This window comes from Neobacillus sp. GCM10023253, assembly GCF_042653105.1.
GTDB classification, from domain to species: Bacteria; Bacillota; Bacilli; order Bacillales; family Cytobacillaceae; genus Neobacillus; species Neobacillus citreus.
Map to the genome: position 1 here is coordinate 1 of NZ_JBHSHV010000029.1, position 57,671 is coordinate 57,671.

Consider the following 57,671-nt stretch of genomic DNA (forward strand, 5'->3'; position numbering starts at 1 on the left):
GAACACGGAAGTTAAGCTTCTCAGCGCCGATGGTAGTTGGGACGCAAGTCCCTGTGAGAGTAGGACGCTGCCGGGCAAACAAAAAAAGACAACCTGAAAATGGTTGTCTTTTTTTGTTTGCTATTTAGCTGGATGATGCATGAGAACCGTCCCCACGCATCACCCCAGTATATAAATCAAATACTTCTTCCCAATTCCACTTTTCATAATAACTGCTTGGGACCGTAATGTTTTTAATCCAATGTTTTTCTTTTTTATTAAAGTGGGAAGCAAGTACGTCTGCTTTCTGTCGGTCAGTCCTTATCCAATAAAGCTGCCCCTTTCCAACCATTGGTACAAAATCACCATTATTTTTTTGAGGAAAGGTAATTTGCTTTTGTTTCCCGGTAAGGAGATTCACCTCTAATAACCGAGGAAGAGGCCGTTCATCCAGTCTGCCCTCCTTACTTTCGGCTGATCGGGAAACAACCACTACCGTTTCATTTTTCCAAACTAAATCCCGGTCGGCATACCCCTTGGCCGGCGTTATAAGCTCTTTTTTCAAAGGAGTAGGCCTCACCAGCAACAAATGCTTATTATAAGTCGCTTCCCTTCCGACTCCGCTAATATAAGCTAAATTAGTCCCGGCTGGCGCCCACTGCATCCATTCCACATAATTCAACATCTCATCCACTTTTTTAAAAACCGCCCCGTCAGCAGACAGCAGACAAAGTGTATTCGCATCTGCCGACATGGAAGCAGTCGGAATTAATAAAAAGCTAATCCAGCCCTTATTAGATGACCACTTAAACGAACTTGTGCTGACAAAGTATTCATCCTCCCCAACAGGTATTGTAAACAGGTTCTTTACAATCGGCCTATGCCTGTCCACCTCTAACATAACCATGGATAAAATAATATCAGAATGAAGCTGTTCACTTTTTTTGGCGGAGATCAATAAACCATCCCCGTTAGGAAGCCAAGAAAAGTTCTCCACGCCTTGAGCCAGCATCGAAGCCAGCAAGGATTTAGAAGGTTTAGTATCTACTACATAAAGAGTCTTGTCGACGAGATAAGCAAGTTTATTTTCACGGCCGGACCATTGAAAGTTTTTGTTAACTTTTGAAGCCATCTTAAAATGTTTATTAGTATGAAGATTATAGAGCCATAGCTCGCCATCATAAACGATATTTCCATCCTGTTTAACGGCCTTTAAATAGGCAAGCCATTGTCCGTCATAGGACCACTTTGGGTACCTTACATATTCACCTTCCGTCAACTTCCTTTCTTTAGTGGCGGCTTTTATCCATAAATCATCATGGCGAATAAAAGCTGCTTTTTCCTGATGTGCAGCAAATGTAGCATTTTGAAATATACAAGTAAGCAAAATGGCAAGCAGAACGGTTCTAACCACGAAATCACCCCATCTGACCTGATGCAAAGGGACGGTTCTTGTGTTTCATTTTCACCTTTTTTGATGCACAAGAAGCGTCCCCATGCTTCACCCATGTTTCCCCATGTTTCAATATTTTCCCCTAAAAATAGTAAATCCTGCGATTCTTTGTAAAGAATAAGGATAGGCGGGATGAAGTGATGCACAAGAACCGTCCCCATGCTTCACTGGAGGTGGAATGATGGCATGGTTTGATTGGCTTCATGAGTATAGATTGACGAGTATTTGTTTAGCGGCTGTGATTGCTTGGTTGGGTGTGTTTGTGATTAATCGGGTTATTCATAAGTTTTTTCAGCGGACGCATTTTATTGAGGAGCGGAAAGAGGAGACGATTGCGAGTATGGTCCGCTCCTTTACTAGGTATTTGGCGACGATTGGGGTTATTTTTTACGCGCTCTCTCAATATGTCGATAATTTTGGGAGATTTCTCGCCGGCGCGGGGGTAGTCGGGGTCATTGTTGGTATTGGTGCGCAAAGCCTGATTAGGGACCTTCTCTCGGGCACTTTTTTAATTTATGAAAAACAGCTCCATAAAGGAGATTTTATTACGATCAATAACACTTTCAGTGGAACGGTTGAGGAAATTGGTCTTAGGTTTATTAAAATCCGTGAGTGGAGCGGGAAGCTGTTAACGATCAGCAATGGGGAAATCAAACAAATTCATAATTATAACATTGAACAAATGCGCGTGATTGAAAACGTGGTGATCAGCTATCGGGAGAATCCCGAAGAGGTTTTATCGGTCCTGGAGCTGGCCTGTGAAAAAATAAATGAAGTTAATCAAGACTGTTTAAAGATGGACGGAGAAAATTGTATTGTAGAGCCCTTTAGTGTTTTTGGCATTACAGCGATCAACGCTAACTATCATGGGATTGAGTATACCATCACCGGACTGGTCGATGACGCTTTTTATTGGGAAGCCGGCATTAAGGCGAGAAGGATTATTGCCCAAACACTTTTTGACCACGACATCATGCTTGCGGAGGATACGCTGTTCATTAAACAGGCAGCGAACCGGCTTGCTGGGGAAAAAGCGAACGTCCCTTCTGACTGACCTTGATAGATGAATATGTTAAAGTAGGGGAAGCATGGTTTAGGAGGGCATTCAATGTTGGAGAATAGTTATGTTATGGTTGCAATTATCCTTATCATTAATATTGTATATGTGTCATTTTTTACTATTAGGATGATTCTAACTTTAAAAGGGCAGAGGTATTTGGCCGCGTTCCTTAGCATGATTGAGGTAGTCATTTATGTGATGGGTCTGGGTCTGGTTTTAAACAATTTAAATGAGATTCAGAACCTGATTGCCTATGCAGTCGGTTATGGGATTGGCGTTATAGTCGGTATGAAAATTGAAGAGAAGCTGGCGCTCGGTTATATTACCGTTAATGTCATTACAGCAGAGTATGATAAGAATTTGCCGAAGCTGTTAAGGGAAAATGGCTATGGCGTGACTGACTGGGAGGCGCATGGGCTGGAAGGTAACCGGATGGCACTGCAGATTCTCACGCCAAGAAAATTTGAGTTAAAATTATATGATACGATTAAAAATATTGATCCAAAAGCCTTCATCATTGCCTATGAGCCAAAAACCATTCATGGCGGTTTCTGGGTCAAATCCGTGAAACGAGGTAAATTATTTAAATGAGCAAAAAGAAGATGCAATTTGAGGTACAGGATAATGAGAGTATTGAGGAATGTTTAAATCGGATAAAGGAGCAGGGGTATACGCCTGTTAGCCGAATAGAGAAACCTATTTTTCAAGAGGTCAAGAAAGGCAATGAAACCGTTTACGAGCCAGCCGGAAGAAAAATTATCTTTGAGGCAAGAATTATCGAGTAAAACACGAACATTACAGTAATATTTAAAAATAATGTTCGATTATTGGTTGACAGCCTACTAAAATGCTTGGTAAGATAAGTTTAGAAATTACGAAATTATTCTTACCCTCATATATCAATGGGAATATGGCCCATAAGTCTCTACCCAATAACCGTAAATTATTGGACTATGAGGGAAAGTCAATATGTTCGGCACATAAGGGGCATCCCCCTTAGATTTGTGTTCTTGATTTTCCATGCCCGGACAAATGGCTTTCTCTTTTAGAGATACCATTTGTCCGGGTATTTTATTTTTCTAAAAAAGTTTTATAGGGGGACCAGCGGAATGAAGAACTTGGTCGGCGTAATTATGGGAAGCAAGTCGGACTGGGAAACTATGAAGCATGCATGCGATATTTTGGAAGAGCTTGAAATCCCATATGAAAAGAAAGTCGTTTCTGCACATCGGACACCAGATTTGATGTTTTCATACGCAGAAGATGCCAGACAAAAAGGCTTAAAGGTAATTATCGCTGGAGCAGGCGGGGCAGCGCATTTGCCGGGTATGGTGGCTGCGAAAACAACTCTTCCTGTCATCGGTGTTCCTGTCCAGACGAAGGCTTTAAATGGACTCGACTCTTTGCTGTCGATCGTGCAAATGCCAGGCGGTGTACCGGTTGCGACGGTTGCAATTGGCAAGGCTGGCGCAATGAATGCCGGGCTTTTGGCGGCACAAATTCTCGCTGCCACTGACGTGGAGTTAGCGGGCAGATTGGAAGCAAGGCGGGAAGCGACTAAAAACGCAGTGTTAGAAAGCAGTGATGAACTTGAATAATAAAGTTATATTACCAGGGGCGACAATCGGTATTATTGGCGGCGGCCAGCTTGGCAGAATGATGGCGTTGGCGGCTAAAGCTCAAGGCTTTCGGATTGCCGTTTTAGAGCCGACTGCGGACTCTCCTTGCGGGCAAGTGGCAGATGTGGAAGTCATCGGCGCTTATGATGACCGCGAGGCAATCGGCCGGTTAGCTACGGTAAGTGACGTGATCACGTATGAATTTGAAAATATTGATGCAGATACATTAAGCTGGCTTTGCGAACAAGCCTATGTTCCGCAGGGACCAAAGCTATTGACCATTACCCAGAACCGAATCACAGAGAAGGCGGCGATTCGGAACGCAGGGGCTGAAGTGGCTCCATACGAAGAGATTTATAGTGTGGAAGATTTATATTTAAAAATTGAAGCCGTGGGCTATCCTGCTGTATTAAAAACGGCAAGAGGCGGCTATGACGGAAAAGGCCAGCTGGTCATAAAGGAACATAGTGATTTAGAAAAAGGGGAAGCCCTTATTAATCATGGCGAATGTGTGCTAGAGCAATGGGTCCCATTTGAAAAAGAAATTTCCGTGATTGTGACGCGCAGACTGGATGGGGAAACAGCGATTTTACCAGTAGCGGAGAACATTCACGTAGACAATATATTGCATCAGACGATTGTTCCGGCACGGATTTCGGAGGTAACAAAAGCCCTGGCGATTCAAAAGGCGAAACAGATTGCCGACTACCTCGGATTAGTAGGAACGCTTGCGGTGGAGATGTTTGTGACTGCTGATGGTGAAATTTACATTAACGAATTAGCACCGCGGCCGCACAATTCCGGGCACTACTCCATTGAGGCCTGCGAAACATCGCAATTTGAGCAGCATATCCGCGCTATTTGCAGCTGGCCATTAGGAAGCACTGAGCTATTAAAACCAGTTGTTATGGTCAACCTATTAGGGGAGCATCTTGAAAGCTTATATCAAGAAATTCCGGCCATGAACGATTGGAAGGTTCACTTGTACGGAAAAAAAGAACCAAAGGTGAAGCGAAAAATGGGCCATGTTACTATCTTGCGTGATAATGTAGAAGATGCCCTTGTTGAAATCCAAAAGAGCAGTATTTGGGCGGCTGCCACAGTGAAGATCGGAGGATAAAAGATGATTGATCGTTATACGAGACCAGAAATGGGAGCCATTTGGACGGAGGAGAACCGCTTCAAGGCTTGGCTTGAGGTGGAAATTCTCGCATGTGAAGCGTGGGCCGAGTTAGGCGAGATTCCAAAAGAGGATGTTCAAAAGCTGCGCGAAAATGCTTCCTTTAATATTGACCGGATTAAGGAAATTGAAGAAGAAACAAGACATGATGTTGTTGCCTTTACCCGTGCCGTATCTGAAACACTAGGTGAAGAGCGTAAATGGGTTCATTATGGCTTAACTTCTACGGATGTGGTTGATACAGCCCTTTCCTATGTTTTAAAGCAAGCCAATGCGATTTTATTTAAGGACATCGAAAACTTTATTGAGATTTTGCGAAATAAGGCGATTGAACATAAATATACGGTTATGATGGGCCGGACACACGGCGTACATGCGGAGCCAACAACGTTTGGCTTAAAGCTTGCCCTTTGGTATGAAGAAATGAAGCGGAACCTGGAGCGTTTTAAGCAGGCTTCCCAAGGTGTGGAGTTTGGGAAAATCTCCGGTGCAGTTGGAACGTATGCCAACATCGATCCGTTTGTCGAACAGTACGTTTGTGAAAAATTAGGTATTCAACGGGCGCCGATTTCTACACAGACCTTGCAGCGTGACCGTCATGCCCATTACATGTCGACGCTTGCGTTAATTGCCACTTCGATTGAAAAATTTGCCGTAGAAGTCCGCGGACTGCAAAAAAGTGAAACGCGTGAGGTAGAAGAGTTTTTCGCAAAAGGACAAAAAGGGTCATCGGCGATGCCGCATAAGCGTAACCCGATTGGTTCAGAGAATATGACAGGGATGGCCCGCGTCATTCGCGGCTACATGATGACGGCTTATGAGAATGTTCCACTATGGCATGAGCGCGATATCTCCCATTCTTCCGCTGAGCGGATTATCCTGCCGGATGCCACAATTGCGTTGAATTATATGTTGAACCGTTTTGGAAATATCATTAAGAATTTAACGGTTTATCCGGAAAACATGAAGCGCAATATGGATCGTACGCTTGGCTTGATTTACTCTCAGCGCGTGCTGCTAGCACTGATTGATAAAGGCTTATCCCGCGAAGCGGCTTACGACACTGTCCAGCCAAAGGCAATGGAAGCATGGGAAAAGCAGGTTCCATTCCGCAGCTTAGTCGAAGCGGAAGAAAAAATTACTTCAAAGCTGTCTGCTGAGGAAATTGCCGATTGCTTTGATTACAGCTACCACCTTCAGCATGTGGATACCATTTTTGATCGATTAGGATTAAATGCTTAAGGAAGCAAGATAACACGAAAAAAATTAAACAGGGGCATCACTGACATGGTTATGCCCCTTTACCTATACTGAAGATTCCCAATTTTGAAAAATAAGGAGCGACCCAAGATGAAAGAAATGCTATATGAAGGAAAAGCGAAGCGTATCTATTCAACTGAAGACCCGCAAATTGTTTTAATCGAGTATAAAGACTCTGCCACCGCTTTTAATGGACAAAAGAAGGCTGACATCACCGGTAAAGGCCGTTTGAATAACGAGATTACTAGTTCTCTATTTTTAAAGCTTAAAGAACAAGGAATAGACTCGCATTTCATCAAACGCGTATCCGAAACCGAGCAATTAGTTAAAAAAGTCTCCATTATCCCGCTTGAGGTCGTCGTCCGCAATATAGCTGCAGGATCCTTCTCAAAACGTTTGGGAGTCGAAGAAGGCCGCCCGCTATCAGCGCCAATCGTGGAATTTTATTTAAAAAACGATGACTTGGGTGACCCGCTCGTCACAAAAAGCCACATCCTCGAACTGAAAGCCGCAACAACTGAAGAAATCAGTATTTTACGAGATAAAGCACTGCAAATCAATGAAGTGTTAATAAACTTTTTCGATAATCTTGGCGTTAATCTTATTGACTTTAAGCTTGAATTTGGCAAAGACCAAGATGGACAAATTTTATTAGCCGACGAAATTTCCCCTGACACCTGCCGCCTGTGGGATCAGAAGACAAACGAAAAGCTTGATAAAGACGTATTCCGCCGCGATTTAGGAAGCTTAACCGAAGCCTATGAAACTATTCTTAAAAGACTTGGAGGACATCAGCATGTATAAAGTTAAGGTATTCGTCACATTAAGAGAGAGCGTATTGGACCCGCAGGGAAAGGCGGTTACCCATTCCCTTCACTCTTTAAGTTACCCGGAAGTTGCGGATGTCCGCATCGGCAAATACATGGAATTGACTCTTGAAAAATCAGAACGCGATATCGATGAAGTCATCAACGAAATTTGCAGCAAGCTGCTCGCCAATCCGGTTATCGAAGACTACCGATATGAAGTAGAGGAGTGTGTCGCACAGTGAAATTTGCGGTCATCGTTTTTCCGGGATCCAACTGTGATATCGATATGTACCATGCCGTAAAAGACGAACTCGGTGAGGAAGTCGAATACGTTTGGCATGATACAGACAACTTAGACGAATTTGACGGCATTCTTCTGCCAGGCGGTTTCTCTTATGGGGATTACCTTCGCACGGGTGCGATTGCCCGCTTCAGCAAGGTCATGAAGGAAGTCATCAAGGCGGCCGAGGCTGGAAAGCCGGTAATGGGAGTATGCAATGGTTTTCAAATACTCTTAGAAGCTGGCCTGCTGCCTGGGGCGATGAGACGAAACGAAAGTCTTTCATTTATATGCAAACCAGTCGAATTAAAGGTAGAAAATAACGAATCAATGTTTACAGGTGAATACGCACTAGGGCAAACCATCACCATTCCAGTCGCCCACGGCGAAGGAAATTATTATTGCGACGAAGAAACACTCGAACAATTAAAGGCAAACAACCAAATCGTCTTTACCTATCAGCAAAACCCGAACGGAAGCCTCGCTGATATTGCCGGAATCATCAATGAAAAAGGAAACGTGCTCGGAATGATGCCGCATCCAGAACGTGCTGTTGACAGCTTGCTCGGAAGCGCGGACGGTCTGAAAATGTTCCAATCAATCGTAAAGGCTTGGAGGGAAGCACATGTTGTTAAAGCTTGAACCAAATCCAGAACAGATTAAGCAAGAGAAACTATATCAGCAAATGGGTTTATCCGATGGGGAATTTGCCTTGGTTGAAAATATCTTGGGCCGGACACCGAATTATACCGAAACAGGCCTTTTCTCCGTCATGTGGTCTGAGCACTGCAGCTACAAAACCTCAAAGCCTGTATTGAAAAAGTTCCCAATCAGTGGCCCGAAGGTTCTTCAAGGTCCTGGCGAGGGTGCAGGGATCGTTGATATTGGCGACGGTCAGGCGGTTGTATTTAAAATTGAAAGCCACAACCATCCATCCGCAATTGAACCGTACCAGGGCGCTGCAACCGGAGTCGGCGGGATTATCCGTGATGTATTTTCGATGGGTGCACGCCCAATTGCCCTATTAAACTCGCTTCGTTTTGGCGAGTTGGATTCTTCTTCCAGAGTCAAATACCTTTTTAAAGAAGTCGTTGCCGGGATTGCCGGTTATGGAAACTGTATCGGAATCCCAACTGTTGGCGGCGAGATCCAATTCGAGGATTGCTATGAGGGCAACCCGCTCGTTAACGCAATGTGTGTTGGCCTTATCGACCACAAGGATATTAAAAAAGGCCAAGCGCACGGTGCCGGAAACACCGTTATGTATGTCGGCGCGAAAACCGGCCGTGATGGCATTCACGGGGCAACCTTTGCTTCTGTAGAATTAACCGAAGAGTCCGATAAAGACCGACCAGCAGTTCAAGTCGGTGACCCATTTATGGAAAAACTCCTTCTAGAAGCTTGTCTTGAGTTGATTCATTCCGATGCCCTTGTCGGCATTCAAGATATGGGTGCAGCGGGACTTACAAGCTCCTCTGCTGAAATGGCCAGCAAAGCCGGAATGGGTATCGAAATGAACCTTGACCTTGTTCCGCAGCGGGAAACTGGCATGACTGCCTATGAAATGATGTTGTCAGAATCACAGGAACGCATGCTGGTGGTCGTGAAAAAAGGCCGTGAGCAGGAAATCGTCGAGCTTTTTGAAAAATATGATTTAGAGGCTGTTGCAATTGGAAAGGTAACGGATGACAAGAAACTGCGCTTGATTCATCACGGTGAAGTGGTAGCCGACGTTCCGGTCGATTCCTTAGCGGAGGACGCGCCTGTTTACAACATGCCATCCATGGAGCCTGCATATTTTGCAGAATTCCAGGCGATGGAGAACGAAATTCCACAAGTAGAAAACTTACAAGAAACACTGGTAAAACTATTAAGCCAGCCAACTGTTGCCAGCAAGGAATGGGTTTATCAACAATACGATTATATGGTTCGCACCAATACAGTCATCGCTCCGGGGTCAGACGCTTCCGTAGTAAGAATTCGCGGCACCCGCAAAGCACTGGCAATGACAACTGACTGTAATTCCCGCTTCGTCTATTTAGACCCGGAAACGGGCGGGCAAATTGCTGTGGCGGAAGCAGCAAGAAATATCATTTGTTCTGGCGCGGAACCACTAGCGATTACCGATAACCTTAATTTCGGTAACCCGGAAAAGCCGGAAGTATTTTGGCAGATTGAAAAAGCGGCAGACGGTATCAGTGAAGCCTGCCGGGTATTAGAAACACCAGTTATCGGCGGAAACGTCTCTTTATATAACGAAACAAGCGGTACCGCGATTTATCCGACACCTGTTATTGGGATGGTTGGACTAATCGAAGACCTTGATCATATTACAACTCAGCACTTTAAAAACAGCGGTGACCTGATTTATTTAGTCGGAGAAACTAAGGATGAATTTGGCGGCAGCGAGCTGCAAAAGCTCCTTAACAACGGGCAGGTTTTTGGAAAGGCACCGGAATTAAATATTCAAATCGAAAAAGACAGACAACAGCAAGTTCTTGCAGCGATTCGTGCCGGAGTGGTTCAGTCTGCTCATGACTTGTCAGAAGGCGGCCTTTCCGTTGCTTTAGCAGAATGTCTGTTTGAAAATCCACAGCTTGGGGCGAAAGTGAATGTCGCTGGAAACCTAGTTTCTGCCTTATTCAGTGAAACGCAGTCCCGTTTCCTTTTATCAGTAAAAAAGGAACACCAAGCAGAGTTTGAAAGTTTAGTAGAAGCCGCCTTGATCGGCGAAGTGAATAATTCAGGAACAATGAGTGTGGTATCCGGAGAGCAAACTGTCCTTGAGTCGTCTGTGGAAGAATTAAAAGCTGCCTGGAAGGGGGCAATCCCATGCTTGCTGAAATCAAGGGATTAAACGAGGAGTGCGGAGTCTTTGGTGTCTGGGGCCATAAGGATGCAGCCCAGCTGACTTATTACGCGCTGCATGCCCTGCAGCACCGCGGCCAGGAAGGAACCGGCATTGTCGTTAATGACGGCAATACGCTGAAAGTGGTCAAGGGCGAAGGACTGGTTACAGAAATTTTTACTGCTGATAGAATGGCAGAGTTAACTGGCAACACAGCGATTGGTCATGTCCGCTATGCAACAGCAGGCGGCGGGGGATATGAAAATGTCCAGCCCCTCCTGTTTCATTCGCAGACGGGCAGCCTCGCCCTAGCTCATAACGGCAATCTTGTAAATGCTACTTCTTTAAAACATCAGCTTGAAGCCCAAGGCAGCATTTTTCAAACGAGCTCAGATACTGAGGTGCTTGCCCACTTGATCAGAAGAAGCGGATTCCCGAACATGAACGACAAGGTGAAAAACGCTCTTTCGATGCTAAAAGGAGCCTATGCGTATTTGATTTTGACCGAAACCGAATTAATGGTGGCACTCGATCCGCATGGATTACGGCCGCTTTCACTTGGCTGCCTTGGCGATGCTTATGTGGTCGCTTCGGAAACGTGTGCGTTTGACGTAATTGGCGCCGAATATATTCGCGATGTTGAGCCAGGAGAGCTATTAATCATCAACGAAAATGGAATCAAGTCAGAGATGTTTTCGGTTAGTTCAACAAAAGCGATTTGTACGATGGAATATGTTTATTTTTCAAGACCGGACAGCAACATCCAGGGAATCAATGTGCATACCGCCCGCAAAAATATGGGGAAAAGATTGGCCATGGAGGCGCCAATTGAGGCAGATGTGGTGACAGGAGTTCCAGATTCCAGCATCTCTGCTGCAATTGGCTATGCCGAAGAGTCGGGTATTCCCTATGAGATGGGCTTAATTAAAAATAAATATGTCGGCCGGACTTTTATCCAGCCGTCCCAGTCGCTCCGTGAGCAAGGGGTAAAAATGAAGCTGTCGGCTGTCCGAGGGGTAGTCGAAGGGAAGCGTGTCGTCATGGTCGATGACTCGATTGTCCGCGGAACAACGAGCAGAAGAATTGTTAAAATGCTGAAGGAAGCAGGGGCGACTGAGGTGCATGTTGTCATCAGCTCACCGCCAATCAAAAACCCATGCTACTACGGAATCGATACATCCTCAAAGGAAGAATTAATTGCTTCAGATAAATCGGTTGAGGAGATCAGACAGCTGATTGGAGCAGATTCCTTAACGTTCTTAAGCCTTGAAGGGATGCTTGTCTCCCTTGGTCAGACGGAAGGAACAAACGGATTTTGCCTTGGCTGTTTTACCGGAAATTATCCGACTGAAATCTATCCAGATACACTTCAATACTACTACCAAAAGGGGTGACAGCAGTGGCTAATGCATACAAACAAGCTGGTGTTGATATCGAAGCAGGCTATGAAGCCGTAGCAAGAATGAAAAAGCATGTCCAAAAAACAGCCCGGGCCGGCGTCTTGGGCAGCCTCGGCGGTTTTGGCGGGATGTTTGACTTATCGACCCTAAACTTAAAAGAGCCGGTCTTGGTGTCAGGAACGGACGGGGTAGGAACTAAACTAAAGATTGCTTTTGCGATGGACCGCCACGATACAATCGGCATTGATGCCGTAGCGATGTGCGTCAATGATATTGTCGTCCAAGGTGCAGAGCCATTGTATTTCCTTGATTACATTGCAACGGGCAAAGCGCTCCCCGAAAAGATTGAAGCAATTGTCAAAGGGATTGCCGATGGCTGCGAGCAAGCCGGATGTGCCTTAATTGGCGGAGAGACAGCGGAAATGCCTGGACTCTACCGTGGAAATGAGTATGACCTGGCAGGTTTTACGGTCGGGGCGTGTGAAAAGTCCAACTTGATTACCGGTGAAACGATTAAGGCAGGCGACGTCCTGATTGGTCTTGCGTCAAGCGGTATCCATAGCAATGGCTATTCCTTAGTACGGAAGGTATTTAATGATTGGTCATTAATTGAATTTGTGAATGAACTTGGCTGCACCTTGGGAGAAGAATTGCTGAAACCGACAAAAATCTATGTAAAGCCGATTTTGTCAGCATTGAAAAAATTCAACATTAAAGGCATGGCCCATATCACTGGCGGCGGATTTATCGAGAATATCCCAAGGATGCTAACCAAAGGACTAGGGGCGGAGCTCGATGAGAAAAACTGGAATATTCCATATGTGTTTAAGCTGATCTCCGAGCTTGGACAAATTGACTATAAAGAGATGTATAATATTTTTAATATGGGAATTGGTATGGTAATAGCGGTGAATAAGGAAGATGCTGCTGATGTGCTTGAACACTTTAAACAATGCGGCGAAACCCCTTATGAAATCGGAGTAGTAACTGATAGCGAAGGCATCAAAATTAATGGCAGGGGTGGACGTCGATGAAAAATATCGCAATCTTTGCATCCGGAAGCGGAAGTAATTTTCAAGCGATTGTCGACGCTGTCCAAGCGAAGCAGCTTTCAGCAAACCTCTCCCTGCTTGTTTGCGACCAACCGGGTGCTTATGTGATTGAGCGGGCGCGGGAGGCTGAAATCTCTACATTTGTTTTTAACGCCAAGGACTATCCAAACAAGGAAGCTTATGAAGAAGAAATCGTCATGTTATTGAAAAATAAACAAGTCGATTTGATTGTGCTGGCAGGCTATATGAGGCTGGTTGGCTCTACCTTGTTAAGTGAATATGAAGGACGGATTATCAATATCCATCCTTCATTGCTTCCTGACTTCCCGGGCAAGGATGCGATTGGCCAGGCATTAGCTGCAAACGCCAAATGGAGCGGCGTGACCATTCATTTTGTCGATGAAGGAATGGATACAGGGCCGGTCATTGTCCGGGAACGGGTACGAATTGAGGAAAATGAAACGAGAGAAAGCCTACAGTGGAAGATTCAGGAGATTGAACACAAGCTATACCCATCAATTCTGCAGATGTTATTGACAAAAGGAGATGCATTACAAAATGAAAAAGCGCGCGCTAATTAGTGTATCAGACAAAAACGGGGTAAGCGAATTTGCAAAGGAATTGATCAATCTAGGATTTGAGATTGTTTCGACTGGCGGGACGAAAAAAATGCTGCAGGAACAGGGGCTGCCTGTTCTTAGTGTAACGGACGTTACCGGATTTCCAGAAATTTTGGAAGGCCGTGTCAAAACATTAAATCCATTTATTCACGGCGGCTTGCTAGCGAAACATGGCGAAGCAGACCATCAAAAGCAGCTTGAAGAGCATCACATCGATCCAATTCAGGTTGTGTGTGTCAATCTTTACCCATTCCAGCAGACAATTGAAAAGCCGGATGTGACGGTTGAAGATGCGATTGAGAACATCGATATCGGCGGACCAGCAATGCTTCGCGCTTCTGCAAAAAATCATCAATATGTTACCGTGGTTGTCGACCCTGTTGACTATGAAACCGTACTTGCAGAATTAAAAGCTGACGGGGAAACAACGCTTGAGACAAGACGAAAGCTTGCTGCAAAGGTATTCCGTCATACTGCCGCTTATGATGCGCTAATTGCCGAATACATGACCAATCTTGTCGGGGAAGAGAATCCGGAGAAATTGACGGTTACCTATGAATTGAAGCAATCTTTACGTTACGGAGAAAACCCTCATCAAAAGGCTTCTTTTTACAAAAAGCCGCTTGGTTCCAAATTCTCGATTGCTTATGCCGACCAGCTTCATGGCAAAGAGCTCTCCTATAATAACATCAACGATGCTGATGCAGCGCTACAAATCGTGAAAGAGTTCACGGAACCAGCGGCAGTTGCAGTTAAGCATATGAATCCGTGCGGAGTCGGCACTGGAAAAACTGTATTCGAAGCCTTTGAAAAGGCGTTTGCTGCTGACCCCGTTTCCATTTTTGGCGGAATTATTGCCTTAAACCAGGAAGTGGATGCTGAAACAGCCCGCAAGCTCCATGAAATTTTTCTAGAAATTATTATTGCTCCTTCGTTCTCGAAGGAAGCGATTGAGGTTTTGACATCTAAAAAGAACCTGCGTCTGTTAACCATTCCATTTGAACAGGGACAAAAAGTGGAACGGAAAATGACGACGATTGAAGGCGGACTGCTTGTACAGGATCAGGACCGGTATAGTCTGGAAGATGCGAATATCACAATTCCAACGAAGAGACAGCCGACAGACGCTGAGTGGGAAGCGTTAAAGTTGGGCTGGAAGGTTGTAAAGCATGTGAAATCCAATGCTATTGTCGTTTCTGACAAGGACATGACGCTTGGAATCGGTGCTGGACAGATGAACCGTGTTGGCTCTGCAGAAATTGCCCTTAAGCAGGCAGGTGCAAAGGCTGAAGGTGCGGCGCTAGCTTCCGATGCTTTCTTCCCAATGGACGATACCGTCGAAGCTGCAGCGAAAGCAGGTATTACAGCGATTATTCAGCCGGGCGGCTCCATCCGTGATGCGGATTCAATTAAAAAAGCGGACGAATATGGAATTGCCATGGTGTTTACTGGTGTCAGACATTTTAAACATTAATCGGGGTGAAGAACAGTGAAGATTATGGTAATTGGCCGCGGTGGTAGAGAGCATGCGATTTGCCGGAAAGCGAGCGAAAGCCAGCAGGTGGAGAAAGTGTTTGCTGCCCCTGGCAATGCCGGCATGACAGATGTGGCAGAGCTTGTTGCGATTGAGGAATCCAGCCACGAACAACTGATCCAGTTCGCGAAGGAACAGGGCGTCGCTTTGACGATAATCGGTCCAGAGGTGCCGCTTCTTGAGGGATTGGCCGACAAGTTTTCTGAGGCGGGGCTAAGGGTATTTGGACCCAGTCAGGCGGCTGCTGAAATCGAAGGAAGCAAGTCATTCGCCAAGGAATTAATGGAGAAGTACCAAATTCCAACGGCTGATTATGCTGTCTTTACTTCTTATGACGAGGCCCGTCAGTATGTTGAAGAGAAGGGTGCTCCAATTGTCATAAAGGCGGATGGGCTGGCAGCAGGGAAAGGTGTTACCGTGGCCATGACCATGGAGGAAGCACTGGAAAGCCTCAAAAGCATGTTATTAGATAAACAGTTCGGCGCTGCTTCTGCCCGGGTAGTGGTTGAGGAATTTTTGGACGGAGAAGAATTTTCCTTAATGGCTTTCGTCAATGGCGAGGTAGTGGTTCCGCTTGAAATCGCCCAGGATCATAAACGGGCTTTTGACGGCGATCAAGGACCGAACACCGGCGGGATGGGTGCCTATTCACCGGTGCCGCAAATTGGCGCAGAAATTGTTCAGACAGCCGTTGAAACTATTCTGAAACCAGCGGCCAAAGCCATGGTTCAAGAGGGTAGAAGCTTTTGCGGGATTTTATATGCAGGTCTGATTAAAACGGAGAACGGTCCGAAGGTAATTGAGTTCAATGCCCGTTTTGGCGATCCGGAAACGCAGGTAATTTTACCGCGCTTGAAATCAGACTTAGTTCAAGTGGTGAATGAATTGTTGGATGGCGGCACTCCTGTTCTTGAGTGGGATGAAGAGGCCATGCTGGGAGTGGTGGTCGCTTCCAAAGGATATCCTGGGGAGTACGTAAAAGGTGCTGTACTGGACGGTTTATCAGATTTGGACCCTGAACAGGTTTATGTTTTTCATGCGGGAACCGCTAAAAACGAAACTGGTGAGTTTGTGACCACTGGAGGCCGAGTTCTTTTGGTTGGTGCTAAGGCTGGAAACTTGGCAGAAGCACAGGAAAAAGTTTATGCTGAGCTTGTAAAATTAACGTCCGAAGGTGTTTTTTACCGGAGGGATATCGGTTTTAAGGCTATCGCGCACGTCTTCTAAATTCAAGGGCTGCCGCACCTGCGGACAGCCCTTTTTTAAAACTTTACTAATTTAAACATCAGGTCGGATTATACGGCATGGCATCCCCGGTCAACCCTTCAACCCCATCAGCGGCATCAATGTTTCCATCAACAGATCCGCCGAGTTTCCCTTCATCGACCATGTACTGACACTTCTCAAATAATGCCGTCATCGGACAGTAGCGGACAATTCCCTCCGCTACCTTCATGGCCGCACAAAGAGCGACGAACAAGTAGGAATCTCTCCATGGCTGCTTCACCAATTTAGCAGTACACCAAGAAAGCAAGGTAAGTCCAACGGTAATACGGATTAGGGCGTTTAAAATCCCTATGTTTGGTGTTACTTTCATTTTTGTTCACTCCTTCACAAAAATTTTACAATATTTATCATTTTCTTTACTGCTTTAAATTACAAAATATGATAGTATAATAACTAAGAAATTTGTAAGGGTTTTCTTTATTGTAAAATCAAACAATTTATAAATAGATACGTTTCATTTTAGGGAGGGATTTTGTATGCTGGAACAGCGCTACCGCTGGAAAAACAGACAATTACGCATGCATGTATCCGTTTTGGATGGGACAACAGCCCCCACCATTCTGTTAAAAAACGCCTTATACTTAAATCAGACGTTTAAGAAATGGATGCGTGCCAATATTTGGATATATGAAGATCGGATTGTTTATGTTGGCGAGAACCTGCCTGCCAACACAGAAAACTGTGAAATCATTGATTGTACGGAACAAATCCTTGTTCCTGGTTATATTGAACCGCATGCCCACCCGTTTCAATTATATAATCCCCATACTCTTGCGGCTTATGCATCACAGTTTGGAACGACGACATTAATAAATGACAATATGGCCCTGGCTTTGAATTTGCCAAAAAGGGAAGCGTTTTCATTATTGCGGGATTTCCGCTCGATTCCATCCACGATGTTCTGGTGGTGCCGGTTTGATTCGCAAACAGAAATTTTGTATGAGGAAGAAACTTTTTCACACAGTAATATTAAGTCCTGGCTAGAGCACGACGCGGTCCTTCAGGGCGGGGAGCTGACGGGCTGGCCTAAGCTTTTAAATGGCGATGATATGATGCTTCATTGGATTCAAGAAGCAAAAAGGATGCGCAAGAAAATTGAGGGCCATTTTCCGGGCGCTTCGGAAAAAACCTTGGCAAAGATGATGCTTTTGGGGGCTGATTGTGACCATGAGGCAATGACGGGTGAGGAAATTTATAACCGCCTCATGCAGGGCTATATGGTTTCCCTCCGCTATTCGTCAATTCGCCCTGATCTGCCTGATATTCTTGATGACATGAAACGGCTGGGAATTGACGCATATGATAGATTAATTTTTAATACGGACGGGGCTACTTCGACTTTTTACGAGCAGGGAATAACCGATGCTATGATTCGGATTGCAATTGAAAAAGATGTTCCGGTTATTGATGCCTATAATATGGCCTCAGTTAATATTGCTAGATACTACGGCATCGACCACCTTCTCGGGAACATTGCCACAGGCAGGGTAGCAAATATTAACTTCTTATCAAGCGTTGAAAATCCAACACCGGTATCTGTACTGGCTAAAGGAAAATGGGTAAAACGGAATGGAATGAAGGTTGAGGAAGCCTACCCTTCTGTTGATTGGTCACAGTATGGTTTAAAGCCGATGGAATTAGACTGGGAATTAACAATGGACGACTTGCAATTTTCCATGCCGTTCGGAATCAAAATGGAGAATTCTGTTATCACGAAACCATATTCCATCGCCATTGATGTTTCGGGAGATGAATTGACAACCGATCATGATGAGTGTTTCTTTACCTTGATTGACCGCAAAGGGAAATGGCGGATTAACACGATGTTAAAAGGATTTGCCAATAATTTATCTGCACTGGCAAGTTCCTTTTCCAATACAGGGGATATCATTTTAATTGGAAAAAACAAGCAGGATATGCTTTTGGCATTTAATAGAATGAAAGAATTGGACGGAGGGATCGTCCTGGTCGAAGGCGGGGAGGTTGTTTGCGAGCTGCAGCTGCCATTGGCTGGAATTATGTCAAATCTTCCGATGGAGGAGTTAATGGTTCAGGAGAAACGTCTGCTTGAGGAATTGAAAAATCGAGGCTACAGCTTTTCCGATCCGATTTATAGCTTGTTGTTTTTCTCAACGACGCATTTGCCGTATATTCGGATTACCCAGCAGGGGATGTATGATGTGATGAACAAAACAGTACTCTTTCCATCGATAATGCGTTAAACTATAATTAAGTTAATGATTTAACGCGCGAAAGTGATTGGATGTATGGAGAGGAAACAGGGGTGTTGACTGGATGAAAAAATGGGCTGTTGCAGCAGCAGCGCTTCTTTTACTGTTCTCCGGATGCAGTAAGAAAGAAGAAACGGTAAAACCACTGGAACCAAAAGAAAAAGTGGTTGACAAGGTAGTGGAAAAAGAAGAAAAGAAGGAAGAAGTCGCCTACTATTTTCCTCTTACTGGCGTAAAATCAGAAACGAAAACAGATGGAAGAGCAGTCGCAGTCATGATTAATAATCACCCAAAGGCTAGGCCGCAATCAGGCTTGTCTAAGGCGGATATTGTCTATGAACTTATTGCAGAAGGGGATATGACCCGTTTCTTAGCTGTCTTTCAAAGTGAAAAGCCGGCAAATATAGGTCCGGTAAGAAGTTCACGAGCCTATTATATTGATCTGGCCAAAGGTCTAAACGCTCTTTATATCGCCCATGGGTACAGTGAAGAAGCAAGGCAGATGCTTGAGAGCAACTATGTTGATAACTTAAATGGAATGCAATATGATGGTACATTGTTTAAGCGGTCCAGTGCCCGCAAAGCACCGCATAACTCGTACATTACGTACGAAAACATTTTAAAGGGTGTTGAACAAAAGCACTATACGATGGATAAAACACCACCAAGCTTTACATTTTTAAAAGAGGACGAAAAGAGTAAGGTCACAGGAAATGAAGAAAAATCTGTGATGATTTCCTACTCAAGAGGAGGCATCTCTGATTCGACTTTTACGTTTGATCCCCAGTCTAGCAAGTACAAACGCTTTTCTGGCGGTGAACAGACCGTGGATTTAGAAAATAATGAGCCAGTCCTATTGGATAATATTTTTATCATTGAAGCAGTTCACCAGGTTTATGATTCGGCAGGCCACCTGAAAGTGGATTTAAAATCCGGAGGAAAAGCCTACCTGCTGCAAATGGGAAAAGTAAACGAAGTGAATTGGGCGAACAAAGACGGACGAATTGTTCCGGTGAAGGAGGGCCAAGAGGTTCCCCTCGTTCCAGGAAAAACATGGGTCAATGTAGTGCCGGCTAAACCAGGCCTTTCTCAAAGCGTCTCATTTGATGTACAATGATTTATACGGTAAAGGGGAAATTATATGCAAATTAATAAACTACGTGGTAAAGAGCTTGACCAATTGTTTAAAGCCGTTCTTTCGTTGAAGGACCTGGAGGAATGCTATCGTTTTTTTGATGACTTATGTACGATTAACGAAATTCAGGCTTTAGCCCAGCGCCTGGATGTAGCTAGAATGCTCCGTGAAGGAAACACGTACCACAAAATTGAATCGGAAACTGGAGCAAGCACAGCTACCATTTCACGCGTAAAACGATGCTTGAACTTTGGAAACGACACCTATGAAATGGTCTTAGAGCGGATCAAGGAAGAAAACAGCCAGGCATAACCTAAATATCAAAAAACCGGAGTAGAAAGTCTCTCCGGTTTTTTCTTTTTAGCTAATAGGAAAGTATAAATTCAACTACGCCTCTGTCTTCGTCCTATCGGACTCGCCATCGGCGAGTTTCCATTTACCATACCGATATTTTCCAAAAATAGTTTCATTGTATTGTTTTTGTATCGAATGCTCTAGTGCTATAATGGTTTAATGGAATTATGAATTGGGGGGCTTAATAGATGTATGATGTTCACACGTGGCGCCACGTGTTCAAACTCGACCCAAATAAAGAAATATTGGACGAACAACTTGAAAAAATTTGCGAATCTGGTACGGATGCCGTGATTGTCGGCGGAACGGACGGAGTTACGCTTGAAAATGTTCTTGATTTGATGGCTAGGATCCGTCGCTATACTGTGCCCTGTGTACTTGAAATATCAAACATCGAAACCGTAACCCCCGGCTTCGATCTTTATTTTATCCCAACCGTCCTAAATAGTACCGATACAAAATGGATTACCGGCCTTCATCATCAAGCGGTGAAGGAGTTTGGTGAAATTATGGATTGGGGAGAAATAGTCATGGAGGGCTACTGCATCCTTAATAGCGATTGCAAAGCAGCTCAACTTTCCTCCGCCAATGCACAATTGACCATTGATGATGTAAAGGGCTATGCGATGATGGCGGAAAAAATGTTTAATCTGCCCATTTTTTATTTAGAATACAGTGGCAAATACGGCGACTTGCAATTGGTTGCTGACGTGAAAAAGGTGCTTAATAACACGAAGCTGTTTTATGGCGGCGGCATTTCAACTCCTGAACAGGCTGCAGAAATGGCCAAGCACGCGGATGTAATTGTAGTAGGAAACGCTATTTATGATAACTTTGACTTAGCATTAGAAACCGTGAAGAGTGTCCGATAAAATTTGCTTAAGGACACAGATTCCGTTATGATAAAAACAAGAACAAATGTTTGTATTTGGTGGTGGATAGATTGCAATATTTAACTGATAAATTGATAAACGGCTTGAACCCGGAGCAGCAAAAGGCTGTAAAAGCCACGGACGGACCGCTGTTGATCATGGCCGGGGCCGGAAGCGGCAAGACGAGAGTGTTAACGCATCGAATTGCTTATTTAATTGTGGAAAAACGGGTTAATCCCTATAATATTTTGGCTATTACATTTACGAACAAAGCTGCCCGGGAGATGAAAGAACGGATTGCGAAAATGATGGGCGGCGCTGCAGAAGAAATTTGGATTTCTACCTTTCACTCGATGTGTGTCCGCATTTTACGCCGTGACATCGACCGCATCGGGTTTAACCGAAATTTTACGATTTTGGATTCAAGCGACCAGCAATCCGTCATTAAAGGGATATTAAAGGAAAAGAATATTGATCCAAAGAAATTTGATCCGCGGGCGATTTTGGGTTCCATCAGCTCTGCTAAAAACGAACTCATCGACCCGGAAGAATATGCAAAAACTGCTGGGGGCTATTTCGAACAGGTTGTCAGCGATGTTTACGAAGAATACCAGAAACGCCTCCGGAAAAATCAGGCCCTGGACTTTGATGACCTGATCATGAAGACGATTCAATTGTTCCAGCGTGTGCCGGAAGTATTGGAGTACTACCAGCGCAAGTTCCAGTATATTCACGTGGATGAGTATCAAGATACGAACAAAGCGCAATATTTACTGGTCAAACTGCTGGCAAACCGCTTTAAAAACCTTTGTGTTGTCGGCGACTCCGACCAGTCCATTTACCGCTGGAGAGGTGCGGATATTGCCAACATCCTTTCCTTTGAAAAAGATTATCCAAACGCTACAGTCATTCTTCTTGAACAAAACTACCGCTCTACCAAAAGGATTCTTCTGGCAGCCAATAAAGTGATTGAAAAGAACTTTAACCGTAAGGCGAAAAATTTATGGACGGAAAATCCTGAAGGAAACAAAATTGTTTATTACCGTGCCGACAGCGAGCAGGGCGAAGCACAGTTTGTTACAGGCAGAATTAAGGAACTGACCCGCGATGGGAAGTACAAGCTTTCGGACATCGCCATTTTGTACCGTACGAACGCCCAGTCCCGTGTAATGGAAGAAGTCCTGCTTAAATCAAACATCGGTTATGCCATTGTCGGCGGTACGAAGTTCTATGATCGAAAAGAAATCAAGGATATGCTTGCCTATTTGCGATTAATCTCCAATCCAGATGATGACATCAGCCTGCAGCGAGTAATCAATGTTCCGAAACGCGGTATCGGTTCAAGCTCGCTTGATAAAATTATTGATTTTGCCGCAATGCATGATCTGTCGATTTTTCAAGCGCTTGACTCCATTGATTTAATTGGTTTAAGCCCAAAAATAACAAAAGCGGCAGCAGAATTCCGCGATTTAATCAAAAATTATACGAATATGCAGGAGTTTCTATCCGTAACTGAATTAGTGGAAGAAGTCCTCGATAAAACCGGCTATAGCGAAATGCTAAAGGCAGAAAAATCCATAGAAGCGCAAAGCCGCTTGGAGAACCTTGAGGAATTGTTATCTGTTACGAAAAATTTTGAAGAAACAAATGATGATAAAACCCTTGTTGCCTTTTTAACTGATTTAGCTCTTGTTGCCGACATTGATTCCATGGATGATGACGGGGAAAAGGCAGACTCAGTTGTTTTGATGACCTTGCATTCCGCAAAAGGACTCGAGTTCCCCATTGTATTCTTAATTGGTATGGAAGAAGGGGTTTTCCCGCACAGCCGCTCCTTGATGGAAGAGGTGGAAATGGAGGAGGAACGCCGTCTTGCCTATGTAGGAATCACAAGAGCAGAGCAAAATCTGTTCCTTACAAATGCCCAAATGAGAACCCTGTTTGGACGGACTAATATGAATCCAGCGTCTAGGTTTATTAGTGAAATTCCCGAAGACCTTTTGGAAGTCTTTGAACCGGAAAGACGAAATTCGCCGTTTGGCTCAAGAGGTTCTTCTTTTTCATCGAGCGGCAGTTCATTTGGCTCGAGCCGTTCTTCCTTTGGAGGGTCACGTTCTTCCTTCGAATCAGCCGGGGCTTCAGGAACCGGCAGGAGTACATTTGGCACTCCTGCCTCTCCACGTAAGCCAGTTATGCGCCCGGTTTCAGCTGCTTCCGGCGGTGAGGGAGCTGACTGGAAGGTTGGCGACAAAGCTGAACATGGAAAATGGGGCATTGGGACCGTTGTCAGTGTGAAAGGACAGGGAGAAGGCACCGAACTCGATATTGCTTTCCCAAGTCCAACTGGCATCAAACGCCTGCTTGCCAAATTTGCACCGATCAAAAAAGTGTAACAATTTTTCCTGAAAAATCGTCTTAAAGTAAGTGAAAAATAGGTTTCCTCATTTTTATTGGGGAACTTGCTGCAATTAGATGAGGAAAGGGTTGGATATATGGACCTTCAAACCGCTGAACAAAAAATATCCGAAGTGCGGACGCTATTAAATCAATACGGTTATGAATACTATGTCTTAGACAAACCATCCATACCAGATGCTGAATATGACCGATTAATGCAGGAGCTATTGGAGCTTGAAGAAAAGTTCCCCCAATTAAAAACACCTGACTCTCCGTCTGTAAGGGTTGGCGGAGAGGTTCTCGATGTTTTTGAAAAAGTCGAGCATCGAACACCGATGCTGAGCTTGGGCAACGCTTTTAACGAACAGGACTTAAGAGACTTTGACCGCCGCACCCGTCAGGCTGTAGGGGATGACTTTTCATATGTCTGCGAATTAAAGATTGACGGCCTTGCAGTTTCTTTACGTTACGAAGACGGTTTGTTTATCCAAGGGGCTACCCGCGGTGATGGTACAATTGGCGAAGATATAACGGCAAATCTAAGAACAATTAAATCCATTCCGCTCCGCCTCACAGAATCTGTGTCCTTGGAGGTCCGCGGTGAGGCCTTTATGCCGAAGCGTTCCTTTGAAGCGCTGAATGAGGCAAGGAAAGAGCGGGGGGAGGAGCTCTTTGCCAACCCAAGAAATGCGGCGGCAGGCTCACTCCGCCAGCTTGACACGAAAATGGCGGCTTCCCGGAGACTGGATATCTTTTTATACGGAATTGGAAATCCAGGGGACCTTGGCGTCGTCTCGCATAGCGAAGGCTTAGATTACTTGGACAAACTTGGGTTTAAAACGAATAAAGAGCGGAGAAAGTGCGTCAAGATTGATGAGGTAATTGACTTTGTAAACAGCTGGGTGGAAAAGCGCCCGCATCTGCCTTATGAAATAGACGGGATCGTTATTAAGATTGACTCCTTAGAGCAGCAGGCTGCTCTTGGAACGACTGCTAAAAGCCCGCGCTGGGCAATAGCATATAAGTTCCCGGCTGAAGAAGTTGTAACGACTTTGAAGGATATTGAATTAAGCGTCGGCCGCACCGGGGTTATTACACCTACAGCTATTTTAGAACCGGTTAAAGTGGCTGGTACCACTGTGCAGCGTGCTTCCTTGCATAATGAGGATCTAATTCGAGAGAAGGATATCAAAATTGGCGACAAGGTCGTCATTAAAAAAGCCGGCGACATTATCCCGGAAGTCGTCAATGTTTTGGCTGATCAACGCACGGGAGAAGAGGTCGATTTTCATATGCCGACACACTGTCCGGAATGTGAAAGCGAACTAGTCCGATTAGAGGGTGAAGTGGCCCTTCGCTGCATTAATCCGAAATGCCCGGCGCAAATCCGTGAAGGTTTAATCCATTTCGTTTCACGGGATGCGATGAACATTGATGGCCTTGGGGAAAAGGTCATCAGCCAGCTGTTTGCCGAAAAATTAATCAGCGATGTGGCTGATATTTACAAGCTATCCTATGACCAGCTTATTGCCCTTGAAAGAATGGGAGATAAGTCGGTTTCCAATCTGTTAAAAGCGATTGAAGCCTCTAAGGAAAACTCGCTGGAAAAACTGCTTTTCGGGCTTGGCATCCGTCATGTCGGGGCAAAAGCGGCAAAAACTTTGGCCCAGGAATTTGGGGCAATGGAAAGATTAGCGTCTGCTTCCAAAGAAGATCTGATAGCCATCAATGAAATCGGTGATAAAATGGCTGATTCCATCGTCAGCTTTTTCGAACAGGAAGAGGCAACCGAACTGATTCAGGAATTAGCTTCTTTTGGAGTGAACATGGAGTTTAAAGGGGTAAGAAAGGTATCCGCCGAGGAATCCAATTCTATTTTTGCCGGCAAAACGGTGGTATTAACCGGCAAACTGGAACGCTTATCGAGAAATGAAGCAAAAGAAAAGATTGAGGCGTTAGGCGGAAATGTGGCGGGAAGTGTAAGCAAGAAAACCCACTTGGTCATTGCTGGTGAAGATGCAGGCTCCAAGCTCGCAAAAGCACAGGAACTGGGAATTGAAGTGTGGGATGAAGAGAAGCTCCTTGAAGAATTAAATAAGTAAGAGGTGTCAGTTTTGAGAAAACTCTCATTGCTCGCGCTTTCCCTTGTCTTTTTGCTGAGTGCCTGCGCACCTACTTTTCAAAAGCAAAATGAAGAAGTGCAAACAAAGGAGAAGGATAAAGGGAAGGCGATTATTCCGAAATATAATATTTCAGATAAATATTACCGGACCATTCTGCCATTTGAGCCGGGGCAGGCCCGCGGATTGGTCGTCAATAATATCAATACAAGATATGATTTGAACGAGTTCGAAATGGGTTTAATGCGTATAGCCCAAAATAGCTTTGATACCGATAAATATTATTTCCGTGAAGGACAGGAAATCAAGGAAAAAACGGTAAGACAATTGCTGAGCCGACAATATACAGAGGAACAGCTAAAGGCAAAAAGCCTGAAGGCAGCTGATAATATCGGATTAAACCCTGTCGATACAGGCCCGCCGGGGGAACCGAGCAGTCCGATTTATTTAGCCCATATTTTGGAGCATGATTATTTAACAAAAGATGATAAAGGTAACGTTTCACTTGGCGGAATTACCATTGGCCTTGCCCTTAATACAACCTACTATTACAAGGTTCAAGTCGATAGCGGTACTGTTGAAAAAGAGCAGCATATTGACTTTGCAGACATGGAACGCGAAGGAAAGAAAATAGCGGAAGAAATGATCAAACGAATTAGGACCATGAAAAATGTAAGCGACGTTCCAATCACGATTGCATTATTCGCCCAGCAAAGCAAATCTTCTGTTGTGCCAGGAAATTTCATTGCCTATACAACAGTTGATAAAGGCAGCTCAAGTTTAAACTCATGGGAAAAAGTCGACGAAAAATATTATTTATTCCCATCCAGTGATGCCCAGGAAGCACACCGCGATGATACAATCGCCTTTTTAAACTTTAAACAGGATGTTGAAGAATATTTTCCAAACTTCAACGGCGTGATTGGCCGGGCGTTTTACGTCGGCGATCAGCTGCAAAATTTAGATATCACGATTCCAATTCAATTTTACGGAAAGACAGAGGGAATTGGATTTACCCAATATGTCACAGGATTGGTCATGGAGCATTTTCCTGAATACATTTCGGTATCAGTAAACGTGACCTCCGTGGACGGCCCTGAAGCACTGATTGTCCGTAAAGCCAATGAAAATGAACCATTTGTGTATATTTACCAATAAGATTCGGCCGCTATAGCGGCCGGGTCTTTTTTGGTTAACATTCTAGTTTTCGAGGCAAAATAGGATTGTTTATCTGCGAAATTCGCCGCCTCCCGAATGAGGGGGTTTTCAGGTATTTTAGACAACCTATTATTTTTTCCGCAAGGATTAAACGGTTGATTACATAGGAGGGGTTTTAGCATGGTACAACCATATAAACATGAGCCATTAACAGATTTTACTGTGGAAGAAAACCGCCAAGCCTATCTTCAAGCCTTAAAAACAGTTGAAGGCTATTTAGGACAGGATTATCCCTTAATCATCGGCGGTGAAAAAGTGACTACCGAGGAAAAAATTGTTTCCTATAATCCCGCCAACAAAGAAGAAGTAGTCGGCAGTGTGTCAAAGGCCAATAAAGAGCTTGCAGAAAAAGCGATGCAGGCAGCTGTTGAGGCATTTAAAACATGGAGAAAAACCAAGCCGGAAGTCCGAGCAGATGTACTTTTTAAAGCGGCTGCGATTATCCGCCGCCGCAAGCACGAGTTCTCTGCCTTGATGACGAAAGAAGCGGGTAAGCCTTGGAGAGAAGCAGATGCGGACACAGCCGAAGGAATTGACTTTTTAGAATTCTATGGCCGGCAAATGCTTGTCTTAAAAAATGGTGTGCCTGTTCAGAGCCGTCCAAATGAATTTAACCGTTATGATTATATTCCGCTTGGTGTAGGCATTATCATCTCACCATGGAATTTCCCCTTTGCGATCATGGCTGGTACTACCGTTGCCGCGATTGTTTCTGGCAACACGGTCTTGCTGAAGCCTGCTTCCACTACGCCAATTATTGCAGCTAAATTTGCGGAAGTAATGGAAGAAGCAGGACTGCCAAAGGGTGTGCTAAACTTCGTTCCAGGCAGCGGCGCTGAGGTTGGCGACTACTTAGTTGACCATAAGGATACTCGTTTCATCAGCTTCACTGGTTCCCGCGATGTCGGCCTGCGCATTTTCGACCGCTCTTCCAAAATCAGCGAAGGACAGCTTTGGATGAAGCGATTAATTGCCGAGATGGGCGGTAAGGATACGATTGTTGTGGACAGTGAAGCAGATCTTGAATTGGCTGCACAATCCATCATGGCATCGGCATTCGGATTCTCCGGTCAGAAGTGTTCTGCATGTTCTCGGGCCGTTATTGTTGAGGATGTATATGATCAAGTATTGAATCGCGTCGTGGAATTGACTAACCAAATAAAAGTTGGCGAGCCATCTGAACAAGATACTTTCATGGGCCCTGTTATTGATAATAATGCTTTCAAGAAAATCATGGAATACGTTGAAATCGGTAAGTCAGAAGGCAAATTGATGACTGGCGGCGAAGGAGATAGCTCCAAAGGTTACTTCATCAAGCCAACTATATTTGCCGATTTAGATCCGAAGTCCCGCATCATGCAAGAGGAAATTTTCGGACCTGTGGTGGGTTTCTCAAAAGCGAAGGATTTCAACGAAGCGCTTGAGATAGCCAACAATACTGAATATGGCTTAACTGGAGCGGTTATTACTAAAAACCGTGCCCATATGGAGCAGGCACGTGAGGACTTCCATGTCGGTAATCTTTACTTCAACCGCGGCTGTACGGGTGCCATTGTCGGCTACCAGCCATTCGGCGGCTTCAACATGTCCGGAACCGACTCTAAAGCCGGCGGCCCTGACTACTTGCTTCTTCATATGCAAGGTAAAACGACGTCGGAATTGTATTAACATGAATAGGATCCTCTTCCCTTTATGGGAAGGGGGTTTTTTGTGTAATGAAGGATAAGTTTCATTGATCTTATAAAAGACAGGTACCCAAAGGACAAAACCGCCAAGCCTAATCGGTAAAATGTCCAATAGAAGGCGTCTAAAGGACAAAACGGCCAAGCCCAAGCAGTAAAATGTCCAATAGAAGGCGCCTAAAGGACAAAACGGCCAAGCCCAAGCAGTAAAATGTCCAATAGAAGGCGTCTAAAGGACAAAACGGCCAAGCCCAAGCAGTAAAATGTCCAATAGAAGGCGTCTAAAGGATAAAACCGCTAAGCCAAATCGGTAAAAAGTCCAATAGAAGGCGCCTAAAGGACAAAACCGCCAAGCCCAAACAGTAAAATGTCCAATAGAGGTGTCTAAAGGATAAAACCGCTCAACCGACGTAACTAATATGCTCAAATATTATCCATAAAGAAACATGTTTATGACAATAATGTGAAACTATTCACAAACAATAACGGATTGTGACGAACCTCACAAATTTTCAAAAGACAGGAGTTTACAATTTAACTATAAATGAAACCTTATTAACCATTAAAAATAACTAAACAAAACATATAGGGAGCGACCCAAAATGAAAAAATTAGTAATGATCGGTAACGGAATGGCTGGAGTAAGGACAATCGAAGAAATCCTTAAACTTGCACCTGAACATTTTGAAATCACCATTTTTGGAGAAGAACCGCATCCAAACTATAACAGAATTAAGCTCTCAAATATTCTCCAAGGCGATACTAGCTTCGATGAAATCATTATCAACCCGTTGGATTGGTACAAAGAAAACAATATTCAATTATATACCGGCGAAGCTATTGTAAAAATTGACGCAGAAGCCAAACGGGTCATCAGTGACCAAGGCCGTGAAGTGGAGTACGATGAATTAATTATCGCAACAGGATCCAAGTCTTTTATTCTGCCAATTCCAGGTGCGGATAAACAGGGTGTGACCGGTTTTCGTGATATCCATGATTGTGAAATGATGATCAAATCATCAAAGGAATACAAAAAAGCTGTTGTTATCGGCGGCGGTCTGCTTGGCCTTGAAGCTGCAAGAGGCCTGCTAAACCTAGGAATGAAAGTGGATGTCGTTCACTTAATGCCGTCGCTAATGGAACGACAACTGGACCATATTGCAGCATCTATGCTTAAAGCAGAACTAGAAGCCCAAGGTATGAACTTTTTAATGGAAAAGGAAACCGTCGAAATCCTTGGAGATGAGCGGGTAACCGGACTCCGCTTTAAAGATGGTTCAGAAGTAGAAGCCGACCTAATCGTCATGGCAATAGGCATCAAATCAAACACAGAATTGGCAAAAAACAGCGGCATCTATGTAAACAGAGGCATTGTCGTAAATGACTTTATGGAGACCGGCGTTCCCCACATTTACGCAGTCGGAGAATGTGCCGAACACAGGGAAATTGTCTATGGTTTAGTTGCGCCATTGTACGAACAAGGGAAAGTCCTGGCGAATCGCATCAGCGGTTTCGAAGCGGCGCCATATAAAGGTTCAGTAACAGGTACGCAGCTTAAGGTGGCTGGGGTTGACCTTTTCTCAGCGGGGGAAATTTTTGAAGACGGTACAACGAAATCAATCATGGTCTACAACGAATATGACCGCATTTATAAACGGATTCTAATAAGAGATAACAAGATTGTCGGGATTGTCCTTTACGGTGATACAAAAGACAGTACAAAACTGTTCCGGATGCTGACGAAACAGGAAGACATCAGCGGCATAACCAGCGTATCGATTCTTCAGTCAGAATGCAGTGTAAGCGGCACCTCCGGTGATGACATTGCCTCCATGCCAAACGATGAACTGGTGTGCGGCTGTAATGGCGTTACCAAAGGAGCCATTGTCGAGGCGATCAAAACACAAGGACTGACCACGCTTGACCAAGTCAGCCATTGCACAAATGCCGGCCGCTCATGCGGACGCTGTAAACCAATGGTCGCAAGTATACTAGAACATACACTCGGCGACCAATTCGACGCATCTGCAGCTCAGAAAACAAGCATTTGCGGTTGTACAACCTTAAGCCGGGAGGAATTGGTTGAAAAAATCAAGGCAAAGGGCTTAACAAGTGTCAAAGAAGTCATGAACGTTTTAGGATGGAACAACGAGGAAGGCTGTACCAAATGCCGCCCGGCCATCAACTATTACCTCGGCATGATTCACATGGACGAGTATAAGGATGACCGCGATTCCCGCCTTGTTAACGAAAAAATGCACGCCAATATCCAAAAGGACGGAACCTATTCCGTTGTGCCGCGAATGTACGGCGGGGTGACAACACCACAGGATTTAATAAAAATTGCCAAAGTGGCCGAGAAATACAATGTTCCATTAGTAAAACTAACCGGGGGCCAGCGGATTGGCTTGTTTGGCATCAAAAAAGAAGACCTGCCAAGCATTTGGGAAGAGCTTAATATGCCATCAGGGTATGCTTACGGAAAAACGCTTCGCACCGTCAAAACCTGCGTCGGTGCCCAATTCTGCCGCTATGGTACACAGGACTCAATGGCACTTGGCATAGAGCTTGAAAAGAAATTTGAGCGTCTTGATACGCCGCACAAAGTGAAGATGGGGGTATCTGCGTGCCCAAGAAACTGCTCTGAAGCAGGAATCAAGGATATCGGTTTCGTCGGCATCGATGGCGGCTGGGAAATCTATGTCGGCGGCAACGGAGGGGTCGACCTGCGTGCCGGAGATCTGTTATGTACTGTGAAAACTAAGGAAGAGGTTATGGAAATGACCGGGGCCTATCTGCAATACTATCGTGAGACAGCAAACTATCTGGAACGTACTTCCAAATGGTTAGAGCGCCTAGGCTTGGAGCATATCCAAGGGGTCCTGGCAAACGAGGAAACACGCAAAGCCTTAAACGAACGGATGGACAAAACTTTGAAAAAATATATCGAGCCATGGGATGAAGCCATTCATAGTGAAGAGATTCAAGAGAAATATTATACCAAACATACCATTAGGGTCGGGGAGTGAAGCAAAATGCTGCAAACAATAACTCGTATACCTGTTGCAAACTATTCAAACCTAAAAGCTAGAGCTGGTTATTCCATTAAAATCGATGACAAGGAAATTGTCCTCTTTAAAACATCTAATGGCAATGTTTATGCCTTGGAAAACCGCAGTCCACATCCGAAGGGCGGTGTCCTTTCGGAAGGGCTTGTCAGTGGCGATTATGTTTTTTGCCCTGTCTATGATTGGAAAATCTCCTTAAAAGACGGGCTTGCACAGGCTCCGGATACCGGCTATGTCAAAATATTTAACATAGAAATAGAAAAAGATATTATATTTGTCGTATTATAGAAGGAAAACACGGAAGGATGCTGCACGATGGGAACTGGAAAAGTTTTTTTAGTAGGAGCAGGACCGGGGGACGTTGGACTAATTACTGTGAAAGGGCTTGAAGCCATCAAGCAGGCAGAGGTTATTCTATATGACCGGCTGGCCAACCCGAAGCTTTTGGAGTTTGCTCCGGACAATTGTGAACTGATTTACGGGGGGAAATTGCCGGACCGCCATTTTTTACGGCAAGAAAATATAAATGACGTCTTGGTGGCTAAAGCATTGGAAGGTAAAACAGTAGTTAGGCTTAAAGGCGGCGACCCGGGTGTATTCGGCCGGGTTGGCGAGGAAGCGGAAGCCTTGGCGAACCACCAAATACCATTTGAAATTGTCCCAGGTATCACATCAGGAATGGCTGCCCCTCTTTATGCCGGAATCCCTGTTACCCATCGCGAACATGCGGAATCATTTACGGTCGTAACGGCCCATGATAAATCACAGGAAGGCAAGCCGCTCCTTGACTGGGCAAGCCTTGCCCGCGGGATGGATACAATCGCTTTTTACATGGGAGTCCGAAACTTGCCATACATTTGTGAGAACTTGATTGCCCACGGGAAGCCAGCAGAAACCCCAGTGATTTTAATCCAATGGGGCACCTTCGGCCGTCAGAAGACCTTGCAGGGAACATTGGCTGATATTGCCGCCAAGGCTGAAGAGGCGAAGTTTAGCAATCCGGCGATTATTTTGGTAGGATATGTCGCATCTCTCCGTGAAAAAATAAGCTGGTTTGAGAAAAAGCCATTACATGGCCGGCAGATTCTTCTGGCGCGCACGAGTGAAGGCGAGAGCGAGTTAGCGAAGGAACTGATGCGCCAAGGCGCGGACGTAATAGAATTTCCAAGGTGGAAAAGAATCGCAGCACCTGTCAACGAAGAGATTATGGGTACTATATCCAGTTATCAAAAAATCTTATTCACATCGCCTGAGAGTATCGAAGAATTTTTCACAACGTTAAAGAATCATGGGGTGGATATTCGGAAAATTACAGCAGACCTTTTCGGTTTTTCTATCAAAACCATCAATGCCTTAAAAGAACGAGGATTCGTTCCAGGCTTGATCGATGAAATGTCCGATGGGGGAAAAATGCTTGTAGTTGGAGATGGCAGGGCCCAGGTACAAAAATATGAAAACGCTGATTTTTGGAAAACAAGCGACAAAAAAGTAGATGAACAGTTCTTTTCAATTTTTAAAAGAATGATGGACGATGCGGATGTAAATACAGTCGTTTTCCCTTCGAGCGCATCTGTTGAGCCATTTATAACAGCTTTGCAAAAATTCGGCATCGAAACAGAAGCCTTTTTGAAAAATGTCCAAGTTGTCGGAATGGGCAAACAAACGATGGGCGAAGTGGCAAAACTAGGTCTCTTGGGTAGCGGTATGCCAAAAAAGGCCACTAAAGAGGCGCTAGTCGAGTATTTAACTGGTCCTTGGCCGGAAAAGACTCCTGCCAATAGGTAATGGAGGGGCAGTATGAACGGTTATTACCCAATTATGCTTAAGCTTGAAGGAAAAAAGGTAGTCGTGGCCGGCGGCGGCAAGGTAGCTGAGCGGAAGGTAAAAGGCTTGCTGGAAACTGGAGCAGCCATTACCGTCATTAGCCCGGAAAGTACGCCTGTTATACAACATTTGGCCCGCGAAGGAAAAATAACCTGGAAGCAAAAGTCGTTTGCCAAGTCGGATATCCAGGAAGCGTTTCTCATCATAGCAGCCACGAATGACCCACACACCAACAATCTGGTGAAGGAAGAAGCAGCGGAGCATCAGCTTGTATCCATTGCGGACAATCCGGAGGAGTCTGATTTCCATCTGCCTTCCCATCTGAAGCGAGGCCGCTTAAGCATTGCGGTGTCCACAGGAGGAGCAAGCCCAATCCTTGCGAAACAGATCCGCAAGCAGCTTGAGCAGCAGTTTGACTCCCGGTACGAGGATTATCTAGAATTTCTTTTTTCAAAACGGCAATGGATTTTGAAAAATGTTGAGGATGCGGATTTAAAAAGAAAATTGTTAACAGCCATCGTCAGCCCGGAATTTTTGAACAGCGGCGACTGGGATGAGATGTTTCAGAGTTTATATGAACAAATGATTTAAAGCAGCTACCTGAGTAAGAGGTATCTGCTTTTTTTATTGTGTTAAGAATCTAGTAATATCAAGGGTTTTTTTATCTGTGCAGGGGAATTTTACCTATTTTTTAAAATTTTTCAGAAAAGTAGTTCCATTTTCCGAAAGTGTGTTATATAATACAAAACGAGGATAGTTACTGTATTATAACAAAGAGGTGATCAAGTTCGTGTCGACGCAAACAAGGGGGATGGAAGTGGTTGGGGCCTTGAAAGCCCAATACGACGGTATTTTAACGCCAGATGCTTTGAAATTTATTGAAGAACTTGAAACCAAATTTGGCCCAAGGCGGGCTGAACTGTTACAGTCCAGACAGGAACGCCAAGAGGAAATTAATAACGGCAAGCTTCCTGCTTTCCTCCCTGAGACAAAGCACATCAGAAATGGTGACTGGAGGATTGCACCACTGCCTCATGACCTTCAGGACCGCAGGGTGGAGATTACCGGGCCGACTGACCGAAAAATGGTCATCAATGCCTTAAACTCCGGAGCCAAATTGTTCATGGCTGATTTCGAGGATGCCACGTCACCAACATGGGGGAACCTCGTTGAAGGGCAAATTAACTTACGGGATGCCGTTAATCGGACGATTAACTTTGAAAATCCAGACGGAAAAAAATACGAACTGAATGAAAAAACAGCTGTACTAATTGTCAGACCCCGCGGACTTCATCTCGAGGAAAGACATGTGTTATTAGACGGCAGAACCATTTCAGGAAGCTTTTTCGATTTTGGATTGTATTTTTTCCATAACGTAAAGGAACTGCTGGCAAGAGGAACCGGTCCTTACTTTTACCTGCCAAAGCTTGAAAGCCACTTGGAAGCACGGCTTTGGAATGACGTATTTGTATACGCACAGGAAAGGCTCGGGATTGCCCAAGGCACCATCAAAGCAACTGTGTTAATTGAAACCATCCTGGCAGCTTTTGAAATGGAAGAGATTCTTTATGAATTAAGGGAACACTCAGCCGGATTAAACTGCGGAAGATGGGATTATATTTTTAGCTATTTGAAAAAACTACGTAACCAAGATGATGTTATTTTACCGGATCGTTCGCAGGTGGCGATGACAGTGCCGTTCATGCGTTCGTACTCCTTACTTACGATTCAAACCTGCCACCGCCGCAAGGCACCGGCAATAGGGGGAATGGCAGCACAGATTCCAATCAAGGATAACCCCAAGGCAAACGAAGAGGCATTTGCCAAGGTTCGCGCTGACAAAGAGCGCGAGGCACGGGACGGTCACGATGGGACGTGGGTTGCCCACCCTGGACTTGTTCCGGTGGCGATGGAGGTTTTCAACCGCGAAATGCCGACTCCAAACCAAATCCATACGATGAAACAGCAGAAGATTACCATTACAGCTAGTGATTTATTGGAAGTGCCAACGGGTACGATTACTGAGGAAGGTGTCCGTACCAACATCAATGTTGGTATTCAATATGTGGCTTCCTGGCTTTCAGGCCGCGGTGCAGCACCGATTCATAATTTAATGGAGGATGCGGCAACCGCCGAAATTTCACGGGCCCAGCTGTGGCAGTGGATCCGTCATCCAAAGGGCGTCTTAAAAGACAACCGGAAGTTAACTTCCGAATTATATGAACAGCTAAAGGCCGAGGAACTTACGAAAATCAAGCGGGAAATTGGGGACCAAGCCTACTTGAACGGGCGGTTCGACGAAGCCGTTAACCTGTTTGACAACTTAATCTTAAATGACGATTTTGCAGATTTCTTAACGATTCCAGGTTACCAACAACTATAGGGATTTGAGAGTTTTTAACTCTTCAAAAATATATTTTTAAAAAATACTTTAATAGGTTGATAGGAGGATTTTAAAATGACTGATGCAAGAGTAGCGCAATTACAAGAAAGCTGGGAAATGGATGCACGTTGGAAGGGGATTACACGTCCATATACTGCAGAGGATGTGATCAAACTTCGCGGTTCTATCGATATTGAACATACATTAGCACGCAAAGGTGCTGAAAAGCTTTGGAAACTAGTAAACGAAGAAGATTATATCAACGCTCTTGGCGCTTTAACTGGTAACCAAGCGGTTCAGCAGGTTAAAGCTGGGCTTAAGGCTATCTACTTAAGCGGCTGGCAGGTTGCTGCAGACGCTAACCTTTCCGGTAACATGTACCCTGACCAAAGTTTATACCCTGCAAACAGCGTTCCGGCTGTTGTTAAGCGTATCAACCAAGCACTTCAGCGCGCTGACCAGATCACTCATGGAGAAGGCGACAATTCGATCGATTGGTTCGCTCCAATCGTGGCTGACGCTGAAGCAGGCTTCGGCGGCCAGCTAAACTGCTTCGAACTAATGAAAGGCATGATTGAAGCAGGTGCTGCCGGCGTTCACTTCGAAGACCAGCTTTCTTCTGAGAAAAAATGCGGCCACTTAGGCGGTAAAGTATTGCTTCCTACACAAACTGCGGTTCGCAACCTGATTGCTGCCCGTTTAGCAGCTGACGTTATGGGCGTTCCAACTGTGCTGGTTGCCCGTACAGATGCTAACGCTGCAGACTTAATCACAAGCGATATCGATGAAAACGATGCTGAGTTTATTACTGGCGAACGTACAGCTGAAGGCTTCTTCCGTACAAAAGCAGGTCTTGACCAAGCAATCAGCCGCGGATTGGCTTACGCTCCATATGCCGACCTAATCTGGTGCGAAACTTCCGAGCCAAACCTTGAAGAAGCACGCCGCTTTGCAGAGGCAATCCATGAGAAGTTCCCTGGCAAACTGCTTGCCTACAACTGCTCACCTTCCTTCAACTGGAAGAAGAAGCTTGACGATGAAACGATTGCAAAGTTCCAACAAGAGCTTGGCAAAATGGGTTACAAGTTCCAATTCGTTACACTTGCAGGCTTCCATGCTCTAAACCACAGCATGTTCGAACTTGCCCGCGGTTACAAAGAAAACGGCATGGCCGCTTACTCTGTCCTGCAGCAGGCTGAGTTCGCCAGCGAGCAATACGGCTACACTGCTACTCGTCACCAGCGCGAAGTTGGTACTGGTTACTTCGACCAAGTATCTATGGTAATCTCCGGCGGTACTTCTTCCACTACTGCGTTGAAAGGTTCTACTGAGGAAGAGCAGTTTACTGGTTCTAAATAATATAGTGATCGGACGTGAATCCTTCCCTCCTTAATGGGGGGAGGGGTTTTTTCTTTGTGGCTGGGGCGGGGGTTACTCTCGGATAAGGTATGTTTACTCTCGGATAACGCGGGAATACTCTCGGATAACCGTAATTTACTCTCGTAACCGCAAATTACTCTCGGATAGGACCGGAATACTTTCGGATAAAGTGAAAATACTCGCGGATGGCCATCATTTACTCTCAGAGATGCTGAGATTGGAACGTTTTCTATACAGAAATCATACATAGTAATTAGCCTTTTAAATGGAGTTGATTCTTTTTGAAAAAGCCTACCGTTGACGAGGTCTTGCAGCAAGGCATCTATGGAACGATTGAAACCAAGCCTGAGGAAAGACGGAAATTTTTAGGATCTTTACGCGAACGAATTATTGTCGCTCTTACGAAAAAACAGGTAGCTGAAACCGAAGTGTACCCTCAAGTAGGGCAGTTAATGAAGAAATATCCCAGTGCCCATCTTTTTCTAAACGGAAATATGGGTTACGACCAATTATCCAAATATGTAAAAGTCGCATCCAAACACAAGATTGGCCACACTATTGTCACCAACAAGGAGCATGACACCGACATCGGCTTAGTTTTAGCAATGAATCATGCTATTGATAAAGAAGAAATTTACCTTACAAAAAAGGAAATTGTGATTCCAAAGCAAAATAAGAAGAAAGGACTTTTTTCAAAGTTATTTAAAAGAAAATAAAGCTAATCAGCTCATGGAATAAAGGTGCCATGGGTTTTTTTATATCCAAAAGTAAAATCGTGGTAATATTTAGAAGGGGGGCGAATCATGACTATTAAAGGAATAAACCACATTGAGTTTTACCATTAAAATAGGGGCCAACAAGGCCCCTTTTAGTTTGCCGCTTCCACCACAGCGTGGAGCTTAATCTCCACATTCCCCTGCACCGCCCTGCTGATCATACAGGAGGTCTCCGCCTTCTTGGCAAGCCTGTGTGCTAATGTAAAATCCTTTTCGGCAGCATCCGCTTTCAAAACGATAAGTGGTTTATGAATAATTTTTTTATAGGTAATAACCCCATTGGTCACATCGACAATCCCTTCCGATTCCATCGTTAAACCCGCCTTATCAAGCCCGCTTCGCTGCATCATGGCGGCAAGCGTGATGATATAGCAAGTTGCAGCTGCACCCAGCAGCATTTCATCTGGGTTCGTTCCGACCCCCGGGCCATCCATTTCCGGCGGGATGGATACCTTTGTTTTCAGGTTTGCAGTTTCAATTTCACCTACATCATTCCGAAGCCCAGGCCAGTTTGCTTTTAATAAAAATCGATGTTCAGCCATCCAAAAACCTCCAGTGAAATATTTCTTGTATAAAAACCCGATGATTTTTAAAATATGATATGGTTAGTTTATTAATTAAATGGAGCAGCAAAAAACATGAACCTAATAAAAAAACTATTTTTGTTTTTAGTACTTTGCCTTTATCTAGCCATTCTTACAAAACTCGTATTATTTAAATATATCCCGCTATCTCAGATTATCAATCATTTTAATTTCACCTATGACGGATACCACTGGCGCTCAAACAATTTTGTTCCCTTTAAAACCATTAATTTCTATTTGTATATAGCCGATGTCAATTTCGATATTCGGGTGAAGAATCTAGCTGGAAACGTGGTTGGCTTTATCCCGCTTGGCTTTATCTTACCACTCTTGGCAAAAAAGTTTCAAAAACTTAGAACCGTCATGCTAGCCGCGTTCAGTTTAAGTCTATCCTATGAAATACTGCAGTTGGTGTTCGAATTTGGCAGCTTCGATGTGGATGATTTGATCCTAAACACCTGTGGCGGAATTTTGGGCTATATCCCGTTTAAAATTTTGCAGTTTTTTTCCCGCCCTAAAAGGAAAATAAAAAAATAAGGCAAACTGAACCGAAATTATGTTGAAATCTGCAACGTTTTTTGAAAATTTGCAGATTTTTTAGTTTATCAGAAAAAAATGTGTTGTAAGGGTTTACAACCTGTAGTAATATGGGTATTGAAATCACATACATGATTCAAAATCACATATGTGATTCCGAGGAGGATTGGAGATGGCTGTTAAATCGGCAGAACGCGTGTTAAAAGTGTTTGAGTTGCTTGCACAGCACCCAGAGGGATTAACAATCAAAGAAATAAGCGAGACACTTGTTTTTCCGCAAAGCAGTACATCAGGTTTGATTGAGACATTATTTCAAGCAAACTATTTGACGGTCGATTATTCAAAAAAGTATAGGCTTGGACCAAAGCTTATACCCCTTGGAAGCATAGCGATGAATTGTCTCGATGTTGCTGCCCAAGGCTTGCCTTTTCTAAAAAAACTAATGGAAGAGGTACAGGAAACTGTCTTTATGGCTGTTTTATCAGATTCTGAACTTATCTATGTGGCGAAGATCAACAGCAATCGATCCATTCGTACAACAGCGGAACCAGGAAAAAGCAAGCCATTGTATTGCACGGGATTAGGAAAAGCCTTCTTAACCTTTCTCTCGGATAAGCAACGGGAGGAAATTATCAGAAACCTAATATTGCAGCCTATTACACCAAAGACGATAACTGACAAAACATCTCTCAAAGTGCAACTGGAAATGTTCGCAAGTCTTGGCTATGCCATTGATGATGAAGAGAATGAAGAGGGGTTATATTGTCTGGCTGCTCCTATATATGGAGTAGAATGTACGATTCAGGCCGCAATTAGCGTAGCAGGTCCTAAAGAAAGAATGTTAAAAAATAAAGAACGAATTGTGGAAAACTTGCTCCATACTTCAATGAAAATTTCTGACAGTATTGGGTACAGATAACCACAATGCTAAGTTTTATTAAACCTTTGAAAGGGGGACTTGCATGTAGGAAAAGGGTCATTATGATTCTATTCATTATATAAAAAAGATGATTATCTATAGTTTTTTGAAAACGCTTTAAAACGCTAAGGCAACAATCGTGTAATGTGGGTACTTAAGGAAAATTTCATGCAAGGGAATTTATTAATTTCATTATTCTACCAAGCTATTTTTTATTATGTGTTATAGGTCTACAGTATAAAATGAAATCGTTATCACTTTTGTGAAAATAACAGCAAGGGGGAAAATTATGAAAACGAGTTTTGTAGGTTTTAAAAAAGCTGCTGGTGTTCTTGCTTTAGCTGTTGGTCTTAGCTCTGCACTTGCTGGCTGCAGCGGTTCAGATTCCTCAACAGGCACAAAGGCACCTGAGAAGACTGCTGAGAAAAAGGTTCAAGAAATCCGCTTGGTTGCTGCCAACCACCCTTGGACAGAGGCAATTAAAGCACAATTGCCTGAGTTTGAGAAAGAGACAGGCATTAAAGTAAAAATTGACAGCTATTTTGAAGACCAATTAACACAAAAAACTTCCGTTGAGTTTGCATCTAACTCTAAGAACATCGACGTTGTTATGTTCCGTCCGCTTCAAGACGGTAAGATGTTCCATAAGAGCGGCTACTTTGCAGACATGACTGGTTATATTTCTAAAGAACAAGACTATACAAAGGATTTTATTCCTTCTTCCCTAGGAAGCGTGCAACAAGACAAAAAATACTTTGGATTACCGCTTGTAACAGAGACGGAAGTTCTTTACTACCGTAAAGACCTGTTAGAAAAAGCCGGCATCGAAGTTCCAAAGACATTAGAAGAGCTTGAAGCAGCGGCTAAGAAGTTAAACGACCCTGCAAATGGCGTTGCTGGATTTGTTGCCCGTGGTAAACGTGCTGCTGCAGTTACACAGTTCTCCAGCTTCCTATATGGTTTTGGCGGAGACTTTATGAAGGATGGAAAATCCACCCTTACTTCACCTGAGGCATTAAAAGCATTTGAATATTATGGAAACCTATTAAACAAATATGGCCCTAAAGGTACTTTAAACATGAGCTGGCCTGAGGCAATGGCTGTGTTCACTCAAGGAAAAGCTGCTTTCTATACAGATGCATCTTCCTTGTTTACAAACGCAACTGATCCATCAAAATCTGCTGTGGCTGACAAAGTTGGTTTTGCTCCGTTTCCAGCCGGTGCTAATGGTTCTAAGCCATACAACGTAACATCTTGGGCACTTGGTATTGGCGCTAACTCTGAGAAGAAAGATGCGGCATGGGAATTTATTAAGTGGGTAGAAAGCAAAGAAATGGTCACGAAGCTTCAAGCTGAAGGAAATCCTGGCGCACGTATTTCTGTTTGGGAGTCTGCAGAAGGAACTGCTAAATTCCCGAAAGATTTAGCGGCAGCTATTGCTGAAAATGGTAAAACTGGTACTTCTTATGACCGTCCAGTGGTAATCAACGTAGGAAGCGCACGTGATTCCATCGGTGATATCATCATCGCTGGTATCGAAGGCAAGGATGTTAAGGCTGCTGCAGAAAAGGCAGACGGAGAATTCCAAAAGATTCTTGACAGTGAGAAGTAATCCGTTCTAATTAGCACAAATTTTTAACCGGCTTTCGGTCAGCAATCTAGGTTGTAATACTGGATCATGCCCGAAAGCCGTTTGTTTTAACAAAACATAAACTTTTCCGGGAGGAACAAAAGAATGACAAATTGGATTGACCGTCACATCAAGTGGGTTTTTACCTTGCCGGCTGTGCTTTTTGTAGGATTAATGATGGTCATGCCTGTGGGCTATACGTTTTGGCTGAGTTTTCATGAGTGGAGCATGTCGAATGTGACTCCTCCGTTATGGGTGGCTTTGGATAATTATATCGCATTATTTAAAGATGAACTTTTTCTTAAATCACTTTGGTTAATGTTCTATTTTACAATTGTAGCTGTGTTGATTGAAACGGTATTAGGGGTTGGAATTGCGATTCTTATGAATCAGAATATCGTTGGAAAAGGCGTTGTCAAAACCTTATTCCTGCTCCCAATGGTAGCAACTCCGGTTGCGGTCGGCTTAATTTGGGTACTGATTTATGAACCGAATATCGGGATTGCCAACATATTCTTAAGCAAACTCGGAATTCCGGGTCAGGAATGGTTAACCTCACAGAGTCTCGTTATGCCTTCGTTAATTTTTATTGATGTTTGGGAATGGACCCCGATGATCGCCTTAATTGTTCTAGCAGGTCTTGTTTCCCTGCCGAAGGATCCTTACGAAGCAGCGATGATTGACGGGGCGACTCCTTGGCAGTCGTTTACAAAAATTACGCTTCCGTTGTTAAAACCGACGCTATATTCCGCTGTTTTATTAAGGATGATTGACGCGTTAAAAACATTTGACATTATTTATGCTACTACTCAGGGCGGACCGGGGACTTCATCTCAAACGACCAACATTTACGGGTACGTGTTAGGCTTCCAATACTTCAAGATTGGCCAAGCTTCCGCATTATTGATGATCTTCTTTATCATCGTTCTATCGATTAGTATTTTCACGATTCTTTTACGGAAAAGGGCGGGTGTACAGCTATGAGTGAAAAACAAAGTCCGATTAAATCCATTTTCACCCATTTCGGCGTTTATTTTGTACTGTTTTTGTTCTTACTCCCGTTCCTGTGGATGTTGCTCGCTTCATTTAAAACACAAGTACAAATTCTTAATACCAATAAAATCTTTGAAATTACAGCAAACTTTAATAACTATATTAATGTTTTTAAAGAATATAACTTTCTTAGTTTTATATGGAACAGCTTTGTCGTTGCAGCAGGGGCGACCCTATTTGGGCTCATCCTTGGCCTTCCTGCCGCTTATTCAATTGCAAAATTCAAGCAGCAAGGCTTTGGTCTTTTAATTCTTGTAGCAAGAATTGTACCGGGTATCTCTTTCCTTATCCCGTGGTTCATTATCTTTTCAAAACTGCAATTAATTGACACATATACGTCGTTAATCCTAAGCCATATGCTTGTTACCATGCCGTTTATTATCTGGGTTATGATTCCCTTTTTCGAAGGGCTTCCGCATGAACTTGAGGAATCAGCACGTGTGGATGGCTGTTCTATTCCAGGGGCGTTTGTCAAAGTTATGCTGCCGATCTCAGGACCGGGGATTGTGACATCATCCATTTTGGCGTTCATCTTCTCATGGAATAACTTTATGTTTTCATTGATTTTGGCAGGCGATAACACGAAGACCTTACCAATTGCCATCTTTAATTTCCTATCCTATTCGGAAATTAACTGGGGCGGTCTGATGGCGGCATCTGTCATCATTACGGCACCTGTACTAGTCATCGCACTATTTGCCCAACGTTATATCATTGCAGGATTAACAGGCGGAAGTGTGAAAGGTTAATAGTCTTAGCATATGCGTGATTTAAAAAATAATATAAACGAGGCGAATTTACTATGAAAATCACGAATCTAACATTATACAAAGTTCCTCCACGCTGGCTTTTTCTAAAAATTGAAACGGATAACGGCTTAGAAGGCTGGGGTGAGCCAATCGTAGAAGGCCGGGCGAGCACGGTAGAGGCTTGTGTAAAGGAACTTAGTGACTATTTAATCGGTCAGGACCCACGGAAAATTGAAGATCTTTTTCAGGTGATGTACCGTGGGGGATTTTATCGCGGCGGTCCAATCATGATGAGTGCCATTTCGGGAATTGAGCAGGCACTGTGGGACATAAAAGGGAAATTCTACAATATGCCTGTTTATGAAATGCTTGGCGGGGCGGCACGTGATAAAATCCGCGTCTACTCATGGATCGGCGGCGATCGCCCAAGCGATGTAGCGAACGAAGCCAAGGAAAAGATTAAGGCAGGTTTTACAGCGGTAAAAATGAATGCCACTGAAGAAATGGAATACATTGATAATACTTCCAGCGTGGAAAGTGTCATAAATAGAATAGCTGCAGTCCGTGAAGCGGTAGGCAAAGATGTGGGAATAGGCATGGACTTCCACGGCCGTGTCCATAAAACAATGGCAAAAATCATTGCGAAAGAATTGGAGCCATACCGTCCAATGTTTATTGAAGAACCAGTTCTTCCGGAAAATAACGAGGCGTTACGTGAAATCGCCCGATATACTTCAACGCCAATCGCGACTGGCGAAAGACAGTATACACGCTGGGGCTTTAAGCAGCTTTTGATGGATGGATATGTTGATATTATCCAGCCGGATGTTTCGCACGCTGGCGGAATTCTCGAAATGAAGAAAATTGCGGCTATGGCTGAAGCCTTTGATGTTGCGGTTGCTCCTCATTGTCCGCTCGGTCCGATTGCTCTAGCTTCGTGCTTACAGGTGGATTTCTGTACGCCTAATGCGATTATCCAGGAGCAGAGCTTAGGAATTCATTACAATCAGGGCAGTGATTTGCTTGATTACCTTAAGGATCGTTCTGTCTTTAAATATGAAAATGGGTATGTGAACATTCTTGAAGGCCCAGGTTTGGGGATTGAAGTGGATGAAGAGCATGTAAAGGAAATGGCGAAGGTTGGGCACGATTGGAAGAATCCAATTTGGCGCTATAAAGATGGCAGTGTTGCCGAGTGGTAATGAATAAGGGGGAAAATTAAATGGATGTGATTACCTTTGGTGAAACAATGGTCCTATTAAACCCCTCAAAAGCAGGGCCGCTAAGATATGTCAGCAAATTTGAAAAGACCATCGGCGGAGCTGAGTCAAATGTGGCCATCGCTCTTGCCAGACTTGGCCATCGGGTAAGCTGGGCGAGTCGTCTCGGTGAGGATGAATTCGGTCTATACATCCGTAACTTTATTCGTGGTGAAGGGGTCGATACCAGTTTAGTAACCTTTGACCCTGCCTCCCCGACAGGAGTGTTTTTTAAGGAACGGCAAGATGGAAGAGATCCGAAAGTAAATTATTTCAGGGCCGGTTCGGCGGCAAGCAGAATGGGAAAAGCCCACTTGCAAGAAAGTGAAATTGCCAAAGCGAAGATCCTTCATATTTCAGGTATCACACCAGCGTTAAGTTCGTCCTGCAGAGAGCTTGTCTATCATGCGATTGATGCAGCTAAACGAAATAAGGTGACGATTGTTTTCGACCCGAATATTCGCCTGAAGCTTTGGACAAAGGAAGAAGCGCGTGAAGTGTTAATAGATATTGCCGGTAAATGCGATATCGTTTTGCCGGGTATTGAAGAAGGTCTGATTCTTACAGGAGAAAAAACACCGGAGAAAATAGCTGAGGGATTAATTAAAAATGGATCAAAAGCGGTCGTTGTGAAGCTTGGGGATACCGGTGCCTATTACAATGATGGGGATAAGCAGGAATACGTCGACGGGTACAGAGTTGAGAAGGTAGTCGACACTGTTGGTGCTGGCGATGGGTTTGCTGCCGGCTTCATATCGGGCTTGCTTCGCGGCTGGTCCTATAGGAATGCCGTTTCCCTTGGAAACCGGGTAGGCGCATCTGCTGTAACGGTGGCGGGTGATGTGGAGGGTTATCCATATTGGGCTGAAATCGCTCCGGACCGTTCAGAAGAAATCTTGAGATAGCTGTGGGAAGGAGAGATTTTAATGATACCGAAAGTTCAGCTGCTGCAGAAATTGGTCGAAAGCGGCATTATCGCAGTCATCCGCAGGGTGCCCGAGGAGATCGTCGGACAGGTGATTGAAAGCCTTGTCGAGGGCAGAGTGACGGCACTCGAAGTGACTGTAGATTCACCACATGCATACCGAACAATTGAAAAATACTCACAGATGTTTAAAGGTCAAGCTCTTATCGGAGCAGGAACGGTTATTGACCGTGAATCGGCTCAGCGTGCCATCTCGGCAGGTGCAGATTTTGTTTTTAGCCCAAGCCTTTCTGAAGAGGTGATTAGAACAGCACTGCGTTACGGAAAAATAGCGATTCCGGGTGTGATGACCCCGACAGAAATGATTCAAGCAGTTGAATGGGGCGCGGATGCAGTGAAGGTTTTCCCAGCTGGGAATCTTGGACCAAAGTATATTAAGGATGTCGGGGCACCGTTTCCTCATATTCCTATCATCCCTACAGGCGGCGTTTCGTTAGAAAATATTGAGTCCTATATTAAAGCCGGCGCGGTAGCTTGTGGAATCGGAGGGAGCTTGGTCAATTCTAAATTAATAGAAGAACGCAACTTCAGCGAACTAAAAGAAAAAGCAACTGCATATGTTGAGGCAGTACGAGCTGCACGTAACTTGATCAAATAACAAGGCACCCATCGCCTGAATAGGGTGCTTTTTCTTTTTGGAAAGGCACTTTCAATGTCCGAATTGAACTAAAATTAAAAACTCTTGTCCATACTTAAAGAGTAATCATTGCGGTAAAGCGAAAAAGTTTGGTATCATCAATATTAAATGACAATAATCGGAGGTAACTTAGACATGTCGCGAATTTCAACCGACCAGGTGAAGCACGTGGCCAATTTGGCGCGTCTTGCGATTACCGAGGATGAGGCAGAAAAGTTCACCAAGCAGCTTGATGCCATCATCACATTTGCTGAACAGTTAAATGAACTGGATACGGACAATGTGGCTCCTACATACCATGTGCTTGATATGAAAAATGTTCTCCGCGAGGATATCCCAAAGCAAGGGTTGCCGCGTGAGGAAGTATTGAAAAATGCGCCGGAGCATCAGGACGGCCAATTCAAAGTGCCATCTATTTTAGGGGAGTAGGAGGATTATTAGTGTGAGTTTATTTGACCATAAAGTTTCAGATCTTCATGAGCTGTTACATAAAAAAGAACTGAAGGTCTCCGATCTTGTTGATGCATCCTATAAGCAGATTGCTGAGGTCGAGGACAAGGTTCAGGCGTTTTTAACATTGGATGAAGAGCGTGCCAGACAAGCGGCAAAGGCCCTGGATGACAATCTGGATGCCACAAAAGGGTTGCTTTACGGCATGCCAATCGGCGTGAAAGACAATATCGTCACAAAAGGACTAAGGACAACCTGTGCAAGCAAAATACTCGAAAACTTTGACCCAATCTACGATGCTACAGTAGTTCAAAAGCTGCAGCAGGCAGAAACGGTAACAATCGGTAAGTTAAACATGGACGAGTTCGCGATGGGGTCTTCCAACGAGAATTCCCGCTTCCAAAAGACGCGAAATCCATGGAATCTTGACCGGGTCCCAGGCGGTTCTTCAGGTGGTTCAGCGGCATCCGTTGCAGCTGGAGAAGTGTTATTTTCCCTTGGATCCGATACAGGCGGCTCGATCCGTCAGCCAGCTGCTTTTTGCGGCGTTGTCGGCATGAAGCCAACCTATGGCCGGGTTTCCCGCTTTGGGCTTGTCGCTTTTGCGTCATCGCTTGATCAAATCGGTCCAATCACACGGACAGTCGAGGATAATGCCTATTTATTACAAGCCATTTCCGGACTAGACCCAATGGACTCCACTTCAGCAAACGTGGACGTTCCAAACTTTGCTGGAGCCTTAACAGGCGATGTGAAGGGTCTAAAAATCGCTGTACCGAAGGAGTATCTTGGCGAAGGGGTACAAGAATCTGTCCGGCAATCTGTATTGGATGCACTAAAGGTGCTTGAAGGTCTTGGCGCGGTTTGGGAAGAAGTTTCTCTTCCGCACTCCAAGTACGCATTGGCAGCCTATTATTTAATTTCTTCATCAGAAGCATCTGCCAACCTGGCCCGCTTCGATGGTGTCCGCTACGGTTACCGAACACCTGATGCAGAGAATTTACTTGATTTATATAAAAAGACGCGGGCAGAAGGCTTTGGTGATGAGGTAAAGCGCCGGATTATGCTCGGAACCTTTGCGCTAAGCTCCGGTTACTATGATGCCTACTATAAAAAAGCGCAAAAGGTACGTACATTGATTAAACAGGATTTTGAGCAGGTCTTTGAAAAATATGATGTTATCATTGGGCCAACTACGCCAACTCCTGCTTTTAAAATTGGTGAAAAAATTGATGATCCATTAACGATGTATGTGAACGATATTCTGACAATACCAATGAACCTTGCCGGTGTGCCGGGAATCTCAGTTCCATGCGGCTTTGACGGCGGGCTGCCGTTAGGTCTGCAAATTATCGGCAAGCATTTTGACGAAGCAACTATTTATCGTGTTGCCCATGCGTTCGAGCAGGCAACCGACCATCATAAAAAGAAGCCGCAATTGTAGGGGGTGAATAAAATGGAATTTGAAACAGTAATTGGACTTGAGGTCCATGTAGAGTTAAAAACAGAATCAAAAATCTTCTCATCCAGCCCAAACCACTTTGGTGCTGAGCCGAATACAAATACAACTGTCATCGACCTTGGTTACCCAGGGGTGCTGCCAGTTCTGAACAAAAAGGTAGTCGATTACGGGATGAAAGCGGCAATGGCTCTGAATTGCCAAGTTGCCACACATACGAAGTTTGACCGGAAGAATTATTTTTATCCAGACAACCCGAAGGCATACCAAATCTCGCAATTTGACCAGCCAATCGGCGAGCATGGCTGGATTGAAATTGAAGTTGACGGTTATACAAAACGAATCGGCATAACCCGGATTCATTTGGAAGAGGATGCCGGCAAGCTGAACCATGAAAAAGGCTATTCCTTAGTGGACATTAACCGTCAAGGAACGCCGCTGATTGAAATCGTTTCTGAGCCGGATATCCGAACTCCAAATGAAGCTTATGCCTATTTGGAAAAATTAAAGTCCATTATCCAATATACAGGCGTTTCAGATTGTAAAATGGAAGAGGGCTCACTTCGCTGTGATGCCAATATTTCGATTCGTCCAGTCGGGCAAGAGGAATTCGGAACAAAAACAGAGTTGAAAAACCTGAACTCGTTCAATTTTGTACGAAAAGGACTTGAATATGAAGAAAAACGTCAGCGCGAGGTTGTCTTGAGCGGTGGAAAAATCGATCAGGAAACACGCCGCTTTGATGAGGCAACTGGTGCGACTATTCTGATGAGGGTAAAGGAAGGCTCCGATGATTATCGTTACTTCCCGGAACCGGATCTTCTCGAATTATATATTGACGAAGACTGGAAATCCCGGATTCGTGCCGAAATTCCTGAGCTTCCAGATGAGCGTCAAAAGCGTTATATCGAAGAGCTTGGCCTCCCAGTTTATGATGCAAAAGTATTGACTGTAATTAAAGAAACCGCTGATTTCTTCGAAGCGACAGTAGCAGCAGGTGCTGAAGCAAAAATGGCGTCAAACTGGATCATGGGTGAGGTTTCCGCTTACTTGAACGCTGAGGGCAAGGAACTTCATGATGTTCCGCTAACGCCAGAAGGCCTAGCCGGAATGATCAAGTTGATTAATAATGGAACAATATCCTCGAAGATTGCCAAGACTGTCTTTAAAGAGTTAATCGAAAACGGCGGAGATGCCGAGCAGATTGTTAAAGATAAAGGGCTTGTGCAAATTTCCGATGAAGGAACGCTTTTGAAGATTATTGGTGAGATTCTTGATAACAATCCGAAATCGATTGAAGATTTCAAGGGTGGTAAGGCAAAGGCTACTGGCTTTCTTGTTGGGCAAATCATGAAAGCGACAAAGGGACAAGCCAACCCGCAATTGGTGAATCAGTTGTTAGTGCAGGAATTGAATAAGAGATAAGCTTGCAAGCCGGTAGAACTTTTTCTGCCGGTTTTTTGCATGTTGTAAAGGAGTTTCTTTGCAGATAATGTCGGGGCAATATTCGACAATCGCTGCACCATTTCCCGGGAAAAAATCCTTTGTTGAAAAGGCTTCTTAGGAAATCTAACCAAACGTTTAGGTGATGTTGCAAATTGGGATTAAGTGTCGAAGAATTGAAAATAAGTCGAGATGCTTTATTTTTCGAGTTGATTTGAGATTTTCAAATGAAATACAACGTATGTGATACGACATTATTCCGCCCTTGTAGAAGAGAAAAGCTATATTTTTCAAAGAAGAATTGGTGATTCAATCAAACGTTTGATTGGAGACGTTTTTTGGCAGTTTTTTTAGGTGTTTTTTTATTTGATCGTTATTTTAAAGGTGTTTATTGCTATTTAATTAAACGTTTGATTGAAATGAAAATATCAAATTTAAATGAGTCTTAGGGAAATGTGAAAATACCATCTGCCAAAAGGCGACTGCTTTTTGAACAAGTCTTAGGGAAACATTGATTTACCGGTATTCATAGGATTTAATCAAACGTTTAATTGGGACGCATGTTTTCGGCAAAAAATTAAGGCTAATTTTATCTGAATCCTTGAATTAATAAGGATTATTATCTTTTTAATTAAACGTTTGATTAGCAGGGAAGAGGGGGAGAATTTGTCGGTGATAGAAGACTTATAATAGTGTTGCATTTATGACTTGCTTAAAACAAATGCTAACAATTGAGAGAGGTGTGAAATATGTTAATTCTCCAATTGGCTATCATTTTAATTGCTTCGAAAATTGCCGGAAGTCTAAGTGTCAGACTTGGGCAGCCATCCGTTCTCGGCACCCTTTTGATTGGCATTGTTTTAGGGCCTTCAGTATTGGGATTGGTAAATGAAACCGAAACTTTAGCAGAATTCAGTGAAATTGGCGTGATCCTGCTTATGTTTATTGCCGGCTTGGAAACGGATCTGGACGAATTTAAGAGGACAGGTAAAGCATCAACCTATGTAGGGTTTGGCGGTATCATATTTCCGCTTGTTTTCGGGTATGGTGCGGGAATTATGCTTGGTATGACTGCTTTAGAATCATGGTTTTTAGGGCTGGTGCTTTCAGCTACTAGTGTTAGCATCTCTGTACAAGCGTTAAAAGAAATGAATCAGCTAAAAACCCGGGAAGGCACTACTATCTTGGGAGCGGCAGTAATTGATGATGTTGTGGTCATTATAGCGTTGGCATTTTTAATGAGCCTCTCAGGCGGGGATGTTAATCTAACTGTTGTCATCTTAAAAAAGGTAGCATTTTTCGCAGGGGCGCTTTTAATCGGCTGGGCAGTCGTCCCGTTATTTTTAAAAAGATTCTCTGTTTTAAAGGAATCAGAAACGGTTATATCATCGGCACTAATTATTTGTTTTGTTTATGCCTATTTTGCAGAATTTACAGGTGTTGCAGCAATTATTGGGGCTTATATAGCAGGTGTGGCCATTAGCTTAACGGATTTCAAGCACGAGATTTTTGAGAAAGTCGAAACTATCAGCTATTCCATCTTTGTGCCAGTGTTTTTTACCTCAATTGGTGTGACCGCACAGTTCGGCGGCATTGGTGAAAACATTATTCCTATTGTATTATTGAGTATTTTGGCTATTTTAACGAAATTAATTGGGGCATCACTTGGTTCAGTTTTAGCGGGATTTTCTTGGGGCAGTGCTTTGGGAATTGGTGCTGCGATGGTATCACGTGGCGAGGTGGCATTGATTATTGCCGATATTGGGTTGGAGACCAAGCTTCTAAGTCAGGACATGTTCGCCATAATTGTTGTTGTGACTTTGGTCTCCACATTGGTTACTCCGCCGATGATGAAATTATTTTTTAAGAGGGCGGCTAGGCAGAACATTGGATAAATAGTGGCAGGGAAGGGTTCATAACGCCCTAGAGGCAGTCGAGCCCGAGGTCCAGGTAGTTATGAAGGGTTTATAACGCCCGAAAGGCAGTCGGGCTCGTAGCTTAGGTAGTTATGAAGGGTTCATAACACCCTAAAGGTGGTTGAACCCGTGACTCAGGTAGTTATGAAGGGTTTATAACGCCCGAAAGGCAGGCGGGCCCGTGGACCAAGTAGTTATGAAAGGGTTCATAACGCCTTAAAGGCAGTTGAACCCGTGGCTCAGGTAGTTATGAATGGTTTATAACACCCGAAAAGTAGTCGAACCTGTGGCTCAGGTAGTTATGGATGGTTTATAACGCCCGAAAGGTAGTCGAGCCCGTGGCTCAGGTAGTTATGGAGGGTTTATAACGCCTGAAAGGCAGCTGAGCCTGAGGACTAGGTAGTTATGAAATTTGCACAACGCCCGAAGGAGCACGGAATTCGATGCCAGGGAGTTATAATATGTTCATAAAGCCCTAAGTAGACTAGGCTCAGATTCCAGGTAGTTATGAAAATACCAAATCAAAATAATTAGAAAGAAATCATAGCTCCCCGCTCATCAAACACGGAACTCGGATTCCAGGCGACTTCCCAGAGGTTATTTTCTGGATCGGCGAAATAGGCTGTCCGCCCGCCCCAAAAGGCATCGCTTGGTTCCCTTAAGATTCGGGCCCCTGCCCCGCGGATTTCCCCAATCACTTCATCTACCTGTTCCTTATGGTTCACATTAATAGCCAAGGTAACAGGTCGATAATGTTCAACAGAGCCTCCAAATTCAATCCCGGCATCCTTCGCCAGCTCCTCAATAGGAAACAGAGAAAGAAGTACCCCAGCCGTTTTAAAAACAGCATATTGGTCAGAACTGAACTCAGTTTCCTCCCAGCCCAAAGACTTATAAAAGGCACGCAGCGCAGGCAGATTATAGGCACCAATGGTAACCAGGCTTACTCGTTGTGGAATCATCAATAAAACCTCCAAAAAATGTTTATTACTTATTTTTTCTCTAAACGTTCAAAAAACTCCTTCTCATACCAATTTCAATTCGTTTATCCATGATAAGAAATGGTAAGATTGAAAGAAAAGCGGGAAAAAGTGAGGGGCTAACTATGACCATTTATATTGCTCTGTTAAGAGGCATAAATGTTGGCGGGCACAATATTATCAAAATGGCAGACTTAAAAAGTCTATTGGAAGAGCTAGGGCTAAAAAAGGTCAAAACCTATATTCAAAGTGGGAACGTCCTATTTGAATCAAACGAGAAGCCGGAAAAGCTTACCAAACTTTTGGAAGATGAAATCGCCAAGAAATTTGGATTTCCGGTTCCGGTTGTTTTAAGGACAGCAGAGGATTTTGAACGAATCATCCGGACATGCCCATTCCCGACGGAGTCATTAAAAGAAGACGAAAGTGTACAGGTAGCTTTTTTGGCAGGGGAACCGTCACAGGAAGGAATCCAACAATTAGCCTCCATCCAAAGTAATCAGGATGAATTTAGAATAGAGGGAAAAGATGTCTATTTGTATCTCCGCCAAAGTATTCGGACCTCCAAGCTGGCACAACAGCTTCCGAAGTTAGGTGTTCCTGCGACCGTGAGGAACTGGAAGACAGTCATGAAACTTGATTCTCTTGCAAAAGCATTCAAAGAGTAAAAAACGCCCGGATTCAAAATCCGAGCGTTTTTCAATATCTATTCTTGTTTCAATAACCGTACGCTTTCGTCAAACTCTTTCTCAACTACATCATTTTTCTTATATGTGATCATGCTGACAACAACAGATACGACAAGGTTGAAAACAAAGCCTGGGACAATTTCGTACAGCGTATCGCCAAGTCCGATATTTTTCCAAACGATAACTGTGACAGCCCCTACAATCATTCCAAACAGGGCGCCCCAGTTCGTCATCTTTTTCCAGAACAAGCTTAATAGGATGACCGGACCAAATGCAGCACCAAAGCCTGCCCATGCATAAGCAACAAGGTCAAGGATTGTGCTGTTTTGCTTAAAGGCAAGTGCAGAGGCAACAACAGCTACGATAAGTACTGCCATTCTCCCTAAGAAAACTAAGTGTTTATCAGATGCCTTTTTGTTCACGACTACTTTGTACAAATCCTCAACCAGCGCACTGGAAGTAACGATCAACTGAGAAGAAATTGTACTCATAATCGCTGCCAGAATCGCGGCTAAGGCAAAGCCGGCAAATAACGGATGGAAGAAAATCTGGCTTAGTGAAATAAAGACAGCTTCCGGATTTTTTAACACCTGCTCAGTATGCTCATGAAAATAAGCAAGTCCAATGAATCCGGTAAAAATTGTTCCAATCAACGAGATAATCATCCAGCTCATACCAATGCGGCGGGCACTTTTTGTTTCTTTAACTGTTTTAATGGCCATAAAGCGAACAATGATATGCGGCTGGCCAAAGTAGCCAAGTCCCCAAGCCATTGCTGAAATAATTCCAAGAGTAGTAGTTCCTTTAAAGAAGTCAAGTAAGGTCGGATCGATGGCGCGAATCGTATCAAACGTTTCTGCTGGGCCGCCTGTTTTAAAAATCCCAAGTGCTGGAACAAGAAGTAAAGCAATCAACATCATTAAGCCTTGAATGAAGTCAGTATAGCTTACGGCTAAGAATCCGCCAAACAAGGTGTAGGCCACAACAACGCCGCCAACAATATAAAGTCCGGTATGATAGCTTGTACCGAAGGAATTTTCAAAAAAGACTGCTCCAGAAACCATCCCTGATGAAACATAGAAAGTAAAGAAAATAAGAATGACAATACCAGATACAATACGGAGCAATTTCGTGTTGTCTTTAAAGCGGTTTTCTAGATAACTAGGAATTGTGATGGAGTCATTTGCTACTTGCGTGTAAGAGCGAAGGCGCGGTGCAACTAATAACCAGTTCAGGTAAGCACCAATTGTTAAACCGACAGCAATCCAGGCATCGGCTAAACCGGTTACATAAATTCCCCCAGGCAGTCCCATTAAGAGCCATCCGCTCATGTCGGCAGCACCGGCACTTAAAGCGGTTACAGCAGGACCCAAAGAACGTCCTCCGAGCATGTAATCAGTTAGGTTACTTGTTTTTCGATAGGAATACCAGCCAATAAACAGCATCGCGGCCAAGTAAATTCCAATCGAAACAAGTTGTAAAGTTTCATTGGTCATACATTTACCCCCTTTTTTTAAAAACAGAAAATATTTAGAATAATATTTTCTGCAGTATTTATATTTTATCTGTTTGCTGTATAAAATTCCACTACCAAAATATTGATTTACTAAAATAATTATTAATATTTTTAGAATAATATGATAACCAGCTGTAAGCGGTGTTTTTGTAATTCATATTTAAAATGTTTATCATAAAAGGAAAAAGAAGGGTTGGGAAATGATGAATTTAAATGAATGGTTCGAAAAAGGAATGACGGCCAATGAGTACATTGGCGCGATGACTCGAAATAAGGAACAAATGCTTTCAATCTATGAGAAGTTTGCTTTAAAAAAAGAGGATACAGCCAGGCTGGAAACGCTAAAGCCTCGGAAGTTGAGGGCGATTGTTTTGACAGAGGATTGGTGCGGGGATGCGCTGCTGAATAATCCGGTATTGCTGCGAATTGCCGAGGCAGCGGACATGGACGTACGGATGGTCCTGCGCGATCAAAATCTGGAATTGATGGACCAATACTTGACCAATGGTACATCAAGGGCGATTCCAATCTTTATTTTTATCGACCAAGAAGGAACTGAAATCGGAGTCTGGGGTCCGCGCGCACCGGAAGTGCAGGCGAGGGTGGAAAGAGAACGTGCTGCCCTGCCGGACAAGGATGCAGAGGATTTTCAGGAAAAACAGCTTGCTATGTATAAGCAACTAGCTGCCTCTTATCAAACGGATGCCTCCATTTGGCAGACGGTTGCAAACAGCATCATGGCTGTTTTATTAAAGTAATATGAAGGGCCCCGGCGACAAATACAGTTGATTCGGGGCCCTTTTTTTAAAATTTAATTCCGCTATTTTTAGGAGGAATCCGGTCTTTGCTTAAATTTTTGTCATTGATTTTTGGCTCAATCCCTAGAATGAAGTTTCTAATATTAGAACGGTGCAGAAAGATTAAAAAGAAGAAGAATAGGAGAAATATCAGTTCAAAATCCAGTTTCGGCGACATTAGATCAACGACCAGCAGGCTGAGACCGACAGATATAGAACCGAAAAATACATACTTGGTCAAAAAAATAACGGCAAAGAAAGTAATGTAAGCTATTGCGAGCAATGGAAGATTGGCAACCAACAAAGCGCCAGCGGTTGTGGCAATGGCTTTGCCGCCGCGAAAGCCGGCAAAGATGGGAAAGCAATGGCCAACTACTGCTGCGAGACCAAAGTAAAGCGGTTCTGCATCAAGCTGGAAAAAGTACGGGAGTGCCGCAGCCAATGCTCCTTTGGCTAGGTCGATCACCAGCACAAAGGCGGCGGACTTTTTGCCTAAAACTCTCAGCGTATTGGTAGCGCCGGGGTTTTTACTGCCGTGGTCACGGATATCAATACCGTAGACCAGTCTTCCTATAATCAATGCAGTTGGAATGCTTCCGATAATATAGGAAGCTAGCAGCAGCCACCAGAACATTAAATCATTCCCTTATAATAGAATTTTCTTTTATTCTATCATAAATAAATGGAATTATTTTGATTAATTTTCACGAATTGGAAACTATACGATATATGAAAGAGTTCGGGTCAGTGTCCGTACGTTTTTTATTTTTAAATTTAGTCCGCTTATTTTTTGCAAAAAAATAAAACAAAGGTATTATAGTAAAGGGACGTTTTTGCCTAAAAATAGGATGTAAGGCATAATTGTAACGCATTACAATAATTGGTAGAATATAGAAATAACAAGCCGATATTAAAATTAGGATGATGATGGATGAAAAGAGCAAGACTGATTTATAATCCTACTTCCGGACGTGAAATGATTAAACGTCATTTACCGGAAATCCTTGAAAAATTAGAACTCGCCGGATATGAAGCATCTTGCCACGCGACAATAGGTGCGGGCGATGCGACAAAGGCGGCGCGAATTGCTGTGGAACGTCAGTACGATGTGGTCATTGCTGCTGGCGGTGACGGAACAATTAATGAAGTGGTTAATGGTATTGCTGAGCAAGACTACCGTCCGAGACTAGGGATTATTCCTGCCGGTACGACCAATGATTTTGCCAGGGCTCTGCATATACCGCGTGATATTACGGCAGCAGTTGATATTATCACACGCGGGGAACTCATTCCTGTTGATATTGGCCGGATTAATGATAAATATTTTATTAATATTGGCGGCGGGGGCAGGATTACCGAATTAACCTATGAGGTACCCAGCAAGTTGAAAACAATGCTCGGTCAGCTTGCCTACTACTTAAAAGGAATGGAAATGCTGCCGTCAATTAAGGCTTCCCATCTCAGGATTGAATATGATGGAAAAATATTCGAAGGGGAAGCGATGATGTTTCTTATTGGGTTGACCAATTCCATTGGTGGATTTGAAAGGTTAGCTCCAGATGCATCAATTAACGACGGATTATTTTCACTGCTGATTTTGAAAAAAGTAAATTTGGCTGAATTTATTAGGGTTGCAACGCTAGCTGTTCGCGGTGAGCATGTCAATGACCCAAACGTCCTTTATACCAAAGCAAACCGAGTGAAAGTGTACTCAGATGAAAAGGTGCAGTTAAATTTAGACGGAGAATTTGGCGGCTTGCTGCCGGCCGAATTCGAAAACCTGTACCGCCATTTGGAAGTATTCGTCCGATTTGATGATATCCGTCCAAATGACCGGCCGACGGATTGGGTTCCGGGAAAGCGATATAGTTAGAGGAAAAATAAATACAATCGCAAAAGTTCGTTCCAGATGGAGCGGACTTTTTTATATGTTCTAAATTGTGTGAAAAGGTTTCAAAGACTGTGTATAATGAATTAAAGACATAAGTCATGACACGATTAAAGGGAGCGATTTCACATGGGTAAAAGGGCGTTAATAAATATTGATTATACGTTTGATTTTGTTGCCGATGCCGGGGCATTAACCTGTGGCGCACCAGGGCAGGCTATTGAGGGGAAGATTGTAGACCTGACAAAAGAGTTTATTGCAAGCGGCGACTATGTTGTTTTTGCGATTGATGTCCACGACCAAGGTGATGAATTTCATCCGGAAACAAAGCTATTTCCGCCGCATAACCTGCGCGGCAC

52 protein-coding genes and 1 riboswitch (1 of these 53 running past the window's edge) are annotated in these 57,671 nt (G+C 44.0%); of the genes, 46 read left to right on the forward strand and 6 right to left on the reverse strand.

The annotated features are described in order from the left end of the window. Positions 1-124: 124 nt before the first annotated feature. Positions 125-1,393 (reverse strand): translocation protein TolB, encoded by a 1,269-nt coding sequence (locus ACFPA1_RS27295; RefSeq protein ID WP_378587904.1) that lies wholly within the window; start codon positions 1,391-1,393, stop codon positions 125-127. A gap of 217 nt (positions 1,394-1,610) precedes the next feature. Between ACFPA1_RS27295 and ACFPA1_RS27300 the strand changes: the two genes are divergently transcribed. The 15 genes from ACFPA1_RS27300 (at position 1,611) to purD (ending at position 16,321) form a co-directional block, all read left to right on the forward strand. Continuing rightward, positions 1,611-2,486, forward strand: a complete 876-nt coding sequence (locus ACFPA1_RS27300) for a mechanosensitive ion channel family protein (RefSeq protein ID WP_378587907.1) — start codon at positions 1,611-1,613, stop codon at positions 2,484-2,486. Between the two features lie 54 nt (positions 2,487-2,540). Further along, a complete protein-coding gene (locus ACFPA1_RS27305) occupies positions 2,541-3,083 on the forward strand; it encodes a DUF2179 domain-containing protein (RefSeq protein ID WP_213147795.1) in 543 nt (180 codons plus the stop codon). Beyond that, complete coding sequence (locus tag ACFPA1_RS27310; RefSeq protein ID WP_217034203.1) at positions 3,080-3,277, forward strand: NETI motif-containing protein; 198 nt, start codon at positions 3,080-3,082, stop codon at positions 3,275-3,277. Before ACFPA1_RS27305 ends, ACFPA1_RS27310 begins: the two co-directional genes overlap by 4 nt. A gap of 87 nt (positions 3,278-3,364) precedes the next feature. Next, a riboswitch (purine riboswitch) is annotated at positions 3,365-3,466 on the forward strand. Positions 3,467-3,601: 135 nt separating this feature from the next. Then, positions 3,602-4,090 carry a 5-(carboxyamino)imidazole ribonucleotide mutase gene (gene purE, locus ACFPA1_RS27315; RefSeq protein WP_213147793.1) on the forward strand — a complete coding sequence of 163 codons (489 nt, stop codon included), beginning with the start codon at positions 3,602-3,604 and terminating at the stop codon, positions 4,088-4,090. Next, positions 4,077-5,231: a 5-(carboxyamino)imidazole ribonucleotide synthase gene (gene purK / locus ACFPA1_RS27320; RefSeq protein WP_378587912.1), complete on the forward strand. Its 1,155-nt coding sequence runs from the start codon at positions 4,077-4,079 to the stop codon at positions 5,229-5,231. The genes purE and purK overlap by 14 nt, the downstream gene beginning before the upstream one ends. Before the next feature lie 3 nt (positions 5,232-5,234). After that, on the forward strand, positions 5,235-6,533 hold the full coding sequence (gene purB / locus ACFPA1_RS27325) for an adenylosuccinate lyase (RefSeq protein WP_213147791.1): 1,299 nt from the start codon (positions 5,235-5,237) through the stop codon (positions 6,531-6,533). Positions 6,534-6,641: 108 nt separating this feature from the next. Further along, on the forward strand, positions 6,642-7,355 hold the full coding sequence (gene purC / locus ACFPA1_RS27330) for a phosphoribosylaminoimidazolesuccinocarboxamide synthase (protein ID WP_378587915.1): 714 nt from the start codon (positions 6,642-6,644) through the stop codon (positions 7,353-7,355). Further along, a complete protein-coding gene (gene purS / locus ACFPA1_RS27335; RefSeq protein WP_213147789.1) occupies positions 7,348-7,602 on the forward strand; it encodes a phosphoribosylformylglycinamidine synthase subunit PurS in 255 nt (84 codons plus the stop codon). The genes purC and purS overlap by 8 nt, the downstream gene beginning before the upstream one ends. Further along, on the forward strand, positions 7,599-8,282 hold the full coding sequence (gene purQ, locus ACFPA1_RS27340) for a phosphoribosylformylglycinamidine synthase subunit PurQ (RefSeq protein WP_378587919.1): 684 nt from the start codon (positions 7,599-7,601) through the stop codon (positions 8,280-8,282). Before purS ends, purQ begins: the two co-directional genes overlap by 4 nt. Continuing rightward, positions 8,266-10,497, forward strand: a complete 2,232-nt coding sequence (purL, locus tag ACFPA1_RS27345) for a phosphoribosylformylglycinamidine synthase subunit PurL (RefSeq protein ID WP_378587922.1) — start codon at positions 8,266-8,268, stop codon at positions 10,495-10,497. The genes purQ and purL overlap by 17 nt, the downstream gene beginning before the upstream one ends. Next, a complete protein-coding gene (gene purF, locus ACFPA1_RS27350) occupies positions 10,473-11,882 on the forward strand; it encodes an amidophosphoribosyltransferase (protein ID WP_213147786.1) in 1,410 nt (469 codons plus the stop codon). Before purL ends, purF begins: the two co-directional genes overlap by 25 nt. Before the next feature lie 5 nt (positions 11,883-11,887). Next, positions 11,888-12,922 (forward strand): phosphoribosylformylglycinamidine cyclo-ligase, encoded by a 1,035-nt coding sequence (gene purM, locus ACFPA1_RS27355; RefSeq protein WP_378587926.1) that lies wholly within the window; start codon positions 11,888-11,890, stop codon positions 12,920-12,922. After that, entirely contained in the window at positions 12,919-13,521 is a 603-nt protein-coding gene (gene purN, locus ACFPA1_RS27360; protein ID WP_213147784.1) for a phosphoribosylglycinamide formyltransferase, read from the forward strand. Before purM ends, purN begins: the two co-directional genes overlap by 4 nt. Then, complete coding sequence (purH, locus tag ACFPA1_RS27365) at positions 13,499-15,034, forward strand: bifunctional phosphoribosylaminoimidazolecarboxamide formyltransferase/IMP cyclohydrolase (RefSeq protein WP_378587929.1); 1,536 nt, start codon at positions 13,499-13,501, stop codon at positions 15,032-15,034. Before purN ends, purH begins: the two co-directional genes overlap by 23 nt. Positions 15,035-15,049: 15 nt before the next feature. After that, positions 15,050-16,321, forward strand: a complete 1,272-nt coding sequence (gene purD, locus ACFPA1_RS27370) for a phosphoribosylamine--glycine ligase (RefSeq protein ID WP_378587932.1) — start codon at positions 15,050-15,052, stop codon at positions 16,319-16,321. Positions 16,322-16,379: 58 nt separating this feature from the next. On the opposite strand, the gene ACFPA1_RS27375 is transcribed toward purD, so the two are convergent. Next, positions 16,380-16,691 (reverse strand): YgaP family membrane protein, encoded by a 312-nt coding sequence (locus ACFPA1_RS27375; RefSeq protein ID WP_378587935.1) that lies wholly within the window; start codon positions 16,689-16,691, stop codon positions 16,380-16,382. 166 nt (positions 16,692-16,857) lie between these two features. On the opposite strand from ACFPA1_RS27375, the gene ACFPA1_RS27380 reads away from it, so the two are divergent. The 15 genes from ACFPA1_RS27380 to ACFPA1_RS27450 all read left to right on the forward strand — a co-directional run bounded on the left by ACFPA1_RS27380 (position 16,858) and on the right by ACFPA1_RS27450 (position 37,761). Further along, positions 16,858-18,603, forward strand: a complete 1,746-nt coding sequence (locus ACFPA1_RS27380; protein ID WP_378587938.1) for an adenine deaminase C-terminal domain-containing protein — start codon at positions 16,858-16,860, stop codon at positions 18,601-18,603. Positions 18,604-18,676: 73 nt separating this feature from the next. Further along, positions 18,677-19,729, forward strand: coding sequence for a DUF3048 domain-containing protein (locus ACFPA1_RS27385; protein ID WP_378587941.1), 1,053 nt, complete (start codon positions 18,677-18,679; stop codon positions 19,727-19,729). A 24-nt stretch (positions 19,730-19,753) separates the two neighbouring features. Further along, positions 19,754-20,059, forward strand: coding sequence for a YerC/YecD family TrpR-related protein (locus tag ACFPA1_RS27390; protein ID WP_213147778.1), 306 nt, complete (start codon positions 19,754-19,756; stop codon positions 20,057-20,059). Between the two features lie 230 nt (positions 20,060-20,289). Further along, complete coding sequence (locus tag ACFPA1_RS27395; RefSeq protein ID WP_378587944.1) at positions 20,290-20,973, forward strand: heptaprenylglyceryl phosphate synthase; 684 nt, start codon at positions 20,290-20,292, stop codon at positions 20,971-20,973. A gap of 71 nt (positions 20,974-21,044) precedes the next feature. Further along, a complete protein-coding gene (gene pcrA, locus ACFPA1_RS27400) occupies positions 21,045-23,366 on the forward strand; it encodes a DNA helicase PcrA (RefSeq protein WP_378587947.1) in 2,322 nt (773 codons plus the stop codon). 99 nt (positions 23,367-23,465) lie between these two features. Beyond that, complete coding sequence (gene ligA / locus ACFPA1_RS27405) at positions 23,466-25,472, forward strand: NAD-dependent DNA ligase LigA (protein ID WP_378587950.1); 2,007 nt, start codon at positions 23,466-23,468, stop codon at positions 25,470-25,472. 12 nt (positions 25,473-25,484) lie between these two features. Then, positions 25,485-26,648 carry a CamS family sex pheromone protein gene (locus ACFPA1_RS27410; RefSeq protein ID WP_213147774.1) on the forward strand — a complete coding sequence of 388 codons (1,164 nt, stop codon included), beginning with the start codon at positions 25,485-25,487 and terminating at the stop codon, positions 26,646-26,648. A gap of 180 nt (positions 26,649-26,828) precedes the next feature. Continuing rightward, positions 26,829-28,376 carry an L-glutamate gamma-semialdehyde dehydrogenase gene (gene pruA / locus ACFPA1_RS27415; protein ID WP_378587953.1) on the forward strand — a complete coding sequence of 516 codons (1,548 nt, stop codon included), beginning with the start codon at positions 26,829-26,831 and terminating at the stop codon, positions 28,374-28,376. 616 nt (positions 28,377-28,992) lie between these two features. Further along, a complete protein-coding gene (nirB, locus tag ACFPA1_RS27420; RefSeq protein WP_378587956.1) occupies positions 28,993-31,419 on the forward strand; it encodes a nitrite reductase large subunit NirB in 2,427 nt (808 codons plus the stop codon). Between the two features lie 6 nt (positions 31,420-31,425). Then, positions 31,426-31,746: a nitrite reductase small subunit NirD gene (gene nirD, locus ACFPA1_RS27425; RefSeq protein WP_378587959.1), complete on the forward strand. Its 321-nt coding sequence runs from the start codon at positions 31,426-31,428 to the stop codon at positions 31,744-31,746. A 27-nt stretch (positions 31,747-31,773) separates the two neighbouring features. Then, positions 31,774-33,243, forward strand: a complete 1,470-nt coding sequence (cobA, locus tag ACFPA1_RS27430; RefSeq protein ID WP_378587962.1) for a uroporphyrinogen-III C-methyltransferase — start codon at positions 31,774-31,776, stop codon at positions 33,241-33,243. A 12-nt stretch (positions 33,244-33,255) separates the two neighbouring features. Continuing rightward, positions 33,256-33,873 carry an NAD(P)-binding protein gene (locus ACFPA1_RS27435; protein WP_378587965.1) on the forward strand — a complete coding sequence of 206 codons (618 nt, stop codon included), beginning with the start codon at positions 33,256-33,258 and terminating at the stop codon, positions 33,871-33,873. Between the two features lie 199 nt (positions 33,874-34,072). Beyond that, the gene (gene aceB, locus ACFPA1_RS27440; RefSeq protein WP_378587968.1) at positions 34,073-35,665 is read left to right on the forward strand and encodes a malate synthase A; all 1,593 of its coding nucleotides are present in this window, start codon (positions 34,073-34,075) and stop codon (positions 35,663-35,665) included. A gap of 75 nt (positions 35,666-35,740) precedes the next feature. After that, on the forward strand, positions 35,741-37,024 hold the full coding sequence (gene aceA, locus ACFPA1_RS27445) for an isocitrate lyase (RefSeq protein WP_213147767.1): 1,284 nt from the start codon (positions 35,741-35,743) through the stop codon (positions 37,022-37,024). A gap of 302 nt (positions 37,025-37,326) precedes the next feature. Further along, on the forward strand, positions 37,327-37,761 hold the full coding sequence (locus tag ACFPA1_RS27450; protein WP_213147766.1) for a YueI family protein: 435 nt from the start codon (positions 37,327-37,329) through the stop codon (positions 37,759-37,761). Between the two features lie 152 nt (positions 37,762-37,913). Here the strand turns inward: ACFPA1_RS27450 and ACFPA1_RS27455 are convergent, their stop codons facing one another. Beyond that, positions 37,914-38,363, reverse strand: a complete 450-nt coding sequence (locus ACFPA1_RS27455; protein ID WP_378587972.1) for an OsmC family protein — start codon at positions 38,361-38,363, stop codon at positions 37,914-37,916. Between the two features lie 96 nt (positions 38,364-38,459). On the opposite strand from ACFPA1_RS27455, the gene ACFPA1_RS27460 reads away from it, so the two are divergent. From ACFPA1_RS27460 to ACFPA1_RS27515, 12 genes are all read left to right on the forward strand, one after another. Next, a complete protein-coding gene (locus ACFPA1_RS27460) occupies positions 38,460-38,942 on the forward strand; it encodes a VanZ family protein (RefSeq protein ID WP_378587975.1) in 483 nt (160 codons plus the stop codon). Positions 38,943-39,114: 172 nt separating this feature from the next. Continuing rightward, complete coding sequence (locus ACFPA1_RS27465) at positions 39,115-39,861, forward strand: IclR family transcriptional regulator (RefSeq protein ID WP_213147762.1); 747 nt, start codon at positions 39,115-39,117, stop codon at positions 39,859-39,861. Positions 39,862-40,150: 289 nt separating this feature from the next. Continuing rightward, positions 40,151-41,473, forward strand: coding sequence for an ABC transporter substrate-binding protein (locus tag ACFPA1_RS27470; protein WP_378587978.1), 1,323 nt, complete (start codon positions 40,151-40,153; stop codon positions 41,471-41,473). A gap of 123 nt (positions 41,474-41,596) precedes the next feature. Further along, on the forward strand, positions 41,597-42,475 hold the full coding sequence (locus tag ACFPA1_RS27475; RefSeq protein WP_213120880.1) for a carbohydrate ABC transporter permease: 879 nt from the start codon (positions 41,597-41,599) through the stop codon (positions 42,473-42,475). Further along, positions 42,472-43,293 (forward strand): carbohydrate ABC transporter permease, encoded by an 822-nt coding sequence (locus tag ACFPA1_RS27480; RefSeq protein ID WP_213147760.1) that lies wholly within the window; start codon positions 42,472-42,474, stop codon positions 43,291-43,293. The genes ACFPA1_RS27475 and ACFPA1_RS27480 overlap by 4 nt, the downstream gene beginning before the upstream one ends. Before the next feature lie 53 nt (positions 43,294-43,346). After that, entirely contained in the window at positions 43,347-44,495 is a 1,149-nt protein-coding gene (gene dgoD, locus ACFPA1_RS27485; RefSeq protein ID WP_378587982.1) for a galactonate dehydratase, read from the forward strand. Between the two features lie 20 nt (positions 44,496-44,515). Beyond that, a complete protein-coding gene (locus ACFPA1_RS27490; protein WP_378587985.1) occupies positions 44,516-45,457 on the forward strand; it encodes a sugar kinase in 942 nt (313 codons plus the stop codon). 21 nt (positions 45,458-45,478) lie between these two features. After that, positions 45,479-46,135, forward strand: coding sequence for a bifunctional 4-hydroxy-2-oxoglutarate aldolase/2-dehydro-3-deoxy-phosphogluconate aldolase (locus ACFPA1_RS27495; RefSeq protein WP_378587988.1), 657 nt, complete (start codon positions 45,479-45,481; stop codon positions 46,133-46,135). 174 nt (positions 46,136-46,309) lie between these two features. Next, a complete protein-coding gene (gene gatC / locus ACFPA1_RS27500) occupies positions 46,310-46,603 on the forward strand; it encodes an Asp-tRNA(Asn)/Glu-tRNA(Gln) amidotransferase subunit GatC (RefSeq protein WP_213120875.1) in 294 nt (97 codons plus the stop codon). A gap of 13 nt (positions 46,604-46,616) precedes the next feature. After that, positions 46,617-48,068: an Asp-tRNA(Asn)/Glu-tRNA(Gln) amidotransferase subunit GatA gene (gene gatA, locus ACFPA1_RS27505; RefSeq protein ID WP_378587992.1), complete on the forward strand. Its 1,452-nt coding sequence runs from the start codon at positions 46,617-46,619 to the stop codon at positions 48,066-48,068. A gap of 12 nt (positions 48,069-48,080) precedes the next feature. Continuing rightward, on the forward strand, positions 48,081-49,508 hold the full coding sequence (gene gatB, locus ACFPA1_RS27510; protein WP_378587995.1) for an Asp-tRNA(Asn)/Glu-tRNA(Gln) amidotransferase subunit GatB: 1,428 nt from the start codon (positions 48,081-48,083) through the stop codon (positions 49,506-49,508). Between the two features lie 767 nt (positions 49,509-50,275). After that, a complete protein-coding gene (locus ACFPA1_RS27515) occupies positions 50,276-51,421 on the forward strand; it encodes a cation:proton antiporter (RefSeq protein ID WP_213147754.1) in 1,146 nt (381 codons plus the stop codon). Positions 51,422-51,972: 551 nt separating this feature from the next. On the opposite strand, the gene ACFPA1_RS27520 is transcribed toward ACFPA1_RS27515, so the two are convergent. After that, on the reverse strand, positions 51,973-52,404 hold the full coding sequence (locus tag ACFPA1_RS27520) for a VOC family protein (protein ID WP_378587999.1): 432 nt from the start codon (positions 52,402-52,404) through the stop codon (positions 51,973-51,975). Between the two features lie 143 nt (positions 52,405-52,547). Here ACFPA1_RS27520 and ACFPA1_RS27525 point away from each other — a divergent pair, with 143 nt between their 5' ends. Then, the gene (locus ACFPA1_RS27525) at positions 52,548-53,090 is read left to right on the forward strand and encodes a DUF1697 domain-containing protein (RefSeq protein ID WP_378588002.1); all 543 of its coding nucleotides are present in this window, start codon (positions 52,548-52,550) and stop codon (positions 53,088-53,090) included. A gap of 38 nt (positions 53,091-53,128) precedes the next feature. On the opposite strand, the gene putP is transcribed toward ACFPA1_RS27525, so the two are convergent. Continuing rightward, entirely contained in the window at positions 53,129-54,607 is a 1,479-nt protein-coding gene (putP, locus tag ACFPA1_RS27530) for a sodium/proline symporter PutP (protein ID WP_378588005.1), read from the reverse strand. A 223-nt stretch (positions 54,608-54,830) separates the two neighbouring features. Between putP and ACFPA1_RS27535 the strand changes: the two genes are divergently transcribed. Continuing rightward, positions 54,831-55,385, forward strand: coding sequence for a thioredoxin family protein (locus tag ACFPA1_RS27535; protein ID WP_213147824.1), 555 nt, complete (start codon positions 54,831-54,833; stop codon positions 55,383-55,385). 46 nt (positions 55,386-55,431) lie between these two features. On the opposite strand, the gene plsY is transcribed toward ACFPA1_RS27535, so the two are convergent. Next, positions 55,432-56,058 carry a glycerol-3-phosphate 1-O-acyltransferase PlsY gene (gene plsY, locus ACFPA1_RS27540; RefSeq protein ID WP_213147750.1) on the reverse strand — a complete coding sequence of 209 codons (627 nt, stop codon included), beginning with the start codon at positions 56,056-56,058 and terminating at the stop codon, positions 55,432-55,434. A 297-nt stretch (positions 56,059-56,355) separates the two neighbouring features. On the opposite strand from plsY, the gene ACFPA1_RS27545 reads away from it, so the two are divergent. Next, complete coding sequence (locus ACFPA1_RS27545) at positions 56,356-57,297, forward strand: diacylglycerol kinase (protein WP_213147749.1); 942 nt, start codon at positions 56,356-56,358, stop codon at positions 57,295-57,297. Between the two features lie 144 nt (positions 57,298-57,441). Then, positions 57,442-57,671, forward strand: the 5' portion of a protein-coding gene (locus tag ACFPA1_RS27550) for a cysteine hydrolase family protein (protein ID WP_213147748.1). The gene runs 322 nt beyond the window's last position; only the first 230 of its 552 coding nucleotides appear in the window; it begins with the start codon at positions 57,442-57,444; its stop codon lies off the right edge, out of view.

Bases quoted from the DNA above. Each gene is read 5' to 3' on its own strand.
- plsY (WP_213147750.1), bottom strand. From the start codon at position 56,058: ATGTTCTGGTGGCTGCTGCTAGCTTCCTATATTATCGGAAGCATTCCA.
- nirB (WP_378587956.1), top strand. From the start codon at position 28,993: ATGAAAAAATTAGTAATGATCGGTAACGGAATGGCTGGAGTAAGGACA.
- purS (WP_213147789.1), top strand. From the start codon at position 7,348: ATGTATAAAGTTAAGGTATTCGTCACATTAAGAGAGAGCGTATTGGAC.
- ACFPA1_RS27375 (WP_378587935.1), bottom strand. From the start codon at position 16,691: ATGAAAGTAACACCAAACATAGGGATTTTAAACGCCCTAATCCGTATT.
- ACFPA1_RS27480 (WP_213147760.1), top strand. From the start codon at position 42,472: ATGAGTGAAAAACAAAGTCCGATTAAATCCATTTTCACCCATTTCGGC.
- pruA (WP_378587953.1), top strand. From the start codon at position 26,829: ATGGTACAACCATATAAACATGAGCCATTAACAGATTTTACTGTGGAA.
- aceA (WP_213147767.1), top strand. From the start codon at position 35,741: ATGACTGATGCAAGAGTAGCGCAATTACAAGAAAGCTGGGAAATGGAT.
- ACFPA1_RS27305 (WP_213147795.1), top strand. From the start codon at position 2,541: ATGTTGGAGAATAGTTATGTTATGGTTGCAATTATCCTTATCATTAAT.
- ligA (WP_378587950.1), top strand. From the start codon at position 23,466: ATGGACCTTCAAACCGCTGAACAAAAAATATCCGAAGTGCGGACGCTA.
- ACFPA1_RS27520 (WP_378587999.1), bottom strand. From the start codon at position 52,404: ATGATTCCACAACGAGTAAGCCTGGTTACCATTGGTGCCTATAATCTG.
- ACFPA1_RS27395 (WP_378587944.1), top strand. From the start codon at position 20,290: ATGTATGATGTTCACACGTGGCGCCACGTGTTCAAACTCGACCCAAAT.
- ACFPA1_RS27390 (WP_213147778.1), top strand. From the start codon at position 19,754: ATGCAAATTAATAAACTACGTGGTAAAGAGCTTGACCAATTGTTTAAA.
- purC (WP_378587915.1), top strand. From the start codon at position 6,642: ATGAAAGAAATGCTATATGAAGGAAAAGCGAAGCGTATCTATTCAACT.
- purL (WP_378587922.1), top strand. From the start codon at position 8,266: ATGTTGTTAAAGCTTGAACCAAATCCAGAACAGATTAAGCAAGAGAAA.
- ACFPA1_RS27385 (WP_378587941.1), top strand. From the start codon at position 18,677: ATGAAAAAATGGGCTGTTGCAGCAGCAGCGCTTCTTTTACTGTTCTCC.
- purF (WP_213147786.1), top strand. From the start codon at position 10,473: ATGCTTGCTGAAATCAAGGGATTAAACGAGGAGTGCGGAGTCTTTGGT.
- ACFPA1_RS27300 (WP_378587907.1), top strand. From the start codon at position 1,611: ATGATGGCATGGTTTGATTGGCTTCATGAGTATAGATTGACGAGTATT.
- ACFPA1_RS27460 (WP_378587975.1), top strand. From the start codon at position 38,460: ATGAACCTAATAAAAAAACTATTTTTGTTTTTAGTACTTTGCCTTTAT.
- purN (WP_213147784.1), top strand. From the start codon at position 12,919: ATGAAAAATATCGCAATCTTTGCATCCGGAAGCGGAAGTAATTTTCAA.
- ACFPA1_RS27310 (WP_217034203.1), top strand. From the start codon at position 3,080: ATGAGCAAAAAGAAGATGCAATTTGAGGTACAGGATAATGAGAGTATT.
- gatC (WP_213120875.1), top strand. From the start codon at position 46,310: ATGTCGCGAATTTCAACCGACCAGGTGAAGCACGTGGCCAATTTGGCG.
- ACFPA1_RS27435 (WP_378587965.1), top strand. From the start codon at position 33,256: ATGAACGGTTATTACCCAATTATGCTTAAGCTTGAAGGAAAAAAGGTA.
- ACFPA1_RS27465 (WP_213147762.1), top strand. From the start codon at position 39,115: ATGGCTGTTAAATCGGCAGAACGCGTGTTAAAAGTGTTTGAGTTGCTT.
- ACFPA1_RS27475 (WP_213120880.1), top strand. From the start codon at position 41,597: ATGACAAATTGGATTGACCGTCACATCAAGTGGGTTTTTACCTTGCCG.
- dgoD (WP_378587982.1), top strand. From the start codon at position 43,347: ATGAAAATCACGAATCTAACATTATACAAAGTTCCTCCACGCTGGCTT.
- ACFPA1_RS27545 (WP_213147749.1), top strand. From the start codon at position 56,356: ATGAAAAGAGCAAGACTGATTTATAATCCTACTTCCGGACGTGAAATG.
- ACFPA1_RS27455 (WP_378587972.1), bottom strand. From the start codon at position 38,363: ATGGCTGAACATCGATTTTTATTAAAAGCAAACTGGCCTGGGCTTCGG.
- ACFPA1_RS27535 (WP_213147824.1), top strand. From the start codon at position 54,831: ATGAATTTAAATGAATGGTTCGAAAAAGGAATGACGGCCAATGAGTAC.
- ACFPA1_RS27490 (WP_378587985.1), top strand. From the start codon at position 44,516: ATGGATGTGATTACCTTTGGTGAAACAATGGTCCTATTAAACCCCTCA.
- purK (WP_378587912.1), top strand. From the start codon at position 4,077: ATGAACTTGAATAATAAAGTTATATTACCAGGGGCGACAATCGGTATT.
- ACFPA1_RS27525 (WP_378588002.1), top strand. From the start codon at position 52,548: ATGACCATTTATATTGCTCTGTTAAGAGGCATAAATGTTGGCGGGCAC.
- ACFPA1_RS27495 (WP_378587988.1), top strand. From the start codon at position 45,479: ATGATACCGAAAGTTCAGCTGCTGCAGAAATTGGTCGAAAGCGGCATT.
- putP (WP_378588005.1), bottom strand. From the start codon at position 54,607: ATGACCAATGAAACTTTACAACTTGTTTCGATTGGAATTTACTTGGCC.
- nirD (WP_378587959.1), top strand. From the start codon at position 31,426: ATGCTGCAAACAATAACTCGTATACCTGTTGCAAACTATTCAAACCTA.
- purE (WP_213147793.1), top strand. From the start codon at position 3,602: ATGAAGAACTTGGTCGGCGTAATTATGGGAAGCAAGTCGGACTGGGAA.
- ACFPA1_RS27470 (WP_378587978.1), top strand. From the start codon at position 40,151: ATGAAAACGAGTTTTGTAGGTTTTAAAAAAGCTGCTGGTGTTCTTGCT.
- ACFPA1_RS27380 (WP_378587938.1), top strand. From the start codon at position 16,858: ATGCTGGAACAGCGCTACCGCTGGAAAAACAGACAATTACGCATGCAT.
- purB (WP_213147791.1), top strand. From the start codon at position 5,235: ATGATTGATCGTTATACGAGACCAGAAATGGGAGCCATTTGGACGGAG.
- cobA (WP_378587962.1), top strand. From the start codon at position 31,774: ATGGGAACTGGAAAAGTTTTTTTAGTAGGAGCAGGACCGGGGGACGTT.
- purH (WP_378587929.1), top strand. From the start codon at position 13,499: ATGAAAAAGCGCGCGCTAATTAGTGTATCAGACAAAAACGGGGTAAGC.
- ACFPA1_RS27515 (WP_213147754.1), top strand. From the start codon at position 50,276: ATGTTAATTCTCCAATTGGCTATCATTTTAATTGCTTCGAAAATTGCC.
- gatB (WP_378587995.1), top strand. From the start codon at position 48,081: ATGGAATTTGAAACAGTAATTGGACTTGAGGTCCATGTAGAGTTAAAA.